Annotated in this window: 53 protein-coding genes (1 of these 53 only partly in view); 8 read left to right on the forward strand and 45 right to left on the reverse strand. The window is 37.7% G+C overall.

The genetic code is table 11. The features are described 5' to 3' along the window. Together nifS and nifU are read left to right on the forward strand one after the other, a co-directional pair. Nucleotides 1-1,087: the 3' portion of a cysteine desulfurase NifS gene (gene nifS / locus BK009_RS02500; protein WP_100908923.1), read on the forward strand. 77 nt of this gene lie to the left of the window's left edge; 1,087 of the gene's 1,164 nt are visible here — the last part of the coding sequence; its start codon lies off the left edge, out of view; the stop codon is at nt 1,085-1,087. Between the two features lie 49 nt (nt 1,088-1,136). Then, nucleotides 1,137-1,505 (forward strand): Fe-S cluster assembly scaffold protein NifU, encoded by a 369-nt coding sequence (gene nifU, locus BK009_RS02505; RefSeq protein ID WP_100908924.1) that lies wholly within the window; start codon nt 1,137-1,139, stop codon nt 1,503-1,505. Nucleotides 1,506-1,692: 187 nt separating this feature from the next. Here the strand turns inward: nifU and BK009_RS12470 are convergent, their stop codons facing one another. The 35 genes from BK009_RS12470 to BK009_RS02675 form a co-directional block, all read right to left on the reverse strand. Beyond that, nucleotides 1,693-1,845: a hypothetical protein gene (locus tag BK009_RS12470; RefSeq protein WP_169032943.1), complete on the reverse strand. Its 153-nt coding sequence runs from the start codon at nt 1,843-1,845 to the stop codon at nt 1,693-1,695. Nucleotides 1,846-1,989: 144 nt separating this feature from the next. Then, the gene (locus BK009_RS02510; protein WP_100908925.1) at nt 1,990-2,634 is read right to left on the reverse strand and encodes a YkgJ family cysteine cluster protein; all 645 of its coding nucleotides are present in this window, start codon (nt 2,632-2,634) and stop codon (nt 1,990-1,992) included. A gap of 185 nt (nt 2,635-2,819) precedes the next feature. After that, nucleotides 2,820-3,971, reverse strand: coding sequence for a tRNA uracil 4-sulfurtransferase ThiI (gene thiI / locus BK009_RS02515; RefSeq protein WP_100908926.1), 1,152 nt, complete (start codon nt 3,969-3,971; stop codon nt 2,820-2,822). Between the two features lie 178 nt (nt 3,972-4,149). Then, on the reverse strand, nt 4,150-4,824 hold the full coding sequence (locus tag BK009_RS02520; protein WP_100908927.1) for an MBL fold metallo-hydrolase: 675 nt from the start codon (nt 4,822-4,824) through the stop codon (nt 4,150-4,152). A 131-nt stretch (nt 4,825-4,955) separates the two neighbouring features. Continuing rightward, nucleotides 4,956-5,591 carry a CBS domain-containing protein gene (locus tag BK009_RS02525; RefSeq protein ID WP_100906470.1) on the reverse strand — a complete coding sequence of 212 codons (636 nt, stop codon included), beginning with the start codon at nt 5,589-5,591 and terminating at the stop codon, nt 4,956-4,958. A 1-nt stretch (nt 5,592) separates the two neighbouring features. Beyond that, a complete protein-coding gene (locus tag BK009_RS02530; protein ID WP_100908928.1) occupies nt 5,593-6,345 on the reverse strand; it encodes a 4Fe-4S binding protein in 753 nt (250 codons plus the stop codon). Nucleotides 6,346-6,488: 143 nt separating this feature from the next. Beyond that, entirely contained in the window at nt 6,489-7,448 is a 960-nt protein-coding gene (locus tag BK009_RS02535) for a carbohydrate kinase family protein (RefSeq protein ID WP_100908929.1), read from the reverse strand. A 156-nt stretch (nt 7,449-7,604) separates the two neighbouring features. Further along, entirely contained in the window at nt 7,605-8,504 is a 900-nt protein-coding gene (locus tag BK009_RS02540) for a formylmethanofuran--tetrahydromethanopterin N-formyltransferase (RefSeq protein WP_100906467.1), read from the reverse strand. After that, nucleotides 8,505-9,527 carry a hypothetical protein gene (locus BK009_RS02545; RefSeq protein ID WP_100908930.1) on the reverse strand — a complete coding sequence of 341 codons (1,023 nt, stop codon included), beginning with the start codon at nt 9,525-9,527 and terminating at the stop codon, nt 8,505-8,507. 251 nt (nt 9,528-9,778) lie between these two features. Then, nucleotides 9,779-11,152 carry a 4Fe-4S binding protein gene (locus BK009_RS02550; protein ID WP_100906465.1) on the reverse strand — a complete coding sequence of 458 codons (1,374 nt, stop codon included), beginning with the start codon at nt 11,150-11,152 and terminating at the stop codon, nt 9,779-9,781. A 2-nt stretch (nt 11,153-11,154) separates the two neighbouring features. Further along, entirely contained in the window at nt 11,155-12,192 is a 1,038-nt protein-coding gene (locus BK009_RS02555) for a 4Fe-4S binding protein (RefSeq protein WP_100908931.1), read from the reverse strand. Nucleotides 12,193-12,236: 44 nt separating this feature from the next. Beyond that, on the reverse strand, nt 12,237-13,373 hold the full coding sequence (locus tag BK009_RS02560) for a hydrogenase large subunit (RefSeq protein ID WP_100906463.1): 1,137 nt from the start codon (nt 13,371-13,373) through the stop codon (nt 12,237-12,239). Continuing rightward, on the reverse strand, nt 13,370-13,819 hold the full coding sequence (locus BK009_RS02565) for an NADH-quinone oxidoreductase subunit B family protein (protein ID WP_100908932.1): 450 nt from the start codon (nt 13,817-13,819) through the stop codon (nt 13,370-13,372). The genes BK009_RS02560 and BK009_RS02565 overlap by 4 nt, the downstream gene beginning before the upstream one ends. 14 nt (nt 13,820-13,833) lie before the next feature. Continuing rightward, on the reverse strand, nt 13,834-14,259 hold the full coding sequence (locus BK009_RS02570) for a DUF1959 domain-containing protein (RefSeq protein WP_100908933.1): 426 nt from the start codon (nt 14,257-14,259) through the stop codon (nt 13,834-13,836). After that, nucleotides 14,256-14,579 (reverse strand): energy-converting hydrogenase subunit EhaL family protein, encoded by a 324-nt coding sequence (locus BK009_RS02575; RefSeq protein WP_100908934.1) that lies wholly within the window; start codon nt 14,577-14,579, stop codon nt 14,256-14,258. The genes BK009_RS02570 and BK009_RS02575 overlap by 4 nt, the downstream gene beginning before the upstream one ends. Before the next feature lie 10 nt (nt 14,580-14,589). Then, a complete protein-coding gene (locus tag BK009_RS02580; protein WP_100908935.1) occupies nt 14,590-14,850 on the reverse strand; it encodes a hydrogenase in 261 nt (86 codons plus the stop codon). A gap of 16 nt (nt 14,851-14,866) precedes the next feature. Beyond that, nucleotides 14,867-15,727, reverse strand: a complete 861-nt coding sequence (locus BK009_RS02585; RefSeq protein WP_100908936.1) for a respiratory chain complex I subunit 1 family protein — start codon at nt 15,725-15,727, stop codon at nt 14,867-14,869. Between the two features lie 79 nt (nt 15,728-15,806). Beyond that, nucleotides 15,807-16,022, reverse strand: a complete 216-nt coding sequence (locus BK009_RS02590; protein ID WP_100906457.1) for a DUF788 domain-containing protein — start codon at nt 16,020-16,022, stop codon at nt 15,807-15,809. Nucleotides 16,023-16,113: 91 nt separating this feature from the next. Further along, nucleotides 16,114-16,791: a proton-conducting transporter transmembrane domain-containing protein gene (locus BK009_RS02595; RefSeq protein ID WP_100906456.1), complete on the reverse strand. Its 678-nt coding sequence runs from the start codon at nt 16,789-16,791 to the stop codon at nt 16,114-16,116. A 23-nt stretch (nt 16,792-16,814) separates the two neighbouring features. Further along, a complete protein-coding gene (locus tag BK009_RS02600) occupies nt 16,815-17,495 on the reverse strand; it encodes an EhaG family protein (protein ID WP_100908937.1) in 681 nt (226 codons plus the stop codon). Then, nucleotides 17,492-17,977: an EhaF family protein gene (locus BK009_RS02605; RefSeq protein ID WP_100906454.1), complete on the reverse strand. Its 486-nt coding sequence runs from the start codon at nt 17,975-17,977 to the stop codon at nt 17,492-17,494. The genes BK009_RS02600 and BK009_RS02605 overlap by 4 nt, the downstream gene beginning before the upstream one ends. Next, a complete protein-coding gene (locus BK009_RS02610) occupies nt 17,974-18,234 on the reverse strand; it encodes an EhaE family protein (protein ID WP_100906453.1) in 261 nt (86 codons plus the stop codon). Before BK009_RS02610 ends, BK009_RS02605 begins: the two co-directional genes overlap by 4 nt. Further along, nucleotides 18,227-18,511 (reverse strand): EhaD family protein, encoded by a 285-nt coding sequence (locus BK009_RS02615; RefSeq protein ID WP_100906452.1) that lies wholly within the window; start codon nt 18,509-18,511, stop codon nt 18,227-18,229. The genes BK009_RS02610 and BK009_RS02615 overlap by 8 nt, the downstream gene beginning before the upstream one ends. Nucleotide 18,512: 1 nt before the next feature. Then, nucleotides 18,513-18,761, reverse strand: a complete 249-nt coding sequence (locus tag BK009_RS02620; RefSeq protein ID WP_100906451.1) for a DUF2109 domain-containing protein — start codon at nt 18,759-18,761, stop codon at nt 18,513-18,515. 10 nt (nt 18,762-18,771) lie between these two features. Next, the gene (locus BK009_RS02625; RefSeq protein WP_100906450.1) at nt 18,772-19,275 is read right to left on the reverse strand and encodes a hypothetical protein; all 504 of its coding nucleotides are present in this window, start codon (nt 19,273-19,275) and stop codon (nt 18,772-18,774) included. Further along, nucleotides 19,268-19,573, reverse strand: a complete 306-nt coding sequence (locus BK009_RS02630; protein ID WP_100908938.1) for an energy-converting hydrogenase A subunit A EhaA — start codon at nt 19,571-19,573, stop codon at nt 19,268-19,270. The genes BK009_RS02625 and BK009_RS02630 overlap by 8 nt, the downstream gene beginning before the upstream one ends. 508 nt (nt 19,574-20,081) lie before the next feature. Beyond that, nucleotides 20,082-21,701, reverse strand: coding sequence for an NAD(P)/FAD-dependent oxidoreductase (locus BK009_RS02635; protein ID WP_100908939.1), 1,620 nt, complete (start codon nt 21,699-21,701; stop codon nt 20,082-20,084). A 165-nt stretch (nt 21,702-21,866) separates the two neighbouring features. After that, nucleotides 21,867-22,298, reverse strand: a complete 432-nt coding sequence (locus BK009_RS02640) for a GtrA family protein (protein WP_236951015.1) — start codon at nt 22,296-22,298, stop codon at nt 21,867-21,869. A gap of 135 nt (nt 22,299-22,433) precedes the next feature. Beyond that, nucleotides 22,434-23,666: a GDP-mannose 4,6-dehydratase gene (locus BK009_RS02645; RefSeq protein ID WP_100908940.1), complete on the reverse strand. Its 1,233-nt coding sequence runs from the start codon at nt 23,664-23,666 to the stop codon at nt 22,434-22,436. Between the two features lie 128 nt (nt 23,667-23,794). Further along, nucleotides 23,795-25,507 carry a glycosyltransferase family 39 protein gene (locus BK009_RS02650; protein ID WP_236951016.1) on the reverse strand — a complete coding sequence of 571 codons (1,713 nt, stop codon included), beginning with the start codon at nt 25,505-25,507 and terminating at the stop codon, nt 23,795-23,797. A 27-nt stretch (nt 25,508-25,534) separates the two neighbouring features. Further along, nucleotides 25,535-26,476 (reverse strand): SDR family oxidoreductase, encoded by a 942-nt coding sequence (locus tag BK009_RS02655; RefSeq protein ID WP_100906446.1) that lies wholly within the window; start codon nt 26,474-26,476, stop codon nt 25,535-25,537. 31 nt (nt 26,477-26,507) lie between these two features. Further along, nucleotides 26,508-26,927: a DUF1616 domain-containing protein gene (locus BK009_RS02660; protein WP_100908941.1), complete on the reverse strand. Its 420-nt coding sequence runs from the start codon at nt 26,925-26,927 to the stop codon at nt 26,508-26,510. 164 nt (nt 26,928-27,091) lie between these two features. Further along, the gene (locus BK009_RS02665; RefSeq protein WP_157809685.1) at nt 27,092-30,070 is read right to left on the reverse strand and encodes a hypothetical protein; all 2,979 of its coding nucleotides are present in this window, start codon (nt 30,068-30,070) and stop codon (nt 27,092-27,094) included. 573 nt (nt 30,071-30,643) lie between these two features. Then, the gene (locus BK009_RS02670) at nt 30,644-34,132 is read right to left on the reverse strand and encodes a hypothetical protein (RefSeq protein WP_100908943.1); all 3,489 of its coding nucleotides are present in this window, start codon (nt 34,130-34,132) and stop codon (nt 30,644-30,646) included. 271 nt (nt 34,133-34,403) lie between these two features. Then, on the reverse strand, nt 34,404-35,135 hold the full coding sequence (locus BK009_RS02675; RefSeq protein WP_100908944.1) for a glycosyltransferase: 732 nt from the start codon (nt 35,133-35,135) through the stop codon (nt 34,404-34,406). Nucleotides 35,136-35,561: 426 nt separating this feature from the next. On the opposite strand from BK009_RS02675, the gene BK009_RS02680 reads away from it, so the two are divergent. Together BK009_RS02680 and BK009_RS02685 are read left to right on the forward strand one after the other, a co-directional pair. Next, nucleotides 35,562-36,995: a flippase gene (locus tag BK009_RS02680; protein ID WP_100908945.1), complete on the forward strand. Its 1,434-nt coding sequence runs from the start codon at nt 35,562-35,564 to the stop codon at nt 36,993-36,995. Nucleotide 36,996: 1 nt separating this feature from the next. Next, complete coding sequence (locus BK009_RS02685; protein ID WP_100908946.1) at nt 36,997-37,644, forward strand: class I SAM-dependent methyltransferase; 648 nt, start codon at nt 36,997-36,999, stop codon at nt 37,642-37,644. Nucleotides 37,645-37,681: 37 nt separating this feature from the next. On the opposite strand, the gene BK009_RS02690 is transcribed toward BK009_RS02685, so the two are convergent. Continuing rightward, nucleotides 37,682-41,539 carry a transglutaminase-like domain-containing protein gene (locus tag BK009_RS02690; RefSeq protein ID WP_100908947.1) on the reverse strand — a complete coding sequence of 1,286 codons (3,858 nt, stop codon included), beginning with the start codon at nt 41,537-41,539 and terminating at the stop codon, nt 37,682-37,684. Nucleotides 41,540-42,355: 816 nt separating this feature from the next. Here BK009_RS02690 and BK009_RS02695 point away from each other — a divergent pair. The 4 genes from BK009_RS02695 to BK009_RS02710 all read left to right on the forward strand — a co-directional run bounded on the left by BK009_RS02695 (nt 42,356) and on the right by BK009_RS02710 (nt 46,617). Beyond that, nucleotides 42,356-43,108, forward strand: a complete 753-nt coding sequence (locus BK009_RS02695) for a glycosyltransferase (RefSeq protein WP_100908948.1) — start codon at nt 42,356-42,358, stop codon at nt 43,106-43,108. 155 nt (nt 43,109-43,263) lie between these two features. Beyond that, nucleotides 43,264-44,313 (forward strand): glycosyltransferase family 2 protein, encoded by a 1,050-nt coding sequence (locus BK009_RS02700; protein ID WP_100908949.1) that lies wholly within the window; start codon nt 43,264-43,266, stop codon nt 44,311-44,313. A gap of 40 nt (nt 44,314-44,353) precedes the next feature. After that, nucleotides 44,354-45,559 carry a glycosyltransferase family 4 protein gene (locus tag BK009_RS02705; RefSeq protein WP_100908950.1) on the forward strand — a complete coding sequence of 402 codons (1,206 nt, stop codon included), beginning with the start codon at nt 44,354-44,356 and terminating at the stop codon, nt 45,557-45,559. A 23-nt stretch (nt 45,560-45,582) separates the two neighbouring features. Then, complete coding sequence (locus tag BK009_RS02710; protein WP_100908951.1) at nt 45,583-46,617, forward strand: glycosyltransferase family 2 protein; 1,035 nt, start codon at nt 45,583-45,585, stop codon at nt 46,615-46,617. Between the two features lie 13 nt (nt 46,618-46,630). Here BK009_RS02710 and BK009_RS02715 read toward each other — a convergent pair whose 3' ends face one another. The 9 genes from BK009_RS02715 to BK009_RS02755 form a co-directional block, all read right to left on the reverse strand. Then, nucleotides 46,631-47,824, reverse strand: a complete 1,194-nt coding sequence (locus tag BK009_RS02715; protein ID WP_100908952.1) for a glycosyltransferase family 4 protein — start codon at nt 47,822-47,824, stop codon at nt 46,631-46,633. Between the two features lie 4 nt (nt 47,825-47,828). Beyond that, a complete protein-coding gene (locus tag BK009_RS02720) occupies nt 47,829-49,949 on the reverse strand; it encodes a DUF2206 domain-containing protein (RefSeq protein WP_100908953.1) in 2,121 nt (706 codons plus the stop codon). Between the two features lie 10 nt (nt 49,950-49,959). Further along, nucleotides 49,960-51,150, reverse strand: coding sequence for a glycosyltransferase family 4 protein (locus BK009_RS02725; RefSeq protein ID WP_100908954.1), 1,191 nt, complete (start codon nt 51,148-51,150; stop codon nt 49,960-49,962). Next, complete coding sequence (locus BK009_RS02730) at nt 51,150-52,268, reverse strand: glycosyltransferase family 4 protein (RefSeq protein WP_100906426.1); 1,119 nt, start codon at nt 52,266-52,268, stop codon at nt 51,150-51,152. The genes BK009_RS02725 and BK009_RS02730 overlap by 1 nt, the downstream gene beginning before the upstream one ends. A gap of 38 nt (nt 52,269-52,306) precedes the next feature. Beyond that, nucleotides 52,307-53,446: a glycosyltransferase gene (locus BK009_RS02735; protein WP_100908955.1), complete on the reverse strand. Its 1,140-nt coding sequence runs from the start codon at nt 53,444-53,446 to the stop codon at nt 52,307-52,309. A gap of 124 nt (nt 53,447-53,570) precedes the next feature. After that, complete coding sequence (locus BK009_RS02740) at nt 53,571-54,689, reverse strand: glycosyltransferase family 2 protein (RefSeq protein ID WP_100908956.1); 1,119 nt, start codon at nt 54,687-54,689, stop codon at nt 53,571-53,573. A gap of 144 nt (nt 54,690-54,833) precedes the next feature. Continuing rightward, nucleotides 54,834-56,435: a hypothetical protein gene (locus BK009_RS02745; RefSeq protein ID WP_100908957.1), complete on the reverse strand. Its 1,602-nt coding sequence runs from the start codon at nt 56,433-56,435 to the stop codon at nt 54,834-54,836. Between the two features lie 222 nt (nt 56,436-56,657). Then, nucleotides 56,658-56,918 (reverse strand): TIGR00304 family membrane protein, encoded by a 261-nt coding sequence (locus BK009_RS02750; protein ID WP_100908958.1) that lies wholly within the window; start codon nt 56,916-56,918, stop codon nt 56,658-56,660. 142 nt (nt 56,919-57,060) lie between these two features. Continuing rightward, nucleotides 57,061-57,576, reverse strand: coding sequence for a methyl-coenzyme M reductase family protein (locus tag BK009_RS02755; protein WP_100908959.1), 516 nt, complete (start codon nt 57,574-57,576; stop codon nt 57,061-57,063). Nucleotides 57,577-57,671 lie beyond the last annotated feature (95 nt).

A 57,671-nucleotide genomic window follows, 5' to 3' on the forward strand; every position in this document is an offset into this window, starting at 1 on the left:
ATCATTTGGAAACGCATCAACATTATACTCCCTGGGAAGGGAAGCCAGAACTGCAATGGAAAAAGCACGAAAACAAGTAGCATCACTCATAGGTGCCAGGGCAGAGGAAGTTTACTTTACCAGCGGGGGAACCGAGTCAGATAACCTGGCTATCAAGGGAACAATCAGCAGACTGAAGGGTAAAGGTAATCATATCATTACCAGTGCCATCGAACACCCTGCAGTGGAAGAAACCTGCAAATACCTTGAAAAAAACGGATACACGGTCACATACCTGCCAGTGGGTGAAGATGGAATTGTTAAGATGGAAGATTTAAAGGAATCTACCAGGGAGGATACCATCCTCATCACAATTATGCACGCCAACAATGAAATCGGCACCATTCAACCCATTAAAGAAATTGGAGCTCTGGCCAGGGAAAAAGGAATTCTTTTCCACACGGATGCCGTGCAGAGTGTGGGTAAAATACCAGTCAACGTGGAAGACATGAATGTGGACCTTTTATCAATATCCGCCCATAAACTCCACGGACCTAAAGGGGTAGGAGCCCTGTACATCCGTAAGGGTGTGCGGATTGATCCACTATTCCATGGTGGGGGTCATGAGAGGGGGGTGCGGCCCGGAACAGAGAATATCCCTGGAATTGTAGGTTTGGGCAAAGCCTGTCAACTGGCCGAAGAAAATCTGTATGAAAACATGGAGTATGTGGCATCATTGAGGGATCAGCTTATAAAAGGAGTGCTGGGGAGTATTGAACAATCATTTCTCAATGGACACCCCACCAAAAGATTACCCAACAATGCTAATTTCCGTTTCAGCAGTATAGAGGGAGAATCACTAATACTGCAACTGGATTTTAAGGGAATTAACGCATCCACGGGATCAGCCTGTTCCTCTAATAAACTGGAACCCTCCCATGTCCTTATGGCTATAGGGCTTGAAGAAGTGGATGCCCATGGTTCACTACGCATTAGCCTGGGAAAAGAAAACACCCCTAAAGATATTGATTCCTCTATAGTTGTCATAAAAGAAGTGGTTGAAAGATTAAGGAGTATGTCTCCACTCTGGTGTCCCGGTGGGAATTAATATTACTTAAAATAAGGAAATTAAATGATCAAAAATTAGGAGATGGATTATGTACAGTGAAAAAGTTATGGATCATTTTTCCAACCCTCGTAATGTGGGTGAGATAGAAGATGCAGATGGTGTTGGAACCGAAGGTAATCCAACTTGTGGGGACCTGATGACCATTTATATCAAAGTTGAAGATGAGATTATAACCGATATAAAGTTCAAAACATTCGGTTGTGCGGCAGCAATAGCCACTAGTAGTATGATAACTGAGATGGCTCTGGGAAAAACCATAGAAGAAGCATTGAAGATTACCCGGAACGATGTGGCTAATGAACTGGAAGGATTGCCCCCGGTGAAGATGCACTGCTCCAACTTAGCAGCAGATGCATTAAGGGCAGCCATTGAAGATTACAGGAAAAAACAGACATGAAAATCTGCTGAGGATTAATCATTGATTAAATCCTTTGATTTTTAGATTTCTATTTAGATTTTTTATTTAATTTTCATCAGATCATTTTTTTAATCATTATTTTTCCAGAAAAAATTTGTTAATAAAGATAACAGGTATTTTTAATAATGTTAATACTATTTTAAAAAATAATTGATAAATCAGTTATTTAACCGAAACGTTTCTTCAAAGCACGTATTACAGCTGCCATATCTTCTTTGGACATACATGCCACAGCATCGTCCAGATCATCCCATAACATTCCTTTGAAGTTTTCAACGAAGTTTTCAACTTCACTTTCGGTCATACATGTTTCAGCCATATGCCTTTCCCCCTGATTTTTTATTATTGTTATGTTCTATAACTTTGCGGAGATTTATTTTTTTGGGGTAAACTTTGTCCATGTAAAAAGAATATTTTGTAATATGTATCCTTAAATTACAACTCACAGACCTACCAATTACTTCTAATCTCTAAGTCTCCTGATGGCTTCATCAAAGAGTATCATTGACTTTTCCAGAATCAAATTCACGGAGTAATTACATTTAGAGCGTAAATTGATAATGTTCTTGGCTTTACCATTTGATTCAATGAGTACCAGGGGGTAACTCCTGCAGACCTGTGGTCGGGAGTTGTATATCCCGCATTTGTTGGTTTCATCATCAATGAATTTGCAGGGGCGGATATCTTTCAGTTCAAAGTGTTCAGGGTAGAGTTTGTTGCGAATAATTCCCTTTTCCAGATCTGGGTTGAAGGTGAGCAGTAGGTTGAGTTCATCCTTGTGTATGAAAATGGATTCAGATTCCCTGCAGCATCTTCCACAAATGGTGCACCATTCCTGATGTTCCTTGGCTAACTCATAGTTTGATGGTCCACCTATTGCATCTAAGCTGATGATGTCTGCCAGTTGGATTATTTCCTTAAGGTCCCCTTTACTGACACCTAATTTCTTGTACCTTTTAACAGATCTTTTCTTTTTCAGTCTATTGAAGACCGCTTTTTCCAGGAGCTCAATCTCTTCATTGGTATTCATTCCTCCATCATCAGATTCCAGAAACTTCTCTCTAAGGGTTTCAAACAGTTCTTTATTAATAAGAAGATCTCTTAACATGGGTTGACACTCACTTTCCTAATTCACTACCAGGGCATAGAAACCATAGATCAACCAAAACTATCAGACTATCTTTCAGTGGATGCATGAGGGGGCAGTGATTTAAATAATTAAGTATTATTGAGAATTTATATTAACTTAATGCATTATTTTAAATTTTCAATTCATTTAATCAAATTAATAGTTCATCTAATCAGTTGAAAAGATTTTAAAACTTTTTTAAACTCCTCTTCAGCATCAATAGTTTCCAAGGCTTCTAAAACCAGTGGTAATTCTGCATTGGTCTCAGGATAACGGGGAACTGCAGAACAATCACTATCAGGGAGTATGGATATCTCATAGGTTCCTAACTTCTTGGCCAAGTCTTCAATTTCCACCTTATCCATCCCTATCAATGGGCTTATGATGGGCATGGATGTTGAATAGTGGGTAGCCAGGATGTTGGGAAGGGTCTGTGAGGCCACCTGCCCTAAACTGCTACCATCAACAATGGCCAGACATTTCTCCCTTATAGCTAGCTTTTCAGCTATTTGGTACATTCCATTCTTACAAAGTACGCAGGTCATCCTCTCAGGACCTTTATCAATGCACTTGCTGAGGAATTCTCCGTAATCCGCCTGATAAAGATTCAGCTTCGCCCCCACAGAATATTCCTTCAGTTTCTGGTATATTTTCATGATCTTATCATTGGATCCAGAGGTGTAGGGATGGGTGTTGAAGTTAAGCAGGGTCACACTGCAACCTCGCTTCATCATTAAAAAAGCAGCTACCGGTGAGTCAATTCCACTGGAAATGAGACATATAACTCTTCCCTGTGTCCCGATGGGCAGACCACCCAGTCCCCTGATTTTCTGATGATATATGTAAGTTTTATCCCCCCGGATCTCTACAAATAGTTCGAAATCAGGATGGGTGAGGTCAACCTTGGACTTGGTTATCCCATAAACCACTGACCCACAGTATGCAGCCATTTCCTGGCTGGAAAAGTCATGATTACCAACCCTCCTGCATCGTATGGCGAATGAATCCTCCCCTGAAAAAATACCATCCTCAACCAGTTCCCCTATGTAGGATTGGATGAGTTCCTTTATGGATTCATGATTGGTTCTAGTCACACTTGCTGGGCTGTAAGAAACTATTCCCACAATTTTTTTAAGAGATTCAATGGCTTTGGAAAGATCATGGGGATAAATGAATATTCTACCCTCTTTTAATTCCACATTGCCCCCGATAACTGTTTTAATATTTTCAATTAGTTTACGCTCGAACCTTCCCCGTACTTTAGGGCTTTTAACCCCAATTTCGCCATAACGGACAATTATTAATTCATTCACCATTTTAAAACTCCTGAAAATTTAGAAATATATTTCATAGCATGATTTAAGCATTAAACACATATTTACCTACGATATGAAGTTTTTTAGTTAAAATTTTTCATTAATTTTCAATAATCACTTTAATTTACCCTAAGGTGTGAAATATAATTAAATCAGCACTCAAATATTACTTTAATTCTCATTGCATTGTTTTCTGGAACTTTTTCATGGGAAATGGATCCCCATGCCCAGGGTAAACCATGTTTATATCTAATTTTTCTAGTTTTCTTATACTGGAATGTGCTGCATCTAAATCATCCATAATTGAATTTAAAACTGGTTTATCAGTATTAGAAAAGATATCTCCACAGTAGAAATCACCATCGGCAGTGATTATTCCAATTGAACCCTTTGAGTGGCCGGGAATATGTATTATCCTGGCATTCAACCCGTAATCTCCCAAGTCAAAACCATCATCTGTATCAATATCTCCTTTAAAACGGTCGGATTTCTTTAATTTGATGAATGGTAAGGCAAATAAGATACGAACTAGAAGGTTGACCTTCCGGTTATGGGACATGTTCCCTGTCTGGACCATCCCCTCATCATCTGGGTGCAAGGCTATCGGGGCGCCGTATTCCTGGCGAAAATAGGCTACATTACCTGTATGGTCTGAATCACCATGGGTGATAATAATTAGATTCAGATCTCCTACTTTGCAGCCCTCCTTTTCCAGTTCATCCTCCAGACTGTCACGTTTACTAGAAGGGCCTGTATCAATCAATATAAAACCAGAATCAACCTTCAGGAGGTAACAGTTAACAGTGGCTATACCTCCATAAATCTTTAATTCAATCCTTTTTTTATCAGTCAAAAACCCCACCCCACAAACTCTTTCATTTATAACCATTCCTATTTTCGGCATATCGCCCTAAAAATAGCCATTTGATACTTAATAAGGAGTATTGGAAACTTAGAAAAAGAAGATAATACGGAAATAAATGATTATTTCCGTGCTTGAGCCACTTTCCTGGCGATAACCAGTTCACCAATGGCAATGAGACCTACGAAAAATTTTTCCAAACCTCCAGTGGCCCATATTGCTTCTCCAAATGTGGAATCCCGAATCCTTTTCTCATAGTCCTGGGCGGTGACTCTTTTACCAGTCCTGCGGCGGGTTACAATGGCTGATGCCTCCATTAGCTCATCCCAGGTTACTCCCTTAAGTTCGTTGTTCATGGCCTCAAATATCTTGTAAACTTTAATCTCGTACAGACTGGAAAGGGTTTTAACAATATCAAAGGTGCGCACCACACCCACTACTACGTCTTCTTCATCCACCACTGGTATGCTAACCACTCGGTGCTGTGATGCTTCCAGAACTGCTAAACGTGCAGGGTCATTATCTTTAACATGGATAACATCATCCTTCACATGCATAACATCTTTAACTTCCTTCAGATTTTCTCGCAGGCCCCTGGTAACATCCAGGGAGGTGATCCATCCAATTAGACGTTTCTGATCGTCAACTACAGGAGTGGTAAATTTCCTTTTTTTCTCCATTAAAAGTGAGACCTCCACCAGGTCTTCATCAGGGGTTACCACGATAAAATCTTTGTCCATCATTTCCTTAACTAACATCTTAAACCATCTCCAGTTTTAAAGCCCCTACCGGGCATTTTGTAGAACAAACTTCACATAAAATACATTTTTCCTGATCTAAGACCACCCGGTCGCCATCGATTTTAATGGCGTCAACTGGACAGTTTTCCTCGCAGACCTGGCACTGAACACAGGTATCCTGATCCACCAGGAGCTTTTTGGTTTTCATCACAGGTCCCAATTCTCTAACGAGATCAATGGACCCTTGGGGGCAGACATTAGCACAGGCACCGCAACCTACACATGCGTCAGTGTCAATCTGGGCAATTTCCCCTTCAGGAACAGCAATTGCTCCGGTGGGGCAGAACTTGACACATGTAGCGCATGAATCACAATTATCCGGGTTCACCTTTATTAATTCCATGCGCAGTTTACGATGGGGTACCTCAACATCTTTCAAATGAAAAGTAACATCATCCTGGACAGCTGATGTGCTTTCAATGACATGTATACATTTCACAGGGCAGGTCTGGGCACAGATCTCACATTTAACACAGTTTTCCAGTATTCTGGCTGGCCTTGAAGAAGTGGAGTCACTCACAGCATTAACTGGACATTCTTCCACACATAAATTGCACCGAACGCACTCTGGGGAGATAGTGATAAATTTATCTTCAAAGGTGCAATCCTCAATTTCTCCCTTAAACCCTTCGTGACTATCTTCCAAGTCTCTGGATTTAAGTGCTACCTCTCCCTCCAGTACCTCTTTTTTCTTTTTGAATGTTACATCCATCTTAACACCATCATGTAATTCACTAACATGAGCATTTACTATTTGTTAGTTTATTTTCGGTCCCTGATTTATAATATATATTATGACTTCTAATTAAGTTATACCCACATTTCACATCATACTAGGGGGTGGATGGGGTAAATTCATTTAATTTCCCCACTATACACTGATATTATTTCAGATAATGAGGGGAGGCCACTGGTCGCACCAGGCTCCTTCACACAGCAAGAAGCAACGAAGTTACCGATAATAGCAGATTTTTCTATACTTTTACCCCTCAAATATCCAAAGAGAAATCCGGAGTTAAAAGCATCTCCTGCACCTGTGGTATCCTGACATTCAACATTTAATGCCTCCATGAAATAAGATTCATCACCATCTGTAACCATGCATCCTTTTTCGCCCTGTTTAACCACAATTACTTTAATTCCAAAGTCAAGCAGGCTTTTGATCTTCTCATGTTCCTGATTGATGTGGGGTGTCATCAGTTCCAGTTCTTTTTGATTTAATAGTAAAATATCGGTTCGGTTAAGAAGTTTCTTCATGGTTTTAATTCCTTTTTGTGCGTAGATCATCCCCGGGTCCGTGCTAACGGTTACATTGGATGGAATTGAATCAAGAAGCTCTTTTTGTATCTGGATGGTTTTCCCCACAAAAGATGTGAGGTGAATAAGTCGAGTGTTGGAAAGGTATTCCAGGTCAATCTCCTGAGATGTTATTTCATCATTAACTCCGGGATCAACGTACAATGCTCGTTCACCTTCAGTATCCACAAATCCCTGGACAGTTCCGCTACGGCCATGGTGACTTTGTATAACTCCATCCAAATCAACACCTTCTTTTTTAAGGTTTTCCAGGAGCAAATCCCCCTCCCGGTCACTGGCCACCTTCCCTAAAAAACCAGTGGCCAATCCCAGTCTGGCCAGTCCAATAATGGTGTTGGCTGCTGAACCCCCACAGCTTTCATTAAGTTCAGTTATATAAGCTTCCTCATCTTTACCTGCTATTTTATTAACTCGATAAAGGCGGTCCAAGTTTAGTGCTCCAAATCCTACTGCATCCAGTATTCGAGAAATAACATCACTTCCAATTTTTTGAAACATTTTTGCCTTTGAGCCTTTGATTTAATTTTGTAATCATGGATTTATTGTTATCATGAGGAATTTGGTATAATGGGGAATTAAAATCCTCAAAGGGGCTTTTTAATACAAATCATTTTCATTCTAACTATCCATTTTAGGAATAAACCGAATATCCCTTTAGGGGAATAAATCTTTAAGATGTATCTGGTGGTCTCCCAGTTTACCACCATAATTACCTGCCGAGATTCCCAAAACATCATCATGTTTCAACAGAACTTCCATCCCAGTTTTCATGGCCTTTTTAAGGGATCCAATGGTTAATCCGTTTAGAACTATCTCAGGTATGTAATTTACACCCTCCGGCACATGGGACTCGTCTCCCAGTATGTTCTGTAGGGTGGGACAGTAGGGGTGGTTGGTGGTGGGTCCAATCCAGGGATAGTTGGTTTCAGGTTTAGATGCTGCAGAACAGATGTCAAAGGGAGTTATCACACCTTCAATATTTCCAATTGCCTTCAGGGCTGCTCTACCCCCGTCCAGGACTGCTTCCTTACTCTTAGAGTAGTACCAGAAGTTGGCACCCATAATCCCCTCCATGTATCCTAAGCTACGTTCAATGAGGAAGTCGGGTATGGCTATAGGGACCACGATCATGTGCCTGCCGTATAGTTCTTCCTCCCATTCGTATCCATCACCACAGTGACCGACGTGTTTCATGGTGTCAATGTAACCCACCGGATCAATGGATGCATCAAATACTGAGGTGAAGGGTTTTACCAGAATGTCTTGCCGTATGCGGTAGGATAATTCAACCTGAAACTTCTCAATATCAGTGGTATTGTACCAGAACTGGAGTATGGCTCCTTTTCGCCCATCTGGGGTTGCATCTTCATATAACCATCCTTCTATTCCACCCTCTACCCGGCCAATCACAGTACCGGGGGTACTGGTGGCATCGTAGGCCGCCCTCTGGAGTGTTTCATCATCATCGGCAGTGATGATCACCCTGCAGCAGATTCCGTTGAAGGCCTCGGCATAGGTGTCCTCAATCTTTCCATGTAAATCTTCTGTGGTCATTTAGCCCAGTCCTCCGATTGATTTTCCTCTAACTTTTTTACGGAACTTACAGCTATCTTCTTTCAGTTCATCCAGATTATCTTCATTTACCAGCTCGAGCCTGGTGGTAGTTTCAGCCAGTTTTAACGCCAAATGAGGGTCAACTGGGTGATCTTCAATTGCCTTTTCCGGATTTTTTTCAAAGGATGCCACAAATTCCAGCACCACATTGCTGTTATATCGATTGAACAGATCAGCAATTATGGAAGTAATTATAGTATTATCAGCAATAACGGCAATAGATGAATTATCCAGTGCGAATTCATTACCATTGAATGATACTGCTACTCCTCCTTCTTCACGGGCAAAATTCAATGGCTCTACATCGGTTATGCTGTCCCCAACATACATCAGATCACAGGCCTGGAAACTGTTTTTAGCCATTATATCCAGTACTGCTTCTTTTTTACCTTCACCACCCACAGTTTTGACTTCATCAATAATGGAACCAATATCCATCCGGGGGAGTTCATCCCAAAAGATACGTTCCAAATTATCAAATTCTGGCTTGGAAACAATGGATGAAGTGAATTCTTTAAGCTTCTTCCCATCTTCATCATTGATAGTGTATTTGTCCAGATCCAGACGGGTGCAGTAACACTGATCAAAAGAAAAGTTAGTTAAATCACATAAGGCCCGGATATAGGGTTCGTAGCTGGTGCTAACAATATAAGATGGCATGATAATATTTACCAGATTAAGGGTTTCCCTGGCTCCCGGGATGAGGAGAACATTATCTGATGAAAACTCCTTCATGTTTTGATTAGTAGCACCATATGCTTTTAGAAAAGGTAATATCAGTTTTAAAGTACTCCCCGAATTATAACCCGGTCGTTTTATTTCATCGGCTAGAACATCATCGTAATGGCTGACTATCTGGAAAAATTTTTCACCATCCTCTATGAAATGACCAGCCAGTTCAAAGGCATTATCATTAACAGAGATTGGTCCCTCACAATCAGAAACAAAAAATTTTTTACCCAATTTACATCCTCCTGGGGGCGTTAAAATCAAATATATGTATAGGAATTTTTTTTATTAAAAGATTGGGGTTGTTACTCTTAAAAGATTAAGTTAGGATCATCATCTATTATTAGGAAGTAATCCCTTTTTTGGAGATAATAATAATTCTTTAATGAAATATAAATCTTATTTCATAAAAAGAATATAATTCACCATTAAATGTTTCAATGACTCCCTAATTTGTATCAAAGATCTTGCAGTGATTAAACTGTTCAAATATCATCTTTCAGTGTAACCGCCCTGGTGGGGCAGATAATTTGACATTCACCACAGAATATGCATTTATCCCGGTCAACAGTTACCTGATCGTTTTCCAGGGTCATGGCATCAACCGGGCACTTGTTAACACACACTCCACACCTTTGACAGGACTTACCATCAATGAGAACTTCTCCCTCAGATGGGCCGGTGATTTTTCGTCTTTTAAAGAGAACACGACCGTCTTCCACCTGGAAAGATTCTTCTTTGAGTGATATTGAATCAAATGGGCAGGTTTCAACGCACTTACCACAGTAAACACACTCATCACCAATATGTACTGGTGAAGGCATCTCCAGTTTTATGCAATCCACTGGGCACTCTTTTATACATGCTCCACAACCAATACAACTATCTTCATCCACCATTATCTCCCGGTGGGGATGGGTGGCCTGTATGATTTCCTTGAGATCTTCAATTTCAAGATCCGCACCAGCCAGTGCCTTGATCTCTGCGGTGACCAGTTCAGTGACATCCTGGGTGAATTCATCCTCAGTGTGACTGTAACTCACTTCACGGGTGACCTTGTTAAGGATGGAATCGATCTTAACAGTTTCACGGGCTAATTTCTCACTTTCCTTCTCCATGAGTTCAGAAACGATTTCCATTGTTTTTATCTTTTGGTACCCTTCATAGGCCCTTTTACGGGATGAATACCTTATGGCAGTAGAAGGACAGACATCCATACACTCTTCACAACGAGCACAGTAAGATGGATTGATGTAGGGCAGTTTGCTTGTTTTACCCACGTTTATGGCACCTCTGGAAGGGCAGACACGGGTGCAAGTCATGCAACCAATACATTTTTCCTGGTTGACCACAATTGCTTTACCACCTACCACTGAACGGGGTAATATTTCACCGTACTTTATGGCTTCAGTGGGACACACCCGGGAACAATATCCACAGCGCACACATTTATCTTCATCAATTTCACTGTGTGCTTCCTCGGTACCCGAGGACACTAGATGAATGGCTCCCATACGACAGGCATCCACACAGGCTCCGCACTGACGGCATAGCTTAGTGTTTATATTGGGAACATTCTCTCTACGCGGTTTGGAAAGGGTTGTTTCCATGTGAATAGCATCGTAGGGACAGGCATTCCTGCACAATACACAGCCGAAACATTTATCGTCAATTTCAATGTGATTGTTAACGGGATTTTCACCAACCGCATCCACAGGGCAGGCTTCCAGACAGGGTCTTTCACTGCAGGAGGCACACTTATCATGGTCTATATCATATTCCACTTCCACGTCACGGAGTGGTTTATAGATCTTTTTAAGTTTCTCTGATTTTCCGTTTTCATCGGTCGTAGTGGGCATTTTTAATCAGCTCCTACAGGTAACTGTGATGCCTTAATTGTGATATGGATAACTCCATCTTCCAGGGATGGTGGATCCAGTAAGAACCTGGCGACAAAGAAACCGGCCACTCCAAAAGGACAAGTCTGATAACAGGTGCTGCAGCGGAGACACTTTTTTGGGTTTCGTTTAATCACATCTTCCTCTTCATCGTACTTTATGGCCCCGGATGGGCATTCATTAACACATAAATGGCATTTTTTACATTTTTCTTCATCCCAGGTCACGATCCGTAATTTAAGGCGATCGGTGATTTTCTGGAAGGTATCCAGGATCAGATCATCGTTCGCCAAGATGGATCGGGCACTCTCAACCAGATCCTCTATGGGATAATCAAGTTTGTAGATTTTGGTGTCTGATAAATGGGTTATGTTATCTCTTTCAGCTTCGATACGTTCTTCTAAGGCGTTAACGATAAGATTGATTATGGTTTTTTGTTCCTGAACATTGGAAATGTAGATACCTTTAACTGCACCCTTCACCGGACACTTGTTCAAACACTCCCCACAGCTAATACACACTGACTGATCAACGACGATTTTATTATCAGCTTCGTAAATAGCACCATATACTGGACAGGCATTCATACATTTTTTGCAGCGAATGCAGAGGTAATCATCGATTACATACATTATTTCAGTGGGTACGATGGTGAATTCTTCCCGGATAAGATGGTTTTCACCACAAGTAATGGTTTTAGGGTCAGTGGGACAGACCTCTGCGCAGAATCCACAGCGGATACATCCGCGGTTGTTAATTACCGGATAAGTTTGCCCTTCCGCATCAGCTGTGTCTTCGCTCCTAACCAATTTTATTGCCTGAGGCGCAGGACATGCTGCAGTGCATGCACCGCAGGCTATGCAGTTTTCTGGGATGACCTGGGGGAAGTCACGGAAACGGTCGGGTGCTTCCACAATTTCGGCGTTGGTCTTGGCCACTGCAAAATTTTCAGCCCAGGATTTTCGGGCGAACTCGTAAAGATACCAGATTACCGATGACATAATGCATCAACTGTTTTAAAGATTTATTTTTAATTTGTAGTTATTTATTTAAGGTATTTAACCTTGTGAAGTCCATCAAACACCTGTTTTTCGCCTTTCTCATTCAGGATCACCACTCGCTCGGTGCAGGCAACACAGGGGTCAACACTGGCATAGGTGGCCACGGCATCAGCCACTGTGGCCACATCCTGTAACATATACTTACCACAGACATCGATGTTCATTATACTGGGGGTTCTAATGGAGATCTTCTTAATGAGGTTTCCATTGGTTTCAGCCATATAGGTAACTTCGCCACGTGGTGCTTCATTTCTCCAATCTGCGTATCCTGCAGGGATGTTTATTTTTTTACGCACATCTCCCGGTGGTATGTTTTCTATTATCTGTTTGATGATCTTTATGGATTCTGTGATCTCATCGAAACGATTCATGGTCCGGGCGTAGTTGTCACCTTCTTTTCTCCAGATAACCTTCCAGTCAAATTCATCCTGGTAGGTGTGATGGTTTTCCCGAACATCATGTTTCAAACCGGAAGCTCGGCCAATAGGTCCAACTGCACGACCTTTAATGGCATCTTCCCTACTCATCTTACCCACATCCTTTGATCTGAGGCCAACCAGTGGGCCTTCATCGAACATTTCCACGTATTTATCGTATTCAGCCTCTAAATTCGTTATGATCTGGTGGATACTGTTTAAGTGTTTTTCTTCAGCATCCATTCTAACTCCGCCCACCACATTCCAGCCCATATTCACCCGGTTACCGGTGAGTAACTCGATTGCATCCATCACTGGCTCCCTTAGGTGTAACATGTACATGAATAATGTTTCGTGTTCAATTGCTTTGAAATAAGTGGAGTTGGCAATGAAGTGGCTCTGGATCCGGTCCAGTTCATTGGTAAGGGATCTGAGATATTGTGCCCGCAGTGGTACTCTTTCCCCGGCTATTTTTTCAAAGGTCTCAGCAAAGGTCTGGGTGTGGATATAAGAGCATATACCACAAACTCTTTCTGATAGAAATATTCCTTTTTGCCAGGTTTTACCCTCCATTACCCTCTCTATACCGCGGTGAACATATCCGTAATCAATTTCAGCACTTATAACACGCTCTCCCTCTGTTTTAAGTTTCAGGCGCACTGGTTCTTTAAGGGCGGGGTGTATGGGTCCAATTGGAAGTATCATGGTTTTTGCCTCCCTTTGGCTGCTATGGCATCGGGCCCCACTGCTAAAATTGCAGCTAAAATCTCTGAGGGTCGGGGTGGGCAGCCTGGTATTTCTGCATCAACAGGTATGAAATCTGATACAGGTGCATAGACACTGCATCCTTCCTGGTTAAAAACATCACCGGTTAAGGGGCAGTTTCCTATGGCCACCACTACTTTGGGTTCTGGGGCTTTAGCGTAGATTCTTTGTAAGTTTTTCTTCCACTGTTCAGTCACTGGTCCGGTGACCAGAATCACATCGGCTTCCCGTGGATTGTTGTGTACGTAGATACCGTACTGTTCCAGATCGTAGCGGGGAGATAAGAGGGCTACAACTTCGATATCGCAGCCATTACATCCTCCAGTATTAATAAGGCATACGTGAATTGAACTTTTCCTTACAACATCTTTAAGGGCATCTAACATTGATTTACCTCGATTTATCTCATTAGGTATTCCAGCAAATCTTTCCTACCATCTTCCATGGCTTCCTGGTATGATTTGCCTTTAGTTAATATTTCAGCAGCAATTTTATTCTTAATTTCTTCAGATTCTTCTTCTGACAATATGTTCATTACATCACAAAGCCAGCATAATCTCAAATCAGAGTGCAATTTTTTCTTAATACAGTAATGTTTTGATGACTCATAACGAGGATGTAATGCATCTATGCTGGCCATATCTAACCTTCTGATTAATATCTCTTCCAGTTGGTCTTCTGAGATTCCTAATTCCTTGGAAATAGGTTTTATGATATCCACTTTCCAGCGGTAACTTTCTATGATTCGCATTTTCATGATCCGTAGAATATCATCTTCATCCATACCGGATATGTCACCAGTTTTTCCTATTTCTTCTCTGCTCAAAGGATCACCGTCCTTATAATCCAGATGATTCCAGCAATTATAATACCAATAAATGTTTCATTTCTACCGTAACCAGGTCTCATTCCCAGGACCATTGCCAAGAGGAACACACCAAGGGTTACAGTGATGTAATAGGGTATGAAAGTGATCAGTGCACTGTTAAGGGCCAGTGTCCAGCCTACCACAGCTAGCACCACTGCTAGGGCGTCAAGATCTCCAATGGCATATGGTGCTTTGTATTTCCGGTAACTCAAGACCAGTCCCAGGAGGGATCCCAGTACAAATGAAAGTATGTAAGCTAGATAAATTGTTTCATTCATTTAATCACCATTAAACTGGACGGTAAAGATATATGAAGGCAGCAATGAATGCCACCAATGTCAGGATCATGGCCCATTTTTCGGCGTTTTCTGAGAGGTGGATTGTTCCTTTTTGATTAAGGAAGTAGGTGAGAATCATCAGGAGGAACACTCCTATGGTGAGTGGTAAAACTACAATCCACTGTAAGAAAGAGGCCAGGGCACTGGCCAGAACAGCTCCAAAGGCTGCCAGGGTCATGAAGAACAGTGTGTCTTTTTCTTGTATTTCCATTTTCTTGATTCTCCTTTTATATGAATAGAATCACGAGGGAACCCACGATTCCGATTATGGCAAAACTAACCTGCATCATTATAGAATGATTAGGGTTTAGTATAGGGGTGGTGGCATTAATAAAGGCCACAATTGTTGATAATGATACCATACCCACTAAGTACCACAGCGGGCTAAGGCCTCCTATGAAAACTGTTAAAAACACCCATAAAAGCATGTACCACGCAATGGATTCTGACATCATTAGATAACCACGGAGCAATCCAAAGTGTTCGGTTTCGTATCCGGAGATGATATCTTTACCTTTGGTTATGGCGAAGGGTGAGTAAGGGGCTTTGGATAATATCAGAACGAAGAACATTGCCGCTGCAAGGGGTATACTGTAGATCAGGGGACCGTTTGCAGTTTGGAAGTTCACTATCTGGGCGATGTTCATGGTTCCGGTTGCAAAGTAAATGATTATGAGTACTGCGAATAATGGTACCTCGGCTGCTGCTGAGAACACTGCTCTGACACAGCTGAGTTTACCATAGGGTGAACCAGAGGATGATCCTGCATTGTGTTCCACAATCTTGTGTAATGCATAAATTGCAAAGATAAGCAGTAATGATCCTTCAGTAACCGGACCCACAATAACCGCTGAAACCCATATAACACATAACATAGCAGTTATGGCTATATAGAATGGCATCGCAGCGGTTTTGGGGAAGGATGATTCTTTAATGAAGAATTTTAAGGTGTGTAAGAGGTGCTGGATGATAGGTGGCCCTGGCCTCATTTGTATCCTGGCCATTATCTTCCTCTGCAGTCCGAAAAGGACACTCCCCACCAGAAATGCAATGAGGACGTTCAACAGAATGTTTGCCATTAAGTTCAATATGATCACCGATTATTTTAGTCCTGATATTTTAGTAACGGTTAGCCCCAATAATAAGGGTTAATATTCTACAAATGGGTTAATATCCTATAAAAGGCTCCCTGGTTTTTTCTTCTTCATCATCCTGGGGACCTCTGGCCATTACTATCAATCCAAATGACAGTATTCCGGCAGGTATGCATATAATGGAAATTGCGTAAACCACCCAACTAGGTGGGTTGAACAGGAGTCCATAAATGATTCCTGCTAACGAGATTATAAATATTAAATAGCTTGATACCTTCAGTTTATCCATTATTTCACCAGTTGATGTGTTCTTTTAATTTTTAACAGTTTACCAGTATACATTGCCATATAAATTGATTTTAACCTTTTTATTTCTATTCTTAGAATGGTTTGTTTATGATTAGGAGTATTTCAATTAATCTAACAATTACCAGTAATGAGCTTAAGTGAATTATAAGCAGAAAGGGAGAACCAGGGGTTCTGAACATTTCTGCTTTAGTGGCATAAAACGGTGCTACACCGGTTTCACCTGCTACTCCCAGTAAGAGGAGTAAGGATCCAAAGATCATCATGGCAGTGGTAGGTATATTGAGGATTTCCAGTAAACTGATGGTACCAGTTGATGCCAGGATCATTGCCGCACCACCAAAGAGGGGTAATACAGCTATCATGGCCACCAAACCATACTGGAAAGCGGCATCCAGGACATCCACCTGTTTCACTGCAGCCACTATTCCAATGTTAACAATACCAATGAGACACACGAATAGGGTGAAGTTAAACAGATCCCCAGTGATCATGGCACCAGCTGTTGCCAGTCCACAGATAATTGCCAGGAATCGTCTGATCTTAAACTCTTTCTTACCCACCTTCACTTCCCTATCTTTAAGGGTGCCGAAACCTGCTTCCACCTGAGTTTCGGTCCTGCTTATGGCAATGAGAGTAGTGAAGGCCAGTGACCCAGCGAACATGAACAGGTTAAGGGGTGCCAGGTAAAGGACAATATCCCCCAATGGAATGTAGCCCAGCAACTGTTGACCCAATATGATTATATCCATTTTAATAACTCCTTACTACTCCTTCACTTCTTATTGAATTCTTCACGGCCCAGAACTCCTATGAGGCCTGCTTTCAAAGCAACCTTTATGAAAACTCCGAATGCTGCCAGGAACAATGCTAAAAGCCAGTACTGTGGGAAAACAAAGAACAATAGGAATCCTACCAGCCATAAGCACCATGCAATACCGGACACTCCAGCCACACCTTCCCACATGTCTGATGGAACTCCGCGCACCCTCTGGGAGAGAACGTAAAATAATATACCTCCACCAGCAACTGCCCCTCCAGTAAATCCAGTTAGGAATGCTCCGTAAGCTATCAATATTATAGCCATGAAAGTAGGAGCAGTGGTCATCACTTCCATGTCCAGTGACACTGGTAAAGGAATTAGCTCTGCGGTTTTACCGGTTTTCCTCATCTCCCTGCTCAGTAATATCTCCGATATGGCCAGTATTTCTGCCAGCTCCACCACCAGTCCCGGTAGTATCAGGGCTTCTGCCAGGTCAGTTCCTACTGCTGCCACCAGGATCAACATCCCAATACCCACGATATCAGTTAATATAAGGGCACTTAGATCATTTTTCTGGTAGGCAATGGCCATCAGGGCGATGAGTCCCACAATCAAACCAGTGAATACAGCGGGTATGAATAATGAAACAACTATTGGGGATACAACGCTGGGAACCAGTACTGAGGCACTCATTCGTCTTCCCTCCTTTTCATGGTGAAGTTAAGTGCCACCCATGAGGCTATCACAAAGGCCATCATAAGTATGCTGGACTCCAGTATGGTGTCAAAACCCCTTGAATAATATAATATTTCATCTATTAATCCACCAGGGGATGAGTAGATGGATGTACCATAATAAATGGTGGTATTGCTGACTCCAATGGCAATTGGGGACATATAACCAGTTACCATCCCTGCTTTTTTTGAAAATTCAGGGTACTGTGATTTAACAATCCCTGGTTCTTTAAGGGGCACACCGCCTCTATCGTAAGGTGCCAGGGGGTCCTGCTCATTGATTTGTAGTTGTGGTGCTGGTCGGGGGTACAGTTGTTCATTGTTAAGTCCCATGGGCACCAAAAAACCCGCCAGTAATAAAACTCCGAGTATTATGGAGAAAAATCGAGGGATTCGTTTAGGGGTGGCCAGTGAATTCCAGAGTCTGCCAATCCTACTCATAATTCCGCCCCCACTTCTTCTAACCTAACAATAGCCCTTAAGAGGATCATGGTTATGATAGCTGTGGCTGCAATGAAGGTTACCAGTGCAATTGTATGATTATAAGTTAAAAATATAAGCGAAACACCCACTGCAGCGATTTCCGTGTTCAATGTTCTTACGATTGGATCTTTGACTCCAGGGCCAATGGCAGTTGCCAGTCCCCCTAGAATGGTCAATGCCACACCAGTATAGAACCATATGTAAACATCAAGCAAGGTTCCCGTCCTCCTGGGATTCTTGGTTTTTCTTTCTAACTTCATTTATCTTAATAATTCCAATCAGTAAGATAATGGTGGCAATTGGGTCGAAGATAGCCGCGGCCATGGCCACATCCAGGTACTTGGCGGCTACAATCATTCCTACAAATCCTCCCTGGAGAAGTGCAAACATGATCACCTTGTCCAGTGGTTTGGGGAGGGCAATGATCCCTACAGTGCCAATTAAGGCCAGGGCTGCTGATATTGTGGTTAAGTTTACAAAGTCAAGGTACATTTTATTTCACCATGATCTCTTCTTTCACCCTTCCCAGGGAATATGCAATAGCATTGGAGCTCAGGGTCGATGTCACAAAGAATGTGATGGCTATTATTGCTCCGAAGGGTGTCTGTATATATAAACCGATAATTGCGGACATACTAAAGCCGATAACATTAAGATAAAGTAAACGTTCCGATCGGTTTTGTGCCACAAGTGTACGCAGTGCCATGAGCACCACAATTATGCCTAATATTTCGATTAACATGATTTTCCACCTATGTTAACTTGGTGTGTCTCCCCATCTTATGGGCGATTTTTCCCAGAAGCCGTGAGGCTCCGGGGTGGTAAATGCCCTGTATTGTAAGGATGGCTATTACCATACCCACAATGAAGTATTCAGTTTTAAAACCAATAAATGAGGTTAAGAATATTATAACAGTGATGCTGAGTGCTCCGGTGGTTCCTGCATATCCAGGGTCGGCACATAACCGGTTACCGAAGTAAACCAAAACTGCAGCTATTAAACCACCTTCAGGGATTCCTATGGCATAACATCCTATTGCAGCCAGTAAAGTTCCGGCTGATGCGTCAGGTGAACATACTATGTTTCCCTGGAAGAATCCTCCTGCCAGGTCTCCTCCCCTCTTCTGCACGGATCTGCCGATTACATCGGCACCTTTAACTCCAGGTCCTTCTGGAAGCCCCATCCATGTGTCAATGAGAACGAAGTTCACCCAGCAGATAACAGCGGCAATTGCTATTCCTAAAATTTCATTCATGGGAACTTTCCTCCTCTCCATCTTTTTGGGGTACGGGAACTAACTTTTCTAAAATAAATTTACTGAATAAAGCAGTGATGATCCCGGTGATTAAGGCAACAATATATCCCTGGTAACCTAGCTCATATACCATGGCGTAAAAACCAACGGCCAATACTGCAGTTGGAAAAACGGCACTGATGGTCCAGGAATGCCTAATAGGCTTATTTGGGAGTAAAGGGAGCCTTAAAACCAACCCAAGTATCAGGGCTGCAGCCAGGGCAATAAGATAACTGAACACATTAGCATGAATAATCATGATAAATAGGTGGTCTCCTTTATGTATATAAATCTTTTTACTTGGCAATTCTTATGCGTTATTACTGACATGGTTCATTGTTTTTTATGGTTGCAATGGAACTGATGAACCGGATTTAACACATCATTATCTAAATAAAATTATTAAGAAGATTTTAATCTTTTCTAAGTCAATTAATCTCTTTACTTATATATAAAGTATCTCTGACTTGGCATATATTAAATGTTTTCCATTACACTTTTGTAATCTATTTAGAATGAATTAAAATGATTAAAAATAGTCTGAGAATTTTAAAAACTTTCCATGGTTTTTTAAAGTGATTAGGGGTAGTTATTGCCCAGATGATTCAAAGATCGTTGATGTTTCTGTGGGTATAAACTGTAAACAGATAATAATATTCTAATAGGGATATCACCTTTTCGTCCAATAGTTCAATATTCTTCTTTCAACATGTATTACAATCTCACAATGCAACCATTAACCTTTTTAACCCTACTGGTTATTTTAATCAGTTCCCCTCATGATAATCTCCCTCAGTATTGATTTCCCATAAATTATTCTTGGAAGTGATTCCATCAATTATATTTTTAACTGCGGCCATGGCAGTTAACATGGAATGATCCATGTTGTTGTAACGGTGCATACCGTTTCTTCCAATCAAAAAAAGATTCTTAAACTGGTCAGTAAATTCTCTGATTAGATTAAACTGAGGATACATTCCAAAGTAAGCTGGATAAGTTTTTTTCATTTTGATAACCACCCCATCTTTAACATCTTCTGGGTTAATTATACCTATTTCTGACAGTTCATCAATGGCAAATTTCTGGAAATCCTTTTCAGTCATAGCCCATAACTTGTCACCTTCATTACAGAAATATTCCAGACCAATCCATACATTTCTTGGATCATGTGCCAAGTAAGGACTCCAGTTATTGAATATTTGAAGCCGGCCAATTTTCACATCCCTTTCCTGAATGTAGATCCAGTTATCTGGAACAATATCGTTAACAGTGATGGTGTTGGTTTCATTCTTAAGTTTTAATTTATCCATCAAAAGTCCAACCGTTATAAAATCACGGTACATGAGGCCGTTAGACACGTTAAGAACATTATTTGGTACTTTACACTTAAATGAATTAATCAAATCCTTTACTGGCATGGTGGAGATGAAATAATCAGCAGTTTCCTCATGAATGGTTCCGGTGGATTTATCAATCACAGTGACTCGGGATATGCTATCGTCATGAGGAGTTATACCACACACTCGGTGATTGATGTGTATTTCACAACCATTTTCTTCTATAATACGAGCAACTTCCTCCCATAACTGCCCCGGCCCGTATTTGGGATACATGAATTCTTTAATTAAACTGGTTTCCACATTTTCCTGGTATATGGATGAATCCCTGGATAGATTCTTTTTCAGCGCATGGGCAATAGTTTTATAAATCGAAAGTCCCTTTATTCGTTGTGATCCCCATTCTGCAGTGATTTCACTGCAGGGAACACCCCACACCTTTTCAGTGTAATCCTTAAAGAAGGTATGGTAAAGTTCACGGCCAAATCGGTTGATGAAAAAGTCCTGGAGGGATTTTTCAGGTTTTATTTGGTGAACTGATGTTTTAAGGTAACTTAAACCAATATTAACAGTTCTCAAGATCCCCAAATTGAAGAAGGTGTTGAAATTCAATGATACTGGGTAATCAAAAAATTTTCTAAGGAAGAAAATCCGGGATAATCTACTGCGTTTAAGCATTACTGCATCTGTTTTTTCAGGGTCTGGTGATAAATAAGTTACAGTTTTCCCAGATTTTATTTTTCTTTTATTGTATTCCGAGTTAAAGGGTATTTTTCTCCCCAGAAGCCGATCATCACTTGCTGGGGCTCCCTGAAGAGGTAAAATGTTGGTCCACCATTCCATAATAATCTGTGACTTTGAGAAAAACCGGTGTCCACCAATATCGATGCGGTTACCCTTGTAATTAATTGTCTTTGATATGCCACCCACTGCATCAGTTGATTCATATATAACTGGTTTGATATCAGTTTTATCAAGTAATTCATAGGCAGCGGTTAATCCGGCAGGGCCTGCACCAATAATAATTGCCTTCTTTGGAGTTTCAGTCATGATTTCCCGTTAATACAGTTATAACAGTATGAAGTAGATTGTAAATAGTTAATATTTCAATAGAATAATGTCAAGTTATTAATTAGGTTTTGACAATTAATATCAATTTTTACCTTTAATATTATTTTCATTATTTAAATAGGATGTTTTTTAAATATGGAATTTCTACTTGAATAAAACGAATTTTCTGGCGAAGAAATTCCAAAATAGAATGATCACAGCAGCCATAATTTTGGAAAGAAGGTAATATATTTGCAAATTTTCGGTGAAAAACCATATAAACAATTCGTTTAAGAGAATACCCACAATTCCAATGAGAGCGAAAACTCCAAACTCTAGTTTCCGATTACTCATGGTTCTTCTGTTGAAAACCCAGTTTATACTCAGCATGTAATTGGTTATTAATCCAAGAACGAATGCTATTGCTGCTGAAGCCAGGTAATAAATTCCAAAAAAATCAGTCAGGATGAAGAGTGATGAAAAATCAATAATAAACGCAGCTCCGCCTGTGAAAATGTATCTGAAGAGTTGTATCTGTGTTTTGTCAGTCTGATCAGTTACTAGTTTTTTCTTCAAATTTTTCATACAGATTTTCAAGGTGATCTCCTGATCCAGTTCAACATTTCGTTACCTGAATCATATAATAAATGAAAAAAATTGTATATTTTTTTAAATAAATATGATATCTTTTAAATAAGTAGGATATCAAAAAAAAATAGGATAATTAAGGGTTTAAGCGCTTCTATTTTCCTTTTTAAGGAAATAGTTAAGCTGATCCTTTATTATATCATTGAGGGTGTAATCTATTTTGCTGCCTATAGACTGAATCTTCTTGGTGTCAGCAAATAGGATTGGCACCTCAGCAGGGCGGAAACGGTCTGGGTTGAACTCAATGGTAACATCGCCATGGGTTGTGTTAACCTTAATTCCTTTATCTTCCAGGGTGTACTCCAGTTGCCCCTCTAAAATTAACTGGTCAACCTTAGTTTTAGGGAATTTAACTCCATAAATGGAACTGTTATCCATCTCATTAGGATCCTGAATCTGTTTGTCTCCCTTAAAGGTTTCGATCCGGTTCACATCCCATCCAGCTTCTTCCAAACCCAGCAATATGTAGCTCAACACAGAGTTAGTCCTCATGGAACCCTGATTGTAAACTTCCCCTGCCTGTCCTTTTTCAGCTAGTAAGAGATATCCCTGAACTATGTCTTTAACATGGGACCAGTCACGGAGGGAGTTAAGGTTTCCAATGACAATACGGTCAGATTCACCGGATTTGAGTTTCATGATCTGGTTGGTAACCACTGAGGTCACGAACATTATACCTCTTCCAGCTCCTTCGTGGTTGAAGGCACGTGAAACCACAGTATCCAGACCATAAGAGTGGTAATAGTTCCTCATGAGGTAATCACCATAAACTTTGGAGACAGCATAAGGTGACATTGGCCTCAGGGGGTTGGTTTCTGTTATAGGTACCTCTGGAATTACCTCTGGTTCGGGGAAAATAGTTCCGTAGTCTTTTTTTGCTTTCTCATACTGTTCCTGGGACGATAGGACAAGCCCGTATTCTTCACTGGAACCAGCAAAGACTATTTTCGTGTCTGAATCTTTTATTCGCACTGCTTCCAGGAGGTTGCTAGTTCCAATACAGTTAATGTTCTGGGTTTCCTGGGAGTTGTCAAATGATCGTTCAACAAATGACTGGGCTGCCAAGTGGAAGATGTAATCAGGCTGGGAATGATCAAGGGCATTAGTTAATGAGGTTATGTCAATAAGATCTCCTTCAATTAGATTTACTTCATTACTAATTCTCCGATCAATAATGTTTTTAGCAGTTGTACCATCAGCTCTTCTCCGGATCAACCCATAAACGTTAGCCTCACGGCTTACAAGTTCTTTAGCTAAATAAGAACCTGCAAATCCACCTATACCAGTTATGAGAACATTTTTATCTTTCCAATTCATATTAATACCTCTTGTAATGTTGATCTTGTTAAATTAAAAATTCATATACCACTATTAAATTAATCGAAGTATAAATTATTTTTTAGGATTATTAGTTATTTTAGGCAGAATATTTTTATAAAATATTATTATGGTGTTATTTTCTCATATATTGCCACCACTCCGAATTCCTTTATTATACGATAACTTTTAAGAGTTGGATGGGATTTATTTGAATCAAAATAATAGTAAACCCCATTTTCTTGCAGATAATCAGCGAATTCATCGGTATTGTTGTAATATTTTAGATATGCTCCGGTGGTTTCTTTATGAAGATACCAGGTGACTGCATTGGGATAATCAGAACCGATTATTTTATTGTAGTAGTTTGGATCATAGCCTTTAATCCATTGACTTGCATCTTCAATGTCCAATGTAAAAGTTTTCTGTGGTGTGTGGCCTATATAGGTAACTGTGGTAACTGATAAACATATTAAAGCAATAGCCATATAAACCAGCCCTGACTTAGATTTTAAACCATTAATTCTAGGTTTTAGTTCATTAATGAATTGGCTTAAACCTAAAACTATGAAATAGGTGAAAGCAGGGGCCATGGTAATAAAATATCTATCCACTTTAAATGGTAAAATACCATGGAATAAAAAATAGGCACCAAACCATGATAGAAACATCAAATCCAGAGCTAATTTGTTATCAATCTCAAATCTTTCCCTGGCCATAAATCTATATGAAAGATACACCAGGGCCAATAAGAAAATTTCACTCAGAATTAGGGATTTATTATAGAAACTGAGGACCAAACCAATGAAGAGGACTAAAATTATGGTTATTTTTCCTAAATTAATAATGTTTACCTGTGAAATATTTTTTTCTTTTCCAGTGCTTAAAAACCGGTAAATATAAGAAAAAATCCCAATTACACTTATCATGGTAATGATATATGCTAATACTGAAGGAATTCCTTCGGAAGGATTTAGTAACTGGCGATATGTGCCCTGGATTGGTCCTAAAGAAATATAATTCAATGAATTCTGAAGATAAAATAAGAAGTTAGAATTGTAAGCAACATCTTCCACACCGGAGGATGAGGATGTTACAATATCGAAGAAAAGTCCGAACAGAGCACTGGTATCCAGCTGCAGAATAAAGAACGTGAAAATGGTTAATAATACCCCAAATTCTATAGCGATTCCAAAAATCACCTTTTTTATTTGGGGAATATTTTTAACTTGGTTAAAATTGGCTAAAATATAGAAGATCATGGGAAGGACTATCAAACCTGCAGTGTACCTGGTGAGTATGGAAATAACCAGGAGCGGCAGGACCAAATATAAAAATTTTGAATCCTTTTTTAAACCAATTACCATGAAATAAAGTGCCCAAATTGAAAAAACAACTCCTGGAAGATCTATTCCTCCACTTACAGCCCAGGCCATGACCACTGGTAAAGAAATAAAAATTAAACTACCAGTTAAACTTTTGGTAGAATCGAATCGTTCATTTAAAAGTAAATATAATCCTATAATGCCTAAAATAAATATTAAACCACTTAAAATGAAGATTACATCAACAGATACATATCCCATTCTAAAAAAAAGAGAGGTTAATAGGGGAATCAGAGGTGGTAGATGATTAACAACACCGCTACTTCCCATATTTGCAAAATGAAAGGCATTGTTCAGATAGTTGAAAACATCCCAGTAGGGGACACCTATTTTAATTTGAATCATTAGAAGATAAGCAACCAACACAACAGTGATTGAGATAAGTATAACCAGAGGTTTGTTTAACATTTCCCTTAACTTATCAAAAATAGAAATATTATTTTTTTCCTGATCCAATGTACCACCAAATATTTACAAAGTTTATTATTCTTTAAATTCTTGATTTTCAACAAACCAATGGACAGTCTCGCTCAGTTCATCAGGAAAATTGATGGATGGTTTGAAATTTAATAATTCCGACTTGGAAATATCAGCTAAAGAATGTTTTACATCACCAGGCCGAGGTTCATCGTAAATCGGATCCATATCTTCCCCTAGTGTTTGGTTAATTACAGGAACAAGCTGATTGATAGTTGTCTTTTTTCCTGTTGCTATATTATACGCTCCTGTATGATTTGACTGGCATGCTCTTAAATTAGCTTCCACAATGTGCTTAACATATATAAAGTCCCTACTTTGTTCACCATCACCAAAAATAACTGGTCTTTCTCCATTTAAGATGCTACTAATAAAGTGTGGAATTACAGAGGCATACTGTGAATTGGGATCCTGCCTGGGGCCAAAAACATTGAAATATCTGAGGGAAATAGTGGATAATTTATAAATATCAGTAAATAACTGGCAGTACATTTCCCCCACAGCTTTACTAAGGGCATATGGTGAAACTGGTTTAAGGAGAGTCTTTTCAGATAATGGTAAGTTAGTGTTATCACCATAAACAGCTGCTGATGATGCAAAAACCACCTTTCTAACGCCACAGTCACGAGCAGCTAGAAGAACGTTTAGAGTACCAGTTATATTAATTAAATTACATTTAATAGGATCGGCCACACTGGCTGGAACACTGGCCATTGCTGCATGGTGGAAAACATAGTCGCAACCTTCAAAGGAGTTTACCAAGTCAATTTCTGTTATATCCCCCAGATCAAGACTAATTTTATCAAATTCAAGGTGTTTGATATTTTTTATACTGCCGGTGGTTTCATTGTCTACAATCACCACTTCATTATCTTGACAGAGTCTCTCCACCAGGTGGGATCCTATAAATCCAAGACCCCCAGTAACTGCTACTTTTTTATTTTTCATAATAATCCTCTATAATATAACTTAATCTTATTTATTTTACGTTAACCAGAATGAAAAGTGATCTGTAAACATTTTCTGTGTCCGGCAATTTATATAAATCAAATTGGAATTTATATTGGCCTGTTTCAGCTTTGAACTCAAAGGGCATACTCTTATTTTGGTTGTTTTCCAGGGTAAAACTTTCTTCTTTTAAAGTTTCATTGTTTTTAGTTATTTTTAGCAAGTAACTGGTGTTAGAATATTCATGACTGACAATGCCCACAGTAAGCTTTCCAGTTTCGCCAGTGGTTAAATTGGTAGGATAATTACCAGCAGTTCCATCTGCACCTAATAAATAGAATTCTGTGAAATTATCAACTTCATAAGGGGTAGAACTAATGTAAAATATTCCAATGACACCAATAATCAGGAAAATTCCAATGATTATGGAAAGAGTTCGGTCAACATTCATGATATACCTCCCATCGATTACTCTTTCAAATGATTTTAAATATTATTTTAGATTATAGATTTTGGAAATGTAGATTGGATTATATTACATAAGAATATTCAATTATAAAAAAGTAGGTAAATATTGGTTTTTTAAGTGGGGTTAAACCAATATTTTCAGGATGTTTAAGATTTTGCTTCAAATAAAATCTTGGCTGCCATGTACTGTAAGTCACCAATGGTCACCAGGAAATTAAATCCATGACTATTCAGGAATAAATCTGGATTCTTTAATCCATCAGTCGCTTCACCTTTTAAGTTATAACCCCAATCTGGCAGATACTTACTAAAAGTATCGTCACGAGCACGGGGTAAGAAGTTCACACCACAATTCGTGGCTTTTGTTGGTAAATCTGTTATATTCCATGCAGGTGGTGAAATCCATATGGAATAAACTTCCCTGGCTCCCTTTATACCCTGATAATAACTGCCGATCATGGCATATATAGTCCCAGCACAAGCACCCCCGTAGATATCAACTACCAATGCACCCTGTTGGACACTACTATTTCTAAGCACAGCGTTCTGAGTATCTGGACCTATTCCATAACCATATGCATCTGCTCCTGCATTTCTAAGTATGGATACTAATGTTTTCATCCGATTCTGGTCAGTAGCTGAATCGTATATGTTATCACTGGTAATATACACCGGTTTATATAAAACCACAGAAACTGGCAACGTGTTATTCTGGTATGATGATAAAACTCGGCAATAAGTGTACAACAACATTAGGAAATTAATTTCTCCAACACTACTTGACATTTTAGAAGGACCCTCTTGTTCATGATTAATGAAGTAGGTGTTAATATTCCCTGCCAGTTCTACATACTTACTGAGAACTAGGGTTCCAGCCGCAATTACATTCCGATCACTGCTGGGAACTATTCCATTCTGGAGATAAATCACGGTGTTATCTTTGTTGTTAAGTTTTATTGTTGCAGTTGTCAAAAGCTGCAGGAATTGGGCTTGATTAACCAACACACCATTAACGGTGATTAATTCAGGATAATATGCATTGCCAACTACAAAATTTTTAACATCCACCGCACTTTGGGTTATTTGACTGATGGTAAATGATATTGTATCATAAATAGGTATATTAGACATTTTCCACGGTTTTACATTAACCATACTGGGCAAATCCTTAAATGAGTTGTACTGATTGAGTATCCGACAGTACATGTACAATGTGGCTTGATAACTCATTTGTCCCAGGGAGGTGGAAACAAGACTGGGTGCCTTTTTATTGTTTTCAATGTAATTTTTTATATTTTTTGCCAGTGTAATGTATTCATTTTGAAGTATAATGCCTCCGGCTATGGTTTCACTGCCAGTTCCTGGTTTATTGGCATTTATAAGAGATATCAGTGAGGTATCACCGGTGTTGATGTGGATGGTGGCGGTGGTGATAAGGTAGATGAATTGTGATTGGTTCATCACTACTCCGTTGATGGTGATGTATTCTGGTAGGTATTTGTTTCCTTCCAGGAATGTTTTCACTTCAATGGCGGTTTTAGTGATCTGTTGTATGGTGAAAAACTCATCACGGATAGGAATATTAGAAGTAGACCATGGACGGACAGTTACCAGTAGTGGTAAAACTCCATTATCTCTGTAATTATTTAGCACGCGGCAGTACATGTAGAGTGCGGATTGGAATTTTATGTTTCCTAGGCTGCTGGTGATGGTACCTGGTGCCTGACCATTATTTTCTATAAATGTTTGTATGTTTTGGGCTAGTTGTAGGTATTCGTTTTTTGTGAGTGTTCCGGGTGTGGTTGTTTCGGTTCCGGTGGTGGGTGTTTTGGTGTTGGTGAGGTTTAGTGGTGTGTTGTCGTTGTTGTTTATTTTGAGGGTGGTTTGTGTGAGTAGTTGGAGGAAGGTGGCTTGGTTTACTACGATTCCGTTGATGGTGATGTATTCTGGTAGGTATTTGTGGTATTCTAGGAAGTTTTTGACTTCTGTGGCGGTGTTGGTGATGTCTTGTGTGGTTATGGTTTTTTTGTTGGTGTCGGTTATGGGTATGTTGTTCCAGGGTCGCACTGCTAGGAATGTGGGCAGTGCTCCGTAGGTTTTTTCCATGTTTAGGGCGCGAGAGTAGAGGTATAGGAGTGATTGGAATTTTATGTTTCCTAAAACTGTGTTCATAGTGGCTGGTGCTTTTTTGTTGGTGTTGATGTATGTTAGGATGTTTTGGGCTAGTTGTAGGTATTCGTTTTTTGTGAGTGTTCCGGGTGTGGTTGTTTCGATTCCGGTGGTGGGTGTTTTGGTGTTGGTGAGGTTTAGTGGTGTGTTGTCGTTGTTGTTTATTTTGAGGGTGGTTTGTGTGAGTAGTTGGAGGAAGGTGGCTTGGTTTACTACGATTCCGTTGATGGTGATGTATTCTGGTAATTTTTTGTGGTATTCTAGGAAGTTTTTGACTTCTGTGGCGGTGTTGGTGATGTCTTGTGTGGTTATGGTTTTTTTGTTGGTGTCGGTTATGGGTATGTTGTTCCATGGTCGTATTGCTAGGAATGTGGGTAGTGCTCCGTAGGTTTTATGCATGTTTAGGGCGCGAGAGTACATGTACAGTAATGACTCAAATTTTATGTTTCCTAAAACTGTGTTCATAGTGGCTGGTGCTTTTTTGTTGGTGTTGATGTATGTTAGGATGTTTTGGGCTAGTTGTAGGTATTCATTTTTTGTGAGTGTTCCGGGTGTGGTTGTTTCAGTGCCTGTTCCAGGTTGGTTTACGTTTATTAATGGGGTGGTTGTGGTATTTGTGTTGTTTATTTTGAGGGTGGTTTGTGTGAGTAGTTGGAGGAAGGTGGCTTGGTTTACTTTGATTCCGTTGATGGTGATGTATTCTGGTAGGTATTTGTTTCCTTCCAGGAATTTTTCAACGTCTATAGCTGCTTGGGTGATTTGTTGGTTGGTAAAGGAAGGTGTTCCTTCTCCGGCAGCGTAATTATTGGTTTGATAATCGTTATGTTCTGGATTGTTGTCTGAAGTTGACTGGGTGATGGTAGTATTTGTGGTGTCAATGATGGTTGTGTTAATATTTGAGGTTAGATTCTGACCATCCTCAGCTGCATAAATACCATTCAAACTAACCAATGCCATGAAACACAACAATACTACCAAAAACAACTTACGATTAATACTCATCGCCTCCAATCACTTCTAATAACTCCTTAAAAGTCCATCAATAAATTCGATAATAGTATAGAGTTTAAGTAATAAATGGATGTTTAACTTTAATATAAAATTTATCTTTCATAAACATAGAAATTTCAACTATCAACTATAACTATGATATAAATTCAAAATTGCATCCTATATATAATTTTTTAATTTACAAGCTAAATAAAAACACTCGAAATAGAATCTTTCACTTTCAAAAAAGATTTAAAAAGTTCTAACCATAACCATTATGAATTTACAATCCTAATTGATCATTCCCATTACCAATTTTCAATATTACCATTTTTTCTTGGAAAATAACACACATAATATTTTTCCAATTCCCTAGTTCGGTTATAATTCAAAATACCTTATTTTAAGAAGTTACATAAATAAACCCGGGTAACTAGAAAATTATTAAAATTCTATTTACTAATAATCTCCGTAAACGATCATATTTTCATTAATTAGGTTTATTTTTTTAGTCCCGGGATATTTATGAACATTTTCTATTCAAAACACCAATCCATCAACCACAGACACAAAATCATTGGCATGACTTCGAGTTACATCATATGGTTCATAAGTATATGTTTCATAGAGAATGGCTGGTATGCCTCCTTGTATCAGGGGAATGGTGACGTACTGTGGGCTTGTCTGTGATGGTGGGGAGAAGTAGGATAACCATCCTATACGATTTTTTATAACCCACGCAAGGAATTCTGATGAACCTCCAGAGATAGGGCTAAATACAAATCTGGTCTGAGCCCAGTTACCCACATTGGAATGGATATCAATGGCCATATTATATTTTTTCACCTTAATTTCAGGAACAGCAAACATATTTGCCAGTAATTGCCCGTTCATCCGTCCTTTTTCATAATTTGATGCATCTTTAGTCACTGAAACTTTGTAAATATAATAACAGTGCGCTAATGAATTATCATAAGCCTCAATTGCTTCCATAATTGCCTGATGAGAAGCCCACTCAATGGGATGCACACCCACAATATAGGCGATCTTAACTGAGGACATCAAATTTCCATAGGGTCCTGAAACCACCACATTACCATAACTGGTAGTTCCAATGTTACGGGCAGTTTTCCACGCTTTTACATAAATACTCTCAGGAAGTTGTTGATTTTTTTGGAAGGAGTCAAGTACACTGCTAAAGAGATATAGTTGAGAGGGGAAGCTAATTTTCCCTAGGTTTATGTCAAAAGATCCTGCTGCTGCTTGATTGGTGGTGATGTGGTCATAAATAGACTGGGCAAGAGTAATATAACTTGCTAAATTAATATTTCCACTGTTCATTTTCTCATAACTGGACTGGGGTAATGCTACACTCTGGAGATAAGTTGAACTACCACTTGAATTGTTGATTTTTAGTGTTGCAGTTACTAAAAGATGCAGGAATTGTGCTTGATTCACCACTACTTTGCTAACCGTAATGTATTCCGGTAAATAACCATTACCATCAAAGAAAACTTTAACTTCTTTTGCAGTTTTGATAATGTCCTGGTTGGTGAACTGATTGTCGTAGATGGGAGTGGTCCAGTTTTTTAGAATTATGTTGGAGGGTAAGGTTTGGTGGATTTTATACTGTTGTAGTATGCGGCTGTACATGTAAATTATTGATTTAAAACTGGTTGTTCCTAGGTCAGCCGTCACACTACTGGGTCCTTTTTCATTCTCCTCGATGTAAGTTTTTATCTCCTCAGCTAATTGCACATAACGAGCAGTGCTTAAAGAACCAGCAGATAAATCATCTTTAATAGTTGTTGAGGGCAGTCCTGCATTAACTGGTTTAACTGATCCTGAACTTTGGCTGTTAATTAAGATCACAGAACTAGTTAACAAGTGTAAAAATTGGCTTTGGTTAAGGAAGACCCCTCCTACAGTTATCCACTCTGGTAGGGAACCGTTGCCATCTACAAAGAGTTTAACATCCACTGCAGCGCTAGTTACTTCGGCAACAGTAAACGTAGTTTTGTCGTTAATGGGTATATTTGCTGTTTTCCATGGTTTTACATTGATAAAAACGGGTAATTCATGGTTCAAGTTGTTCTGATTGAGTATCCGACAGTACATGTACAGTGTGGCTTGATAACTCATTTGTCCCAGTGAGGTGGAAACAAGGCTGGGTGCCTTTTTATTGTTTTCAATGTAATTTTTTATATTTTTTGCCAGTGTAATGTATTCATTTTGAAGTATGCTGCCTCCGGCTATGGTTTCACTGCCAGTTACTGGTTTATTGGCATTTATAAGAGATATCAGTGAGGTATCACCAGTGTTGAGGTGGATGGTGGCGGTGGTGATAAGGTAGATGAATTGTGATTGGTTCATCACTACTCCGTTGACGGTGATGTACTCTGGCAAGTATTTGTTTCCTTCCAGGAAGTTTTTAACCTCAATGGCGGTTTTAGTGATCTGCTGTATGGTGAAAAACTCATCAAGAATCGGAATATTAGAAGAAGACCATGGACGGACAGTAATTAACAAAGGAAGGATGTTATCAGAGGTTTTATAGCTACTCAGGACACGAGAGTACATGTACAGTAATGACTCAAATTTTATGTTTCCTAGGCTGCTGGTGATGGTACCTGGTGCCTGACCATTATTTTCTATAAATGTTTGTATGTTTTGGGCTAGTTGTAGGTATTCGTTTTTTGTGAGTGTTCCGGGTGTGGTTGTTTCGGTTCCGGTGGTGGGTGTTTTGGTGTTGGTGAGGTTTAGTGGTGTGTTGTCGTTGTTGTTTATTTTGAGGGTGGTTTGTGTGAGTAGTTGGAGGAAGGTGGCTTGGTTTACTACGATTCCGTTGATGGTGATGTATTCTGGTAGGTATTTGTGGTATTCTAGGAAGTTTTTGACTTCTGTGGCGGTGTTGGTGATGTCTTGTGTGGTTATGGTTTTTTTGTTGGTGTCGGTTATGGGTATGTTGTTCCAGGGTCGCACTGCTAGGAATGTGGGCAGTGCTCCGTAGGTTTTTTCCATGTTTAGGGCGCGAGAGTAGAGGTATAGGAGTGATTGGAATTTTATGTTTCCTAAAACTGTGTTCATAGTGGCTGGTGCTTTTTTGTTGGTGTTGATGTATGTTAGGATTGATTGGGCAAGTTCTAAATATTCATCTTTGTTAAATGTGCCTGGTGTGGTTGTTTCGGTTCCGGTGGTGGGTTGTTGGGTGTTTGTTAGTTCGGTGGTTGTAGTATCTGAGTTGTTTATTTTGATGGTGGTTTGTGTGAGTAGTTGGAGGAAGGTGGCTTGGTTTACTACGATTCCGTTGATGGTGATGTATTCTGGTAGGTATTTGTGGTATTCTAGGAAGTTTTTGACTTCTGTGGCGGTGTTGGTGATGTCTTGTGTGGTTATGGTTTTTTTGTTGGTGTCGGTTATGGGTATGTTGTTCCAGGGTCGCACTGCTAGGAATGTGGGCAGTGCTCCATAGGTTTCATGCATGTTTAGGGCGCGAGAGTAAAGGTATAAGAGTGATTGGAATTTTATGTTCCCAAAAACAGTGCCTACGGTGCTAGGTGCCCTGCCATTATCGATGATGTAGTTCGCTATGTTTTGTGCCATAGTTAGGTATTCTGTTTGTGTGAGTGTTCTGGGTGTGGTTGTTTCGGTTCCGGCAGGAGGTTGGTTTACGGTTATTAATGGAGTGGTTGTGTTGTCTGAGTTATTTATTTTGAGTGTAGTGGTGGTTAGTAATTGGAGGAATGTGGCTTGGTTTACTTTGATTCCGTTGATGGTGATGTATTCTGGTAGGTATTTGTTTCCTTCCAAGAATTTTTTCACGTCTATGGCTGCTTGGGTTATTTGTTGGTTGGTAAAGGAAGGTGTTCCCTCTCCGGCAGCGTGAACATCAGTTTGATAATCATAGTACTTTGCATTATTTTCCGAAGAAGATGACTGAGTGGTGGTAATATTATTGGTAGTAGTATGGGTTATGTTGTTATTTGAGGTTAAATTCTGACCATCCTCAGCTGCATAAATACCATTCAAACTGATTAGGCCAATAAAACATAATAATATGACAATTATTAATTTTCGTGTGATATAAAACTCCCCCTTAATATTATTATTATTTTAATAAATACTTATTTTATAATATCACTTAAAATTTTCGAAAATTTTAGGCAATACCCCCATTAAATAAAATTAATATTAATGATAGATGATTCATAACAATAATATATGGTCAATATTGACACTTGTTAATCATACCCTTGTTTAGGTTAAAAAATTATTCACAAATTTTCACTAAATTAAATCGTTAAGTTAACTTAATTATAATTCTCTCAACAGTTCGGTATAATTTATTGTAGACTATCTGAATTAAAAGGGGATAAGTGGTATGCCAGTTTCCAGTGGTGGTATAAATCCATTTATAATTGTTTTTATGTTTTTTTATTATTTTACTTAAAGTTTGATAGTAATCATTTGAAAATGAATCCCCTATAGATAGGTGGTAAGAAGACTGTGGCACAACGTAAACATGGTAACCCTTATTTTTAAGGCTTAAACAGTAATCTGCCAGATATAAGTGCCATCCTTGGCATGTTTCTTCATCGAAAGGGTTTTCTTGAAAGATACTACGGGGAACTATAGCTAAACATTCATCCACAGTTTGTACTTCAATAGGGTCATCCTGGGGAAATATTCCCACAGATCTGGGGGTAGTCCCATGCTTCATATTAGATCGGGGAGTTCGTCCCTTTCTCCCGGCTACACCCGCTACACCCATATCTTTTATGGATTTCAACATTTCTTCAACATCACTCAGCCAATTCGGAGAGTTCAGTTCCATGTCCTGGTGTACGAACATTATATATTCTTCCTGGGCCTTGCTTCCACCATGGTTAAGTGCTTTAGCCGCTGAATTGAATTTGTTTTGAGTGTTATCTATTAAAATTAATTCAGAATTACAGTTCTGTTTTTTCAGGCTTTTGATTAAGCAATTATTTAGAATTTGACGGTTGTTGTAGACGCAAACTACTGAAATCATTTTATACCTCTGAAATAATTAGTAACGTAATTATCACTGCTAAACTCATTGTGATAATGTCTCAAGATTGCTCTGTCGATTTTCAGTTCAGATAGTTTTTTTTAAATGTTTTTATAACCATCCAAGGCAGTATATCATTTATAATATATAAAAATATCTAGATTGCATTCTATTAAACTTTACGGATAAGAATTTATATGACTCTATTAATTATAGACATTAGAGGAATTACTAATTAGGAATTTTCCCGTTTTTAGTCAAGTCTAATAACTTTCCATGCAAAAGACTAAAAGGATGTGTATTAAAACTAATAAAATCATTATCTTTTCAGATGGCTTATTAATAATTTCACTAAAAAGTACTCCCAAAATCAATGATTAGTTAATCATATTTCAAACTCAAATCTATAAAATGAGATGGATTTAAATGAACACCGCACGAACCATAGCAAAAAATTCAGTTGTATTACTCATAAGTCAGATCATTATTTTTGCATTTTCATTTATCATCACCATAGTCACTGCCCGTTATTTAGGTACTGGAGGATATGGAATACTTTCATTAGCAACGGCTTTAACTGGAATTGTGGGTATTATTGCCGATGCTGGATTAGGTACCTTGATAATAAGGGATATTTCTCGCGATAAATCCATGGCTAATAAATATATTTCTAATTCAATTTTGATGAAAATTTTATTATCATTACTAGCATTTGTTGCCATAATATTAATTACTAATGGGGTAGGTTATTCTCCAGTTGTTAAGAACGTGATTTACATTATGATGTTATCGGTAGTTGTCGGGGCTATTTCCACTATTTTTATATCAATAATCCAGGCCAATGAAAAAATGGAGTATATTTCACTGAGCACAGTTTTAAACAGCGCAGTTTTACTGGTAGGTACTTTAATAGGTGTACATTACCATATGGATCTTCTTTTCTTTGCAGCTATTTACTTGATTGCCAATATAATAAATTTCATTTACATAGTAATCATATACTTTTGGAAGTTCTCCATACCTAAAATTGAAATAGACTTGAGTTTTTGGAGCCCAACACTAAAACAGGCCTTACCATTTGGGTTGACTGGGACTTTTGCCACAATATATGTATGGGCTGATACTTTCTTGCTATCGGTAATGCAAGATAATGAGGCTGTAGGGATTTACAACGCAGCTTATAAATTAATAACGGTGTTACTGTTTATTCCTAATGTTTTCAATGCTTCACTATTCCCGGTATTTTCTAAATTCTTTGTTTCGTCTGAAAATTCACTTCAAATGGCTTTTGAAAAATATTTTAAATTTATGTTGTTGATTAGCTTCCCCTTAGGGATCGGAACTACTTTACTGTCTAATAAAATCATATTGCTTATTTTCGACTCCCAATTCGCAGATTCAATAGTTGTTCTCCAAGTTTTGATATGGTCTACCATTTTCATCTTTTTAAATAGTCCTTTTACACAACTCTTGCAGTCTACAAATAAGCAGATGATTTTAACTAAAATAACCAGTATATGCATGGTGATTAATATTGCTTTAAACTTAATTTTAATCCCCAAATATAGTTATCTAGCCAGTAGTGTGATTACCGTAATTACTGAATTTCTGGTATTTACTTTAGTCTTATTTACAATTCGCAAAAGTGGTTATGGATTTTCTAAGTTAAATTTAGAAGTAACCATAAAAGTTTTCATTGCCAGTATAATTATGGGTGTGGCTATACTGTTATTATACAATCTCTGGTTGCCTTTAATAGTCCTGTTGGCAATTGCAATATATATAGCAGTCATCTATTTAATTGGTGGAATTGATTCGGATGATATTAGTTTAATTAAAAAAATTATAGGTAGGGGTTAAATTGGATAAGGAAGAGATATACGAATTAGGACTTCCTGCCAAGGAAGCTTATATGCCATTTATAAAATTCGCGCTCACCCATATCGATAAAGAAGATAAAATAATTGATGTGGGTGGGGGGGAAGGAGCATACTCTTATGAATTAATTAAAAGGGGTTATAATCCTGTTTGTGTTGATATAAACGAGGATTATATTAAAAAGTCTAAAGAAAGAGGTGTGGAATCCTATGTTATGGATTCAACTTCTCTCGAATTTGATGACAATTCTTTTGATGTAGTCATCTTATTTGAAGTTCTAGAGCATGTAAAAGATTTTGAAAAGCTTTTAATGGAATTGAAAAGGATAGCCAGGAAAAAGATTTTAATCACGGTTCCAAACTGTACTGGTATAGAACAACTTAAACCCGGTTTTACCTATGACCATCTTCTAGCAAGGGACCATGTTAACTTCTTTAACAAAAAAGATCTGGAAGAGGTACTGTCAAAATATTTTGAGAACTACAAGGTGGAAGAAACGGAACAACTTCCTAATACAATTGGATTATCTAACTGGTTAAATTATATTATATTCGGGTTGAACCGACTGAAATTAATCAAAGCAACACAAATCTATTATAGATTATACGCTGTGATTGAGATGGAGGATTAATGAAGATTAAGTAACTCGCAACATCGTTATTAACTTCCTAAAACGGCAAACTGGAGTAAATGCCTTTTAATTTGTAAGAACCAGTATCCCAGTTGTCAATGACACCAAACTCATTGTAATTATTGGAGCCATCAGCAGTTACCCAGCCACTGTTTACATATATCTGGGCCCATACATGCCCGCACCATGTTTGGCTGTATGTGAAGAAACAATCTCCATGCACATATCTGGCAGCCAGGCCCGATGCCCGGCATAGTGCAACTATTGCATGGGAAATATCACAACAGTTACCTCCCATGGTATTCAAAGTTTGATAAGCTCCTTTAGCAGTATTATAATAAAATTCATACTCTACTAAATCCCGAACCCAGTTGAAGATATGCAGAGCCTTATCATAAGGTGTAACTGCCCCCACTGTTATTCTCTTAGCCAGATCAATGATTAGGGGATCATTAGAATTACAATGATTACTGGGCTTAAGATAAACCTCAAAACCAGCAGGTAACTTGTAAACCATCAAAGCCCACGGTTTTATGTTTGTAATTGATGATGGTAATGTTTTTTTGGAGTTATAATAATCCATCAATCGACTGAAAAGATATATTTGTGAAGTGAAGCTGATGTCACCTAGACTACTTGAAAAACTACCCTCAGCTATTCGATTAGTGTCAATATATGATTTAATCCTTTGAGCAAGTATTAAAATGTCATTTAAGGCCATATTTCCAGAAATCATATTTTCATAGTTATACGTTGGTAAGTTTACTTTCTGGAGGTAGATGACTGAATTGTCATTGTTTTTAATTTTTATTGCCGCCTGGGTTAAAAGGTCCAAGAATTGTGCCTGATTCACCACCACACCACTTATAGTAATTAAAGTAGGCAGTATCAAATTCCCTTCAGCAAATATCTTCACTTGCATGGCGGTGGTGGCGATTTCTTGATGGGAAAAGTAATCATCATAGATTGGTATGTTTTGTGAGGACCATTTTTTCAGATTTATGGTCCCAGGTAAAGATTGGTGTAGCTTATACTGTTGCAGTACGCGACTGTACATGTATATGAGGGATTTGAAACTAACAACTCCCGAAGAAATAGCCATACTAGCTGGCCCTTTTTTATTTTGCTCAATGTAAGCCTTAATACTCTGAGCCAACTGCAAATAACTATATTTACTCATATTATTTGAAGTAAAGGTATCAGTAACTGTTGTGGAAGGTAGAACTGCATTAACAGGGGTGACAGATCTGAAATTTGAACTACTGATGAAAATTGTGGCCCCAGTTAGTAGGTGTAGGAATTGGGTTTGATTAAGATAAACACCACCTACAGTTATCCATTCAGGCAGGTAACCTTTTCCATCCACAAATATTTTGATTTCCACAGCGGATTGGGTTATCTCTGCAATAGTGAAAGTAGCTTTATCATAAATAGGTATATTCGATGTTTTCCACGGTTTTACATTAACCATAATGGGTAAATCCTTAATTGAGTTGTACTGGTTGAGTATCCGACAGTACATGTATAGTGTGGCTTGATAACTCATTTGTCCCAGTGAGGTGGAAACAAGGCTGGGTGCCTTTTTATTGCTAATAATATAATTTCTGATATTTTTTGCAATGGTTAAGTATTCATCTACCAATATACTTCCCCCACTTACCTTTTCAGTGCTAGTTGTGGGTACTTTAGCAGTTATTAGGGTTATTGGTGAGGTATTGCCAGTGTTGATGTGGATGGTGGCGGTGGTGATAAGGTAGATGAATTGTGATTGGTTCATCATTACTCCGTTGACGGTGATGTACTCTGGCAGGTATTTGTTTCCTTCCAGGAAGTTTTTCACTTCAATGGCTGTTTTAGTGATCTGCTGTATGGTGAAAAACTCATCACGGATAGGAATATTAGAAGTAGACCATGGGCGGACAGTTACCAGTTGTGGTAAAACTCCATTATCTTTGTAATTATTTAGCACGCGGCAGTACATGTAGAGTGCGGATTGGAATTTTATGTTTCCTAGGCTGCTGGTGATGGTGGCTGGTGCTTTTTTGTTGGTGTTGATGTATGTTAGGATGTTTTGGGCTAGTTGTAGGTATTCGTTTTTTGTGAGTGTTCCGGGTGTGGTTGTTTCGGTTCCGGGTGTGGGTGTTTTGGTGTTGGTGAGGTTTAGTGGTGTGTTGTCGTTGTTGTTTATTTTGAGGGTGGTTTGTGTGAGTAGTTGGAGGAAGGTGGCTTGGTTTACTACGATTCCGTTGATGGTGATGTATTCTGGTAGTTTTTTGTGGTATTCTAGGAAGTTTTTGACTTCTGTGGCGGTGTTGGTGATGTCTTGTGTGGTTATGGTTTTTTTGTTGGTGTCGGTTATGGGTATGTTGTTCCATGGTCGTATTGCTAGGAATGTGGGTAGTGCTCCGTAGGTTTTATGCATGTTTAGGGCGCGAGAGTACATGTACAGTAATGACTCAAATTTTATGTTTCCTAGGCTGCTGGTGATGGTGGCTGGTGCTTTTTTGTTGGTGTTGATGTATGTTAGGATGTTTTGGGCTAGTTGTAGGTATTCGTTTTTTGTGAGTGTTCCGGGTGTGGTTGTTTCGGTTCCGGGTGTGGGTGTTTTGGTGTTGGTGAGGTTTAGTGGTGTGTTGTCGTTGTTGTTTATTTTGAGGGTGGTTTGTGTGAGTAGTTGGAGGAAGGTGGCTTGGTTTACTACGATTCCGTTGATGGTGATGTATTCTGGTAGTTTTTTGTGGTATTCTAGGAAGTTTTTGACTTCTGTGGCGGTGTTGGTGATGTCTTGTGTGGTTATGGTTTTTTTGTTGGTGTCGGTTATGGGTATGTTGTTCCATGGTCGTATTGCTAGGAATGTGGGTAGTGCTCCGTAGGTTTTATGCATGTTTAGGGCGCGAGAGTACATGTACAGTAATGACTCAAATTTTATGTTTCCTAGGCTGCTGGTGATGGTGGCTGGTGCTTTTTTGTTGGTGTTGATGTATGTTAGGATGTTTTGGGCTAGTTGTAGGTATTCGTTTTTTGTGAGTGTTCCGGGTGTGGTTGTTTCGGTTCCGGTGGTGGGTGTTTTGGTGTTGGTGAGGTTTAGTGGTGTGTTGTCGTTGTTGTTTATTTTGAGGGTGGTTTGTGTGAGTAGTTGGAGGAAGGTGGCTTGGTTTACTACGATTCCGTTGATGTTGATGTATTCTGGTAGGTATTTGTGGTATTCTAGGAAGTTTTTGACTTCTGTGGCGGTGTTGGTGATGTCTTGTGTGGTTATGGTTTTTTTGTTGGTGTCGGTTATGGGTATGTTGTTCCAGGGTCGCACTGCTAGGAATGTGGGCAGTGCTCCGTAGGTTTCATCCATGTTTAGGGCGCGAGAGTACATGTACAGTAATGACTCAAATTTTATGTTTCCTAAAACTGTGTTCATAGTGGCTGGTGCTTTTTTGTTGGTGTTGATGTATGTTAGGATGTTTTGGGCTAGTTGTAGGTATTCATTTTTTGTGAGTGTTCCGGGTGTGGTTGTTTCAGTGCCTGTTCCAGGTTGGTTTACGTTTATTAATGGGGTGGTTGTGGTGTCTGTTTTGTTGATTTTAAGGGTGATGGTGGTTATTAGTTGAAGAAATGTGGCTTGGTTTACTTTGATTCCGTTGATGGTGATGTATTCTGGTAGGTATTTGTTTCCTTCCAGGAATTTTTCAACGTCTATAGCTGATTGAGTGATCTGTTCGTTGGTAAAAGAGGGTGATCCTTCTCCTGCAGCCTGATAGTTATCATATTCTTGGTTGTCTTCTGAAGAAGTTGACTGGGTGGGGGTAATATTTGTGGTATCAGTAATGGTTGTGTTAATATTTGAGGTTAAATTCTGACCATCCTCAGCTGCATAAATACCATTCAAACTAACCAATGCCATGAAACATAGAAATACAACACATAATAGTTTAAGGTTTATATGGAACCCCCCATGATTAGTTTTATTTAACTCATTTTACATCGCAAAATAATTTTTTTAGTAACATTAATTTAATGAATATTTAAACAATGAATATCATAATATATGAAACGTTCATTTATGTCTTAATTTCAATTATTAAACATTAATATACATTAAAATTTGCCATATATATATAATTTTTGTTTCACAAACATTGAAAAAATCGCTATAGGTCTTATTTCTCTATTTAGAACTTCTTTAAAGGGGAACAATGTTGTCTTAGGTAAGTTTCCTAGGATGGGTGTCTATTTCTATAATTGAAACTCTTTTAAAACCTATTTTCATTTTTCAGACCCCATATAATCTTTTATCAATAACGAAATTCAATCAATATTAAACAAAACAACATTAAATTGTGATTGAGATTATTTTAATCATATTAGTATAATAAGAACTACTCAAACAATTCATAAAGACAAAATTCCTAAAAACAAATGAAATTAACCATTGGATTGTTTTTCATCCAAAATAACCTCAAAAAAATAATTTAAAATATTTTTGTTATGCAAATGAAACTTATTTTTAAATTAAATACAAGTCAATCCCATAATTATATTAAATCCTAGAATGCATTTGTTATTTTATAGGTTCATATAGATTTTCATATATTCTCATTATATAAAACTAAATATAACCAGATAATTATGAAAACAAGTACAATTATCGGATAATAAAAAGTTTATAACCAAAAATAATGAAAGTTTAGTAAATTAGAAATTCTCAAGGTAATCTTCAATGATAACAGTAGTGTGTGTATATAATAATCAAGAAATTTTGGACAAACTCCTTCTAAAAAGCTTAAAAACACAGTCATTAGATTATGAACTGATTTTAATGGACAACACCAATAATCATTTTAAATCAGCTGCTGAAGCTCTGAACCAGGGTGCAAAAAAAGCTAACGGCAGTTATATGATGTTCGTTCATCAGGATATAGATTTAAAATCCGATGAATGGCTGAAAAATACAGAGAGCACATTAAATTCTTTGGATAACTTGGGTGTTGCCGGTGTTGCCGGTGTATCCCCCTGGGATGAGGATGAAAAAATATCAAACATAAAACAGGGCTCTCCTCCACGAAGGATTTCTGATAACCATATAGAAACTCCTCAAAAGGTACAAACAGTGGACGAGTGTCTTTTTATAATTCCCAAGTCAGTTTTTGATATATTAAAATTTGACGAGGAAGTATGTGATGACTGGCACTTGTATGCTGCTGATTACTGTTTAAGTGCCATTAATATGGGGCTTAATGTTTTTGTAATACCTTCAGAGGTCTATCATAGTTCTCCAGGGAATTCCATGTCCGATAAATATTACACTACCCTGGGAAATATATTGAAAAAGCATAAAAAATATCATAGATTTATTTTCACTACAATGGGCGGATGGACATCTTTTTACCCTCTTTATATCCAGAAGAAAAGACCATATGTTAAAAAGAAATTATTGGCTATTTTTCAAAAAATTTACCAAAGTGAAAAATAGTTTTACTTCAATTAACTATAAATTAACATATTTTAACCATATTTTTAAGGAGAATAAACAGATTAAGAATTAAACAATGATTATCTATTCAAAGATTATCTAATGCTATCAAAATTTTAGATTAAGTCACCGCATAATTAGAGAACAGTGAAATAATGAGTTTTCCACGTGTTGCAATCATAATCCTAAACTGGAATGGATGGAAAGACACATTGGAGTGTCTTGAATCAGTATATCAAATTAAATACCCTGAATACGATGTAATAGTAATTGACAATAATTCTGAAGATATTTCAATAGAAAAAATAGAAGATTACTGTGCTGGTAAAATAAAAGTTGATTCTACTTTTTTTAATTATCAGGATAAAAATCCCATAAAGATTTTTAAATATACCAACACCGAAGTTGAAAATACGAAACTCCCTCAAATGGATAACATCAATTCGATTAATTCCCAGGAGAAGTTAACCCTTATAAAAAACGATAAAAACTACGGGTTTGCCTGGGGAAATAATATTGGAATAAAACATGCACTGAAAAACTTGGATATTGAGTATGTGTTACTGTTAAACAATGATACCGTTGTGGATAAAGATTTTTTAACCGAACTAGTGGATGTGGCAAAAAATAACGACAATGTTGGTTTCGTCGGGCCCAAAGTCTATATCTACAATGATAAAAATACTTTACAAGTTGCAGGTGGGGCTAAAGTAGACTTAAAATATGGTGAAGTGGATGAAATTGCCTACCACCAGTTGGATGAAGGCCAGTTTGATCACTTCTTGGAACCGGATTATATTGGTGGTACATGTATACTATGCTCCAGGGAAGTAATAGAAAAGATTGGAATGTTGGATCCTACCTATTTCATGTACTGGGAAGATGCAGATTGGTGTTTCAGAGGACGTAAACATGGTTATAAATCAGTTTATGCCTTCAAATCTAAAATATGGCATAAGTACGGGGCATCCAGTGATACTCCATTTAAAATGTATTACTTTACCCGGAACCGAATTTATTTCGTGAAAAAAAATAATACCCGTAGAGAATTCCTCCGCTTTTCAATATTTATACTGGCAGTAACATTATCTAAATCAATCTGCCAGTTGATATTTAAACGTGATTTGAAGATGAGTTATGCATATCTTAAGGGTTTTTTTAATGGAATAATCCTTTCTGATAATTCAACTGATATTAAGGTGTAAAATAGTTAGTAATGGAATAATATTATTTACGAGGAATTAGATGGAACAAAGACTAAAAATTGCAGTTTTTCACAATTTGCCCTCAGGAGGGGCTAAAAGAGCGTTATATGATCATGTCAAATATTTAATCAATTCTGGTAATATTGTGGATGTTTTTATTCCATCCACGGCTAACGAGGAGTATTTACCCCTGAAAGAAATTGCTACCCATGTTAAAGTTTATCCAGTTCATAAGAACATTTCCAGTTTCTTGTTATCTTTTATGAGGTATCGTCTACCAGTGGGTGAGTTGAGTAATCTTGATAATGCTCAGAAATTAATAGCCGATGAAATCAATGGAGGAGATTACGATGTTGTATTCTGCGAACAGGATCAATATTCCATGACTCCCTTTATACTCAAATATATTAAAAAACCGTTTGTATACTATTGTCAGCAACCTTTAAGGCATGATGAAGCTATTCTTAAAAAAATTGCTAAAAATAAGTCTGGTATTAAGGATTCCCTTAAGGGACTGGTTTACCGTTACATTGATAATCGTTTTGTAGCTATTGATAAAAAATTAGCAGAATCTGCTAAATACACATTGGCCAATTCCTACTTCTCTAGAGAGTCCATTTTAAAAACATATGGAATTAATTCTTATGTTTGTTATCTGGGAATAAATACTGAACTTTTCAAACCAGTTGAAGTTCTGAAAAAAAATATGGTCTTATCCGTGGGAAGCTATATCTCGATGAAAGGTCATGATTTTATAATCAAGTCTTTAGCATACATAGATCCAGGAATCCGCCCTAAATTTGTTTTAATTGCGAATAATGGTGATAATGACTGGAAACAATATCTTGAAGAACTTGCAGAAAGTTTAGATGTTGATATGGAAATTTTAACTTTAATTGATGATGATAGATTGGTTGAACTTTATAACCAGGCCCAACTTATTCTCTATTCCCCCCACCTTGAACCATTTGGACTGGTACCACTGGAATCTATGGCCTGTGGGACACCAGTAGTTGCAGTTAAAGAGGGAGGAGTTAGAGAAACCGTAATCCATAACAAAACTGGCCTACTCACAGAAAGAGACGAAGAACTATTTTCCAGTGCTGTAAAAGAATTACTGCAGGATGAGAATAAAAGATACGAGTATTCCAAGAATTCAGTGGAATTAGTCCGAAATTACTGGACACTTGCTGAGGCAGGGAAAAGATTGGATTGGCATTTAAAACGGGCTAAAAATAGCAAATAGTTACATAAGTTGGAGAATTGAAAATGAATAGTACTGACCCTCATGTTTCCATTATAATTTTAAATTGGAATGGCTGGGAAGATACCCTGGAATGTCTGGAGTCACTCTATGCCATTGATTATGAAAATTACAATGTAATTGTGGTGGACAATGGATCACAGGATGATTCAGTGGAAAAGATCAGGGATTATTGCAGTGGAAACCTTGAAACCGAGTCACCATTTTTCAGGTATAATCCCCTTAACAAACCAATTAATCTAATTGAATTTTATAAAGATGATGTTGATGAAGAAGAGATATCTTCCAAGGTTAGTGCTGAATCCCTGAATCTTTATCTTCTTAAAACTGATAAAAATCATGGTTTTGCCGATGGAAACAATATAGGAATAGATTTTGCCCTTAACAATCTCACCACTGATTACTTAATGCTTTTAAATAATGATACTACTGTTGATAAAGATTTGATAGGTCCATTACTTAAAACCACTGAATCAGACCCTAAAATAGGTCTGGTGGGTCCGAAAATTTATTCCTATGATCGTCCCAGTGAAATTCAGACTGTGGGATTTAGTATAAAATGGTCAAGGGGCGAAATTGTTTCCATTGGTCATACAGAATTAGATGAAGGTCAGTATGATAAAATAACAAATGTTGACTGTGTATCGGGTTGTTTAATGTTAATTAAAAAGGAATTGATCCTGGAAATGGGAAAATTTCTGGATCATGAATACTTTCTGTACTACGAAGACATGGATTCCTGTGTAAGAACTAGAAAATTAGGATATGAAATATATGTTGTGCCTAATTCAAAAATATGGCATAAAACATCATCCACATCCAAAAAAGCTGCTCAGACTGCGGGTTATTACACATCTAGAAATGTATTCATTTTCATGAAAAAGTATTCGCAAAAAAACCAGTATCGTTTATTCTTGGTGTACTTTTTTATTTACAAATTATGGTATTCTATAGGACTTAACACAGTTTATTACCGGGATTTAAAGGCTTTTATCCCTATTTTAAGGGGTACCAAAGAAGGGTTAGCTTGGAAAAAATAGAAATCTATATTTTTCATTTTTTTACAAAGTTTATTGCATTTTGAAAACCTTCAACCATATTTTTATATGAAAAGCCAGTTTCTACTATTTTTTTTGAACGCTTACCCATCTTTTCCCGCAATTCATCATTGGAAAGGATAACTTTCATTGCATTATACAATGCCTTTGAATCTTTTTCAGGAACTATGAAACCGTTTTCACCATTTTTGATCATATCAAACGCAGAACCAACTGCATCTGATGCAATAACCGGGTTTTCATAGTACATAGCCTCATTAACCACAAAAGCCCAAGCATCAACCATTTCATGAGTTATGGATGGGACAACGCACAAATCACTAGGACCATAATATTTTTTAAGGAGATCATTATCAACGTGGCCCTGAAAGTACACATCCTTCTCAATTTGTAGATCTTCAGCCATTTTTTTTAATTTTTTTTCATAATCTCCTTTACCTATAATAACCAGAACAACATCATTCATTCCCTTTTTTAAAGTAGAAAACGCGTTTAATAAGTAGTCTACTCCTTTTTGTTTCACTAAACGTCCAACAAACAGTACAATTTTTTTATCTTTAAAAGAAGGATATTGGTCACGTAAATTACTTGTATTCACCATATTAGGGGAACTTTTTAATTTCACGATTTTATCGGGACTTTCAGTTGGGGTCTGTGAAATATTACTGGCATTGGGCATTAAAAATACTTTGGAGGGGGAAGCCCCTAAATACATAACACATTCTTTTTGTTTGGTTCCCGGGAGGATGATGGCATCAGAATTTTTAACAATGATCCGGGCAAAAAATTTCACCAGTTTCCGTTTGGTAGTTTTGATGTTCCAGTTCCAATCTTCAGTCCATAATACAAATTTTTTTCTCCTCAATTTTGCAATGACAAAATAAAGGGTGGTTTCTATTATCTCCGGGAGACTGTCCCAGCTACCTCCAACGATTATATCATAATCTCCTAATGATTCTCTAATAACCCCAAAAGCAATGCTTAAATAATTTTTCAATATGGTATAATCTACATTTTTCATTCCGTCAATTTTATCATCTATTTCCACATCATATATCTCTTTAGAAACATCTAAATGGGTGAAAACGAATTTAATAGGGTAAATTTCTGATAATAGGCTGAAAAATGGCCTACGGTACCACATGGCTGTGTTGTGGATAAAAACTATGCGGGATGATTCTGGACTCATGTTATCATTCCCATATTCTGGAATAACCGTTATCGTAAATGATAAATTTCCCTGTAAATAAGTTACGGAAATTGGTTATATTTTCTTCTTCTTCCAGCTGAGTGTACACAATACCCTTTTTAATATTCACATTCCATTCATAGATATAACCATGGGGAATAGTTTTATTATCCAAAAATAACTGCTGACTGATATTATTAAATTGGATACCCCCTAACATCAACCTTTGATGCCCAATACCATCAGTATATATTTTCTGGTCTATTTTAGAATTGTTTAACCATTGGGCTCCAGTTATCTCCTGATCGTATATAAAGTATTCACCACGAAGTTTCCCATTGCTATCGTAGTGGGGAGAATATGGTGTTCCATAGAAATAGTACTGCAGATACGTACTACATGAAAAGAGGGATACTAAGAGCACAAATAATAATACATAACTTAAATTAACCTTTCTAAGTAAATTGGCAACTTCATCCATGCCTATGATAAAGGCCGGGGCCAAAAATATTAAACTTTGCAGGAATATGCGGGGAGCACCAAATAGCTTGGATACCATAGGCACAATGATGAACATAATCAGTAACAGTATGAACAGATATATTCCTAAGATAAAGCCAAAATCCATTTTCTCACGGTAATATTTGAATTTTATAGTAATTCCCAGTAACCCAATGAAAATAGCTAAAAATATTAGATCATTGGCAATTATACTCATCAGGTTAGGGATTGATTTCACACCAATGCCAAAGATAGCCAGTACAGAGGCATCCCGGGAGTCAGCAGTAATTCCCGAGGCAGTGCTGCTGCTGATCTGTTCCACGGATCCCGAACCTGCATCCACTTGTATTCCTGCAAAAACACCGTACCATACCAGCATAAATGCAAAAATCAGCACCATAATATCAAAATTTTTGAAATTGATACTTTTGTTTTTAATATTTTTTAAATAGGACATCAGACTCTTCAAGAAAGGTAATAATATTATGGGTAGTAACAGAGCCAATGCCACGTATGCAGTGGAATAGTGGGAGATTATCACGGTCCATATTGAAAGGATCAGCAATATCTTCCTGCATTTATCGGACATTTCCTCATCAAACAGGATGAAAACAGCCAAAAAGAAGAACAGAAGTGCCACTAACTGGCGTGTACATCCCAGGGAAAGTATGAAGAAATTTTGGAATACTATAAGTAACGCTGCTAAAAATGCCTTATCATTTTTAAAATATTTATTGAAGGTAAGGTAGGCTACTAAAGGAACTAATGAACCAATAAATGCATAAATTATCTTGAATATATATTCTCCATTTATATTGCTTAAAACAGCGTATATTGTGGGGAGAATTGTGATGCTGGTACAGAGGTAGTAGGCGTTGCTGGCATTGTTTACCACGTCCCAGAATGCCTGTGAAAAGGTGATGTTAAATACGGTATATTCATGATGGACATCAATTCCAAAAATATGATTTGATGTTAATCCATTGAGTAAAAGCAATGACAGACTTATTAACCATATTGCTAGGGGATAAGTGGATGGATGTGTTTTATTTTTAAAAATTAGAAGAAAAACCATGTAAAATGGGATTAAAAACAACATTATCAATATTATAATGTTATATTCCATTTTATTCATTAAGAAGGTTCCAATGATAGCTAAGACTGGTAACATAATAGGAAAAATTGCCAGGGAAATTGATTTATTCTCAAAGTTCATCTCCCAGTTAAAGAATTGATGGAAGGCAAGATCTTTATTTTTCTTTAATGAAATCAACATTAAGCCTATCATAGTCAAATTTAATGAGACTAAGAGTGGAACTAATGAGAATGGTTTGATATTTGCCAGGTATATGAAGTTTATGCCTAACCCAAGAAACATTAGAAAGGCTATGCTCAATGCCAGGCTCAATACTATTTTTTTAAGGAATTTTATTTTATGCAATTGGAATATGGATAAAATTAAAAGTCCGGGTACTGTACTGAAAAATGCAACTCCCAAAACTTCTCGTAGGATAGGTATATTCAAAAATATACTCAGATCAGTTGCAATAAGTAAACAGAACAATGTAAAAATCAATTTATTTACATCACTCTCACGTACCTTCTTTATCATCTCTGTAATCATGGGGATCCTCTTATTTAGCAAGTTTTTGATATTCTTTTTCTAGCTGTTCAATGTGCTTTTCCATGGTATACTTTTGCACAGATTCGTATGTTCCTTGTTCTAATTTTTCCAGGGTTTCCGGTGAATCAATTAAAGTTTCTAACAGTTGCTGGAGTTCATTCACATTACCTGCTTCAAACAGGTAACCATTAAATCCATCTTCAATTAGCTCGGGAATTCCTCCAATTTTACTACCAATTACAGGCGTTCCGTAGCTGAAACTTTCATAAATAACCATTGGTGAGTTATCGTACCATATAGATGGCACCACAGTTAAATTAGAATGTACATACATTTTTAGAAGTTCTTTTCCCTCAAGGAAATCATGGAATTTAATTCGATTATCATTTTGTGACATTAACTTTAATTTTTCACTACATAATCCTTTCCCAACAATATCCAGGCGTATATTCATATTATTAATCTTTTTAAAGGCATTTAAGAGTACATGCACACCTTTATGTTCACCTAAATTGCCCACATAGAGTATATTAGTAGTTGAGTATTTTTTTTCAAATTTTTCTTTATTATCTAATTCAATTCCTAGGGGGATTTTTTTAGATTTAACATCTTTAAAGAGGCCATTTGATTTTAATTTATTTATGACGAATTGTGAAGGTGATATTAATAAGTCTACTTTGTTCTTAGCCAGATGTTTTTGAACCTGGTTGTAAATCTTACATAGTGCCGATGGGGTTTGGCAGATTTCTCCAGAACTATTTAGTAAATTGGCCCTCATGCAAATCAGAGAATAGTCATGGGCAGTGAAAACCAGGGGAATCCCTAAACTTTTAGCAGGCGAAAATGAAGAAAGAGATACTCCTTTGAAGTTATGAATATGAACAATGTCGGGGGTTTCTGTTTTTAATATATTTTTTATGTTTCTTTCATCATAAGGATTCCATAAATCAATTATATGCCATAATGGTTTAATTAACATGGATTGATTAGGATGATCATAAATATGGTAAATATTTAGTGGTTTTACCTGGTAAATTTTCACGCCATTTATAGTTTCCACATCATTTTCACTGAAAGGGGTGGTAATGACAATTACTTCGTGCCCTTTTTTAACTAATTCTTCTGAAACTTTTTTCACACTTACTTCAGCACCGCCCAATACATTAGGAGGATATAAATTTGATATTAAACAAATCTTCATTAAAGCACCTTTTCATAAAGATTTTCAGCCTTTTCAGCAATTTTTAACCAGGTATATTTTTCTTTAACCAGTTTTCTTCCATTTACTCCCATTTTTTCAGACAATTCAGGGTTGGTTAACAGTTCGATAATGGATTGTGCTAATTTCTCCACATCCCTGGGTGGAATTATTATTCCCGCTTTAACCTCCTTTAAATCATCGGAAACCCCTACAATATCCGTACTTATTACTGGAGTTTCACATGAGAGAGCCTCAAGGGCGACAATTCCAAAACCTTCCTGTTTTGATGAAATGGATGGAAGAACAAAGACACTACATTTATTATAATATTCTACTATTTTTTCGTGGGGAATAAATCCATGGAATTCCACATTATTTTCTAGCCCGAGATTATTTGCCATTTTTTTGTAATAATCAAGTAATTTTCCCTTTCCACCCACTACCAATTTAACATCATTTACTTCTCCTTTAACAATTTCTAAAGCTTTTAATAAATAATCTAAACCTTTATACTGGTGGAATTCATCTAAAAGACTTAGGAAAAATAAAGAATTAGCTTCCTTGGTCGAACTCATGGGTTTGAATTTATTCACATCCACTCCGTTGGGTATTACTTCAATTTTATCCTCATATTTCTTTAAATAGGGTGAGGACTGCAAATAATCAGGTTGGGTGATGATAATTTTTGCGGCATGGTTTAATAATAATTTTAGGGCAGTATTATTGTATAATTTAGCTATATGGTGGGCTGCCCCATTTCCAATGATATCATTATGATAAGTAACTACCAATGGTTTATCTTTAAATTTAGATGCCATATAACTCCAGTCAGCACTCCAGGGAGTGGGGATGTGAGTGTGAATAATATCAAAATTTTCTTTACTTATTGCACATGGTAACCCTGGTGTTATATTAGTGTTGGCTATTTTCCCAATGTAATTAATCCTCTTTACCCCTATGCCCTCAACTAGTTCTTCCGGTATTGATTGGGGTTCATTAGCACATAAAACCCTTATTTGATGTCCTTTTTTTACCAATTCTTGGGAAAGATAATAAACATAATTTTCAACCCCTCCAATGAATGGATAAAACCTGATTGGAGTTTGCAGTATCTTCATAATAGTCCTCAATACAATTTTTTACTAAAGTCTTTAATTTACTCATTTAGAGATTTTTGATAATAACATTCTAGATTGGACACAATCTCATTCCAGTCATATCTTCTGGCAGACTCAATACATTTTGTCTTTAGTTTATCCCTTTCTTTTAAGGCTTGATTTATTTGAAGTTCCATATCTTTTTTAAGGGAGGGTGTTATAAATCCATTGACCCCTTCCTGTACCAGATCAACAGCAGCGTTCATTGTGCCTTCCACAACCACCACTGGAAGGCCACATGCATTGGCTTCTACTACAACCATGCCAAAACCTTCCCTCTCTGAGGGAAGCACCAAAACCTTAGCAGCCTTCATGAAACCAAACAGATCTGAAACATTTTCCAGGAATCCCATAAATTTTAAATTGCTTAAAAGATCCAGGTCCCGGGCCAACCCTTTGAGGTTTTCCATTTCAGGACCATCACCAACTATCAGGCAGTTTATGTCGGGATTGCTTTTTTTAACAGTGGAAAGACTGCGAATTAGTAAATCTACTCGTTTTTCCTTTATAAGTCTGCCTGCGAAGATCAAATCCCATTCCTCATTTTTAGGGGGGACCTGTTCTATCTCATTGAAATTGATGCCCGGCGGAATTACCATTGATCTGTTAATTCTTCTAATATCTTGAAGGTTCTTTTCAGTTTTAGGGGATATGCAGATTATGTGATCGCTGAGACGGTAAATTATCTTTTCCAAGGCTTTACCAAAAAATCCCATGAATCCTAGGTAAGTATACCAGTAATCACCCCAGATCTCCAGGGCAGTGATAATTAAAAATGATTTACCCATGATAGAATGAAATTTAGCGGGAAAACAGGAGAAGAAAGGAAAACCTTGACAGTCCACAACATCAAAATTTTCTTTCCAGAGTTTGGGTATTAATCTAACCGAGAATAATATGGCTTCACTAATTGATCTACGGTTATCGGTGTAAAGTTCTTTAGGTTCACCTACCCCGTGCATGTGAATGCCATCAAAGATAATATCCTCCTTTTCTTCTTCAGCCCACCACCATCCCCATGAATAGCAGTGCACCTCATGCCCCCGTTGAACCATTCTAAGAGCTAGATCATATATCCTTTTTTCAGCACCTCCTTTAACCCATGGATAGGCTGCATCGTAGACATAAGCAATCTTCATGTTGAATACTCCAGAAATAATTGTTATAATAATTATTTATCTTGACAGTTAGTTTATTCTGATTTAAACAAATGAATTAAATAATTATAAAATTTCTGTTATCTCGAAAAAATAAGGGTGATTGTTAATCCCCTTTATTTAACAACAGTAAACTTAAGAACATTCCTGAAAAAATGGTCTGGATCCCCAGTAGTGAGAGGATCATGGCCACCACTGTGGTTTGCACCTGGTATAGTGCACCAAATCCTCCAGTGCTCCAGTTGGAAATGACATAAAGTCCAAGAATTATTCCTCCTAACAGAAAGATGACTCCTAAAAGCAGTTCTTTCTCTAATGAGTGGTAACTCATCAATTTCTTCTTAATTCCCGAGCTACTGGAATAACCGTAGGCAGCACCAAAGGCTCCGAAGTAAAGCCATGAAAGGAGTAACTGATATCCAGTTAACAACAAAATACCACCCAGAATCAGGGAATGCATTCTTGATATTCCCTGGAACCATACCAGCAGGGTTAGAGCAGCTCCAAAAATAAGAGCAATAACTCCGGGTATTAATAGGAATGGTCCCGGCCTGTAGAGCATCATAAAACGTAGATGTCTCCATCCATCTGAAAATGAACTGAGTTTTGATTCACCTTCACGAGGATAATAGGTAATAGGGATTTCAGCAATCCTTAATTTTTGGCGGGATGCTTCTATTACCATTTCCGAAGCAAATTCCATACCTGTTGTTTTTAAGTTCATTTTATTCCAAGCTTCTCTGGTCATGGCCCGCATACCACAGTGGGCATCGGATATTCCAGTTTGGAAAAGGATGTTTAAAACCCAGGTGAGAAAGGGGTTACCAATGTATTTGTGAAGGGCAGGCATTGCACCGGGACGTATATCTCCCTTTAATCTTGATCCCATTACGAACTCTGCATCACCATTTAAAATTGGTTGAATAAATTCAACCATTTCATCAAAGGGATAAGTTCCATCTGCATCCCCCATTACCATTATATCGCCTGTGGCTTCCTTAAAACCGCGAAGGTAAGCATTACCATAGCCTCGATTGGTTTCTAAAACAACCCTCGCTCCAGCTTCAGAAGCTTCTTTAGAGGTATTATCAGTAGATGCATTATCCACAACTACTATTTCGGTTTCAAGTCCAATATCATTTAGTTTTTTGATGGGTACTGTTCGGACAGTTTTGCCCACAATTCCTTCTTCATTTAGAGCGGGGATAACAACAGAAACTTTCATAGAATCACTTTACAATTATTAAAAAGATTATTTAACTTAGTTTTTTATGTTATATAATTCATACTCATCACATATTATGTTTGGGTAATTTTCAATATATTTAATGATTGAGGGTTCCTTAATACCAGTAACTATCTCCCATGATTAATAATCTATGGTGCATACAATGAAATTATCATTTTCATATACCTTGGTTGCATAATCTGGTTTGATTTCATCAAAATGGGTGGTAATATTTTTGCTGAAGTAATATAATGAGAAAAACTCCGAGTTAATACTACGGATATAGATTGGTATATTCTTATCTTCTGAAGGTAATACTAGATTCTTATCGTAAACCAGATATCCAACATTTATCTCTTTTAATCTCAATAATGATGTATCAGTATGATTTTTAAGTGAATAATGCTCAAAACCATAATTCATAGGCATACCTGCTTTAGATACCAGGAACATCCCTGTGAACTGGTTAGAGATCACCAGGGAGCGACTTTTATTCCCGTTTTCATTGAACCAATTGGCCAGATCAATTTCTGAATCAGATGGAGGGGCTATCTGCACAGTTCCGAACTCATTTTTCGCATTGTATACTGCAATATCTAGATCAGTAACTGTCAGCACCGCGCTTAGCATGGGAAGTGCAAGTATGATTACAAAAAATGTTGTTAGCATATTTTTTGATGAAAAATGCCTGTTTTCTTTAAGTTTATTATATGTGATGTGTATTCCGTATCCTCCCAATATAGATAGGGGGATCAGTAGGTAAATAAGCACCCGATAGGAGATAACATTGACACCAAACCAATAAGCGTTGCTTAAAAAGATCATGGAAATTATCCAGCTCATAATCACGTAGTCTTTACGTTGGTGTCTTTTCACCGCAAATAAACCTCCAATAATTGCAAATACCAGCACCATAATTCCCAGGTTGCCCAGATAACTGTAAATTCCAAGGGGACGATTAGTAGGTAAAGATGTGCTCATACCAATAATGGCAGTTATTCCCTGCTGCCATAAACTTCCCACAATCTGGGGTGCTATGACCTGGAGGCCAATAATCCCCACTATCCCTAGGACTAGGGGAATAATGAAAAAGGATATAAAGTTTCCCAAGGCTTTAAGGTTCCGGTAAACAATCAATTCCATTAGGGTGATGCTGATAATTACCAGTATCAGGCACAGTGTAGCTGCCTGGTGAGTGGCCATAACCAATAAAAATAATATTCCCCCTATTATTGCTATTTTAAGATGATTATCCTTAAAGGAACGGTAGTAGAAGTAAACTGCTAGGGGGAGGAAGACAAGAGCCAAGTTTTCAGGTAGGGCTAGGATCATACGCTCCACCAGCATGCTGGATAACATTAGAAAACCAGCACCTAATCCTGCCAGGGATCCGTAAAATTTGTAGGATACATAAGAAACTGATAAAACAATGGATGCTGCTAGTATGGATTGCAGGAATCGGGCTACCTGGAAAAAGTCAATTCCCATGCCAGTACCAATGGTAGCGATCAGGAAATGGAAAAGAGGAGGATATCCTATTTTTTGACCGACAGGTGCGTTTAAAAGTGGGGTGGCCAATGTGAATCCGTTATGGGCGTAAACCTGGGAATAGTGAACATGGTATATAATATCCCATCCCAGAGGCCACTGATATTTTAGGGAGGGGATTAGGGCTATGATAAAAGCAGCTATTGCAGGTAAGAGAATTAAATTTCTTTTATTGTAGATTGAAGTGTAATCCATGTATTTTCACCATAAAAGGGATTATTTTTACCATAAAAGGGATTATTTTTACCATAAAAGGGATTATTTTCACCATAAAAGGGATTATTGTGAATCAATAGGTAGACTATCCATTTTACATGGAATCCTTAATTACTGGGAATTTTTCCCCAATGTCTGAAAATCTTTTTATAAATTTTTAATTATTCTAAAAACATTCCTTAATTGTTTATTTTAAACTCTTCAGGGACTGCCCCGGTAGAAGAGGATGTAGGCTAATACCATAATGATAATTGCACCCAGTACTGCAATGGAAACCATGTTTTTATCATTGCCGAAGACTATAGGTATGGGTCCGATTAAAATCACACCACCGGTACTTACCTTATCACCATCATCTTCAGTTTTACCTGAGGATAGGAAAGCAGCACCAATAAAGATAAGCAGTATACCGAGAATTACAGCGGCAATACCCATGAAAATAATGGTTTCTCCTTTGATCATTCTCTTCACTTTTTTTCTTGAAATTTTAGTTTATTAACTTTATTTTTAATATTAGTGTTGTAAATTCTATGGTTTAACGTTTAAAAATATTTTAAGTCTAAAATTAATATTTATATAATAAATTATACCATTTTTAATTAGATTATCTTATACGATACTCAATTTTATCGTTTTTTTTCTTTTTTTCTATGACTTTAAGGGAAAGCATCAAATTTAAACATTGTTCCAGATTATCAGGATGTTGATTATCATCAATAGGTCCTGAATTTCCATTTATGTAGGGGTTATCTCTTATTGAGGTGTATGTATTATCTGAATGGTATAGTTTTGACATCCTAATAAAATCAGGGGTAATCCAGCCCCCAGCTTTACACAGGATGTTGTAAATGTTCAATGAACTTATTAGATCACTTTTCAAGGGTTCCTCCATTTCCACTTCACAGATTTCCCCCTTAATTTCTTTGGCCAATAATTCAATACTGGACACTTCATTGGGTGGCACGATGAAGATTACTTGAATCTCTTCTGATAAAAAATAAGATCCTCTGCTCTTATGGAAATATCTTTCCTGGATTAATAACCCTCCCACATCTTCCACATGCTCTTTCAGGAGATCGAACTTGTAAACCCCTCCACTGAAATGTAATATTTTATACATAATACCCTTGTAATTAGATCGAGTAGAGATGTACATAAAATTTGCTTAATTCAATGTTTTTAAAATGAAAAAGTATTATTTTTTAATTTTGATTG

It is taken from the genome of Methanobacterium subterraneum (assembly GCF_002813695.1).
In the GTDB taxonomy this organism is placed as follows: Archaea; Methanobacteriota; Methanobacteria; order Methanobacteriales; family Methanobacteriaceae; genus Methanobacterium; species Methanobacterium subterraneum.

Bases quoted from the DNA above. Each gene is read 5' to 3' on its own strand.
- nifU (WP_100908924.1), top strand. From the start codon at position 1,137: ATGTACAGTGAAAAAGTTATGGATCATTTTTCCAACCCTCGTAATGTG.
- BK009_RS12470 (WP_169032943.1), bottom strand. From the start codon at position 1,845: ATGGCTGAAACATGTATGACCGAAAGTGAAGTTGAAAACTTCGTTGAA.
- BK009_RS02510 (WP_100908925.1), bottom strand. From the start codon at position 2,634: ATGTTAAGAGATCTTCTTATTAATAAAGAACTGTTTGAAACCCTTAGA.
- thiI (WP_100908926.1), bottom strand. From the start codon at position 3,971: ATGGTGAATGAATTAATAATTGTCCGTTATGGCGAAATTGGGGTTAAA.
- BK009_RS02525 (WP_100906470.1), bottom strand. From the start codon at position 5,591: ATGTTAGTTAAGGAAATGATGGACAAAGATTTTATCGTGGTAACCCCT.
- BK009_RS02530 (WP_100908928.1), bottom strand. From the start codon at position 6,345: ATGGATGTAACATTCAAAAAGAAAAAAGAGGTACTGGAGGGAGAGGTA.
- BK009_RS02535 (WP_100908929.1), bottom strand. From the start codon at position 7,448: ATGTTTCAAAAAATTGGAAGTGATGTTATTTCTCGAATACTGGATGCA.
- BK009_RS02540 (WP_100906467.1), bottom strand. From the start codon at position 8,504: ATGACCACAGAAGATTTACATGGAAAGATTGAGGACACCTATGCCGAG.
- BK009_RS02550 (WP_100906465.1), bottom strand. From the start codon at position 11,152: ATGCCCACTACGACCGATGAAAACGGAAAATCAGAGAAACTTAAAAAG.
- BK009_RS02555 (WP_100908931.1), bottom strand. From the start codon at position 12,192: ATGTCATCGGTAATCTGGTATCTTTACGAGTTCGCCCGAAAATCCTGG.
- BK009_RS02560 (WP_100906463.1), bottom strand. From the start codon at position 13,373: ATGATACTTCCAATTGGACCCATACACCCCGCCCTTAAAGAACCAGTG.
- BK009_RS02565 (WP_100908932.1), bottom strand. From the start codon at position 13,819: ATGTTAGATGCCCTTAAAGATGTTGTAAGGAAAAGTTCAATTCACGTA.
- BK009_RS02575 (WP_100908934.1), bottom strand. From the start codon at position 14,579: ATGAATGAAACAATTTATCTAGCTTACATACTTTCATTTGTACTGGGA.
- BK009_RS02580 (WP_100908935.1), bottom strand. From the start codon at position 14,850: ATGGAAATACAAGAAAAAGACACACTGTTCTTCATGACCCTGGCAGCC.
- BK009_RS02590 (WP_100906457.1), bottom strand. From the start codon at position 16,022: ATGGATAAACTGAAGGTATCAAGCTATTTAATATTTATAATCTCGTTA.
- BK009_RS02595 (WP_100906456.1), bottom strand. From the start codon at position 16,791: ATGGATATAATCATATTGGGTCAACAGTTGCTGGGCTACATTCCATTG.
- BK009_RS02600 (WP_100908937.1), bottom strand. From the start codon at position 17,495: ATGAGTGCCTCAGTACTGGTTCCCAGCGTTGTATCCCCAATAGTTGTT.
- BK009_RS02605 (WP_100906454.1), bottom strand. From the start codon at position 17,977: ATGAGTAGGATTGGCAGACTCTGGAATTCACTGGCCACCCCTAAACGA.
- BK009_RS02615 (WP_100906452.1), bottom strand. From the start codon at position 18,511: ATGTACCTTGACTTTGTAAACTTAACCACAATATCAGCAGCCCTGGCC.
- BK009_RS02620 (WP_100906451.1), bottom strand. From the start codon at position 18,761: ATGTTAATCGAAATATTAGGCATAATTGTGGTGCTCATGGCACTGCGT.
- BK009_RS02625 (WP_100906450.1), bottom strand. From the start codon at position 19,275: ATGAATGAAATTTTAGGAATAGCAATTGCCGCTGTTATCTGCTGGGTG.
- BK009_RS02630 (WP_100908938.1), bottom strand. From the start codon at position 19,573: ATGATTATTCATGCTAATGTGTTCAGTTATCTTATTGCCCTGGCTGCA.
- BK009_RS02635 (WP_100908939.1), bottom strand. From the start codon at position 21,701: ATGACTGAAACTCCAAAGAAGGCAATTATTATTGGTGCAGGCCCTGCC.
- BK009_RS02645 (WP_100908940.1), bottom strand. From the start codon at position 23,666: ATGAATTGGAAAGATAAAAATGTTCTCATAACTGGTATAGGTGGATTT.
- BK009_RS02655 (WP_100906446.1), bottom strand. From the start codon at position 26,476: ATGAAAAATAAAAAAGTAGCAGTTACTGGGGGTCTTGGATTTATAGGA.
- BK009_RS02660 (WP_100908941.1), bottom strand. From the start codon at position 26,927: ATGAATGTTGACCGAACTCTTTCCATAATCATTGGAATTTTCCTGATT.
- BK009_RS02665 (WP_157809685.1), bottom strand. From the start codon at position 30,070: ATGGCATTGGTTAGTTTGAATGGTATTTATGCAGCTGAGGATGGTCAG.
- BK009_RS02675 (WP_100908944.1), bottom strand. From the start codon at position 35,135: ATGATTTCAGTAGTTTGCGTCTACAACAACCGTCAAATTCTAAATAAT.
- BK009_RS02680 (WP_100908945.1), top strand. From the start codon at position 35,562: ATGAACACCGCACGAACCATAGCAAAAAATTCAGTTGTATTACTCATA.
- BK009_RS02690 (WP_100908947.1), bottom strand. From the start codon at position 41,539: ATGGCATTGGTTAGTTTGAATGGTATTTATGCAGCTGAGGATGGTCAG.
- BK009_RS02695 (WP_100908948.1), top strand. From the start codon at position 42,356: ATGATAACAGTAGTGTGTGTATATAATAATCAAGAAATTTTGGACAAA.
- BK009_RS02700 (WP_100908949.1), top strand. From the start codon at position 43,264: ATGAGTTTTCCACGTGTTGCAATCATAATCCTAAACTGGAATGGATGG.
- BK009_RS02705 (WP_100908950.1), top strand. From the start codon at position 44,354: ATGGAACAAAGACTAAAAATTGCAGTTTTTCACAATTTGCCCTCAGGA.
- BK009_RS02710 (WP_100908951.1), top strand. From the start codon at position 45,583: ATGAATAGTACTGACCCTCATGTTTCCATTATAATTTTAAATTGGAAT.
- BK009_RS02715 (WP_100908952.1), bottom strand. From the start codon at position 47,824: ATGAGTCCAGAATCATCCCGCATAGTTTTTATCCACAACACAGCCATG.
- BK009_RS02720 (WP_100908953.1), bottom strand. From the start codon at position 49,949: ATGATTACAGAGATGATAAAGAAGGTACGTGAGAGTGATGTAAATAAA.
- BK009_RS02725 (WP_100908954.1), bottom strand. From the start codon at position 51,150: ATGAAGATTTGTTTAATATCAAATTTATATCCTCCTAATGTATTGGGC.
- BK009_RS02730 (WP_100906426.1), bottom strand. From the start codon at position 52,268: ATGAAGATACTGCAAACTCCAATCAGGTTTTATCCATTCATTGGAGGG.
- BK009_RS02735 (WP_100908955.1), bottom strand. From the start codon at position 53,446: ATGAAGATTGCTTATGTCTACGATGCAGCCTATCCATGGGTTAAAGGA.
- BK009_RS02740 (WP_100908956.1), bottom strand. From the start codon at position 54,689: ATGAAAGTTTCTGTTGTTATCCCCGCTCTAAATGAAGAAGGAATTGTG.
- BK009_RS02745 (WP_100908957.1), bottom strand. From the start codon at position 56,435: ATGGATTACACTTCAATCTACAATAAAAGAAATTTAATTCTCTTACCT.
- BK009_RS02750 (WP_100908958.1), bottom strand. From the start codon at position 56,918: ATGATCAAAGGAGAAACCATTATTTTCATGGGTATTGCCGCTGTAATT.
- BK009_RS02755 (WP_100908959.1), bottom strand. From the start codon at position 57,576: ATGTATAAAATATTACATTTCAGTGGAGGGGTTTACAAGTTCGATCTC.